Annotated in this window: 48 protein-coding genes and 1 riboswitch; of the genes, 2 read left to right on the forward strand and 46 right to left on the reverse strand. The window is 51.8% G+C overall.

Annotated features, from left to right (window positions below; genetic code table 11):
* The 11 genes from B5D20_RS07285 to B5D20_RS07335 form a co-directional block, all read right to left on the reverse strand.
* On the reverse strand, positions 1 to 1,039 hold a 1,039-nt coding region (locus tag B5D20_RS07285; RefSeq protein WP_078665576.1), incomplete at its 3' end, for an ABC transporter ATP-binding protein.
* Positions 1,032 to 1,820: an ABC transporter permease gene (locus B5D20_RS07290; RefSeq protein WP_159071921.1), complete on the reverse strand. Its 789-nt coding sequence runs from the start codon at positions 1,818 to 1,820 to the stop codon at positions 1,032 to 1,034. The genes B5D20_RS07285 and B5D20_RS07290, both read right to left, overlap by 8 nt.
* Positions 1,817 to 2,611 (reverse strand): molybdate ABC transporter substrate-binding protein, encoded by a 795-nt coding sequence (gene modA / locus B5D20_RS07295; protein WP_078665578.1) that lies wholly within the window; start codon positions 2,609 to 2,611, stop codon positions 1,817 to 1,819. Before modA ends, B5D20_RS07290 begins: the two co-directional genes overlap by 4 nt.
* A gap of 62 nt (positions 2,612 to 2,673) precedes the next feature.
* A riboswitch (molybdenum cofactor riboswitch) is annotated at positions 2,674 to 2,807 on the reverse strand.
* Positions 2,808 to 2,851: 44 nt separating this feature from the next.
* Positions 2,852 to 3,823: a 4Fe-4S binding protein gene (locus B5D20_RS07300; protein ID WP_078665579.1), complete on the reverse strand. Its 972-nt coding sequence runs from the start codon at positions 3,821 to 3,823 to the stop codon at positions 2,852 to 2,854.
* 13 nt (positions 3,824 to 3,836) lie between these two features.
* Positions 3,837 to 4,475 carry a response regulator gene (locus tag B5D20_RS07305; RefSeq protein WP_078665580.1) on the reverse strand — a complete coding sequence of 213 codons (639 nt, stop codon included), beginning with the start codon at positions 4,473 to 4,475 and terminating at the stop codon, positions 3,837 to 3,839.
* Positions 4,468 to 5,904 carry a HAMP domain-containing sensor histidine kinase gene (locus B5D20_RS07310; RefSeq protein ID WP_078665581.1) on the reverse strand — a complete coding sequence of 479 codons (1,437 nt, stop codon included), beginning with the start codon at positions 5,902 to 5,904 and terminating at the stop codon, positions 4,468 to 4,470. Before B5D20_RS07310 ends, B5D20_RS07305 begins: the two co-directional genes overlap by 8 nt.
* A complete protein-coding gene (locus B5D20_RS07315) occupies positions 5,894 to 6,826 on the reverse strand; it encodes a substrate-binding domain-containing protein (RefSeq protein WP_078665582.1) in 933 nt (310 codons plus the stop codon). Before B5D20_RS07315 ends, B5D20_RS07310 begins: the two co-directional genes overlap by 11 nt.
* A 75-nt stretch (positions 6,827 to 6,901) precedes the next feature.
* Complete coding sequence (locus B5D20_RS07320) at positions 6,902 to 8,122, reverse strand: NapC/NirT family cytochrome c (RefSeq protein WP_078665583.1); 1,221 nt, start codon at positions 8,120 to 8,122, stop codon at positions 6,902 to 6,904.
* 29 nt (positions 8,123 to 8,151) lie between these two features.
* A complete protein-coding gene (locus tag B5D20_RS07325) occupies positions 8,152 to 8,568 on the reverse strand; it encodes a hypothetical protein (RefSeq protein ID WP_078665584.1) in 417 nt (138 codons plus the stop codon).
* A 16-nt stretch (positions 8,569 to 8,584) separates the two neighbouring features.
* Positions 8,585 to 11,785, reverse strand: coding sequence for a molybdopterin-dependent oxidoreductase (locus B5D20_RS07330; RefSeq protein WP_078665585.1), 3,201 nt, complete (start codon positions 11,783 to 11,785; stop codon positions 8,585 to 8,587).
* Between the two features lie 15 nt (positions 11,786 to 11,800).
* The gene (locus B5D20_RS07335; protein WP_078665586.1) at positions 11,801 to 12,520 is read right to left on the reverse strand and encodes a 4Fe-4S dicluster domain-containing protein; all 720 of its coding nucleotides are present in this window, start codon (positions 12,518 to 12,520) and stop codon (positions 11,801 to 11,803) included.
* A gap of 206 nt (positions 12,521 to 12,726) precedes the next feature.
* On the opposite strand from B5D20_RS07335, the gene B5D20_RS07340 reads away from it, so the two are divergent.
* Positions 12,727 to 12,936, forward strand: a complete 210-nt coding sequence (locus B5D20_RS07340; RefSeq protein ID WP_078665587.1) for a helix-turn-helix transcriptional regulator — start codon at positions 12,727 to 12,729, stop codon at positions 12,934 to 12,936.
* A gap of 24 nt (positions 12,937 to 12,960) precedes the next feature.
* Here B5D20_RS07340 and B5D20_RS07345 read toward each other — a convergent pair whose 3' ends face one another.
* From B5D20_RS07345 to B5D20_RS07445, 21 genes are all read right to left on the reverse strand, one after another.
* On the reverse strand, positions 12,961 to 13,173 hold the full coding sequence (locus tag B5D20_RS07345; RefSeq protein WP_078665588.1) for a hypothetical protein: 213 nt from the start codon (positions 13,171 to 13,173) through the stop codon (positions 12,961 to 12,963).
* Positions 13,174 to 13,269: 96 nt separating this feature from the next.
* A complete protein-coding gene (locus B5D20_RS07350; protein WP_078665589.1) occupies positions 13,270 to 14,454 on the reverse strand; it encodes an MFS transporter in 1,185 nt (394 codons plus the stop codon).
* Between the two features lie 77 nt (positions 14,455 to 14,531).
* Positions 14,532 to 14,822, reverse strand: a complete 291-nt coding sequence (locus B5D20_RS07355) for a CC/Se motif family (seleno)protein (protein ID WP_078665590.1) — start codon at positions 14,820 to 14,822, stop codon at positions 14,532 to 14,534.
* 11 nt (positions 14,823 to 14,833) lie between these two features.
* Positions 14,834 to 15,499: a phosphate signaling complex protein PhoU gene (phoU, locus tag B5D20_RS07360; RefSeq protein WP_078665591.1), complete on the reverse strand. Its 666-nt coding sequence runs from the start codon at positions 15,497 to 15,499 to the stop codon at positions 14,834 to 14,836.
* Positions 15,500 to 15,529: 30 nt separating this feature from the next.
* Positions 15,530 to 16,288, reverse strand: a complete 759-nt coding sequence (pstB, locus tag B5D20_RS07365) for a phosphate ABC transporter ATP-binding protein PstB (RefSeq protein ID WP_278308370.1) — start codon at positions 16,286 to 16,288, stop codon at positions 15,530 to 15,532.
* A gap of 17 nt (positions 16,289 to 16,305) precedes the next feature.
* Positions 16,306 to 17,145, reverse strand: coding sequence for a phosphate ABC transporter permease PstA (gene pstA / locus B5D20_RS07370; RefSeq protein WP_078665593.1), 840 nt, complete (start codon positions 17,143 to 17,145; stop codon positions 16,306 to 16,308).
* Positions 17,146 to 18,006 (reverse strand): phosphate ABC transporter permease subunit PstC, encoded by an 861-nt coding sequence (gene pstC / locus B5D20_RS07375; RefSeq protein WP_078665594.1) that lies wholly within the window; start codon positions 18,004 to 18,006, stop codon positions 17,146 to 17,148.
* Positions 18,007 to 18,076: 70 nt separating this feature from the next.
* Positions 18,077 to 18,958, reverse strand: coding sequence for a phosphate ABC transporter substrate-binding protein (locus B5D20_RS07380; protein ID WP_078665595.1), 882 nt, complete (start codon positions 18,956 to 18,958; stop codon positions 18,077 to 18,079).
* A 92-nt stretch (positions 18,959 to 19,050) separates the two neighbouring features.
* On the reverse strand, positions 19,051 to 20,703 hold the full coding sequence (locus tag B5D20_RS07385) for a peptidoglycan D,D-transpeptidase FtsI family protein (RefSeq protein ID WP_078665596.1): 1,653 nt from the start codon (positions 20,701 to 20,703) through the stop codon (positions 19,051 to 19,053).
* Between the two features lie 30 nt (positions 20,704 to 20,733).
* Positions 20,734 to 20,994, reverse strand: a complete 261-nt coding sequence (locus B5D20_RS07390; protein WP_078665597.1) for a DUF4911 domain-containing protein — start codon at positions 20,992 to 20,994, stop codon at positions 20,734 to 20,736.
* Between the two features lie 19 nt (positions 20,995 to 21,013).
* Positions 21,014 to 22,231, reverse strand: a complete 1,218-nt coding sequence (locus B5D20_RS07395; protein ID WP_078665598.1) for a peptidase U32 family protein — start codon at positions 22,229 to 22,231, stop codon at positions 21,014 to 21,016.
* A 2-nt stretch (positions 22,232 to 22,233) separates the two neighbouring features.
* Complete coding sequence (mltG, locus tag B5D20_RS07400) at positions 22,234 to 23,301, reverse strand: endolytic transglycosylase MltG (RefSeq protein WP_159071923.1); 1,068 nt, start codon at positions 23,299 to 23,301, stop codon at positions 22,234 to 22,236.
* Between the two features lie 103 nt (positions 23,302 to 23,404).
* Complete coding sequence (locus tag B5D20_RS07405) at positions 23,405 to 24,145, reverse strand: hypothetical protein (protein ID WP_078665600.1); 741 nt, start codon at positions 24,143 to 24,145, stop codon at positions 23,405 to 23,407.
* Positions 24,146 to 24,213: 68 nt separating this feature from the next.
* Positions 24,214 to 25,584, reverse strand: a complete 1,371-nt coding sequence (locus B5D20_RS07410; RefSeq protein WP_079932880.1) for a VanW family protein — start codon at positions 25,582 to 25,584, stop codon at positions 24,214 to 24,216.
* A gap of 72 nt (positions 25,585 to 25,656) precedes the next feature.
* Positions 25,657 to 25,920, reverse strand: a complete 264-nt coding sequence (locus B5D20_RS07415; protein WP_078665602.1) for a DUF1292 domain-containing protein — start codon at positions 25,918 to 25,920, stop codon at positions 25,657 to 25,659.
* A gap of 56 nt (positions 25,921 to 25,976) precedes the next feature.
* On the reverse strand, positions 25,977 to 26,390 hold the full coding sequence (gene ruvX, locus B5D20_RS07420) for a Holliday junction resolvase RuvX (protein WP_078665603.1): 414 nt from the start codon (positions 26,388 to 26,390) through the stop codon (positions 25,977 to 25,979).
* A 14-nt stretch (positions 26,391 to 26,404) separates the two neighbouring features.
* Positions 26,405 to 27,352, reverse strand: a complete 948-nt coding sequence (locus B5D20_RS07425; protein ID WP_078665604.1) for an aldo/keto reductase — start codon at positions 27,350 to 27,352, stop codon at positions 26,405 to 26,407.
* 12 nt (positions 27,353 to 27,364) lie between these two features.
* Positions 27,365 to 27,619, reverse strand: coding sequence for an IreB family regulatory phosphoprotein (locus B5D20_RS07430; RefSeq protein WP_078665605.1), 255 nt, complete (start codon positions 27,617 to 27,619; stop codon positions 27,365 to 27,367).
* The gene (locus B5D20_RS07435; protein WP_078665606.1) at positions 27,612 to 28,148 is read right to left on the reverse strand and encodes a ferritin-like domain-containing protein; all 537 of its coding nucleotides are present in this window, start codon (positions 28,146 to 28,148) and stop codon (positions 27,612 to 27,614) included. The genes B5D20_RS07430 and B5D20_RS07435 overlap by 8 nt, the downstream gene beginning before the upstream one ends.
* Entirely contained in the window at positions 28,145 to 28,396 is a 252-nt protein-coding gene (locus tag B5D20_RS07440) for a ferredoxin family protein (protein ID WP_078665607.1), read from the reverse strand. The genes B5D20_RS07435 and B5D20_RS07440 overlap by 4 nt, the downstream gene beginning before the upstream one ends.
* The gene (locus B5D20_RS07445) at positions 28,396 to 29,688 is read right to left on the reverse strand and encodes an FAD-dependent oxidoreductase (protein ID WP_078665608.1); all 1,293 of its coding nucleotides are present in this window, start codon (positions 29,686 to 29,688) and stop codon (positions 28,396 to 28,398) included. Before B5D20_RS07445 ends, B5D20_RS07440 begins: the two co-directional genes overlap by 1 nt.
* A gap of 43 nt (positions 29,689 to 29,731) precedes the next feature.
* On the opposite strand from B5D20_RS07445, the gene B5D20_RS07450 reads away from it, so the two are divergent.
* Positions 29,732 to 29,959 (forward strand): CLC_0170 family protein, encoded by a 228-nt coding sequence (locus B5D20_RS07450; protein WP_078665609.1) that lies wholly within the window; start codon positions 29,732 to 29,734, stop codon positions 29,957 to 29,959.
* On the opposite strand, the gene B5D20_RS07455 is transcribed toward B5D20_RS07450, so the two are convergent.
* From B5D20_RS07455 to B5D20_RS07510, 14 genes are all read right to left on the reverse strand, one after another.
* The gene (locus tag B5D20_RS07455; protein ID WP_078665610.1) at positions 29,960 to 31,096 is read right to left on the reverse strand and encodes a Ger(x)C family spore germination protein; all 1,137 of its coding nucleotides are present in this window, start codon (positions 31,094 to 31,096) and stop codon (positions 29,960 to 29,962) included. It abuts the gene before it with no gap.
* Complete coding sequence (locus B5D20_RS07460; RefSeq protein ID WP_078665611.1) at positions 31,093 to 32,193, reverse strand: GerAB/ArcD/ProY family transporter; 1,101 nt, start codon at positions 32,191 to 32,193, stop codon at positions 31,093 to 31,095. The genes B5D20_RS07455 and B5D20_RS07460 overlap by 4 nt, the downstream gene beginning before the upstream one ends.
* Positions 32,190 to 33,683, reverse strand: coding sequence for a spore germination protein (locus B5D20_RS07465; RefSeq protein WP_078665612.1), 1,494 nt, complete (start codon positions 33,681 to 33,683; stop codon positions 32,190 to 32,192). The genes B5D20_RS07460 and B5D20_RS07465 overlap by 4 nt, the downstream gene beginning before the upstream one ends.
* Positions 33,684 to 33,861: 178 nt before the next feature.
* Positions 33,862 to 34,047: a hypothetical protein gene (locus tag B5D20_RS07470; RefSeq protein ID WP_078665613.1), complete on the reverse strand. Its 186-nt coding sequence runs from the start codon at positions 34,045 to 34,047 to the stop codon at positions 33,862 to 33,864.
* A gap of 74 nt (positions 34,048 to 34,121) precedes the next feature.
* Positions 34,122 to 36,785 (reverse strand): alanine--tRNA ligase, encoded by a 2,664-nt coding sequence (alaS, locus tag B5D20_RS07475; RefSeq protein ID WP_078665614.1) that lies wholly within the window; start codon positions 36,783 to 36,785, stop codon positions 34,122 to 34,124.
* A 45-nt stretch (positions 36,786 to 36,830) separates the two neighbouring features.
* Positions 36,831 to 36,977, reverse strand: a complete 147-nt coding sequence (locus B5D20_RS13860) for a hypothetical protein (RefSeq protein ID WP_159071924.1) — start codon at positions 36,975 to 36,977, stop codon at positions 36,831 to 36,833.
* Between the two features lie 139 nt (positions 36,978 to 37,116).
* On the reverse strand, positions 37,117 to 37,269 hold the full coding sequence (locus B5D20_RS13865; protein ID WP_159071925.1) for a hypothetical protein: 153 nt from the start codon (positions 37,267 to 37,269) through the stop codon (positions 37,117 to 37,119).
* A gap of 66 nt (positions 37,270 to 37,335) precedes the next feature.
* Positions 37,336 to 39,060 (reverse strand): phosphoenolpyruvate--protein phosphotransferase, encoded by a 1,725-nt coding sequence (ptsP, locus tag B5D20_RS07480; protein WP_078665615.1) that lies wholly within the window; start codon positions 39,058 to 39,060, stop codon positions 37,336 to 37,338.
* Entirely contained in the window at positions 39,060 to 39,329 is a 270-nt protein-coding gene (locus B5D20_RS07485) for an HPr family phosphocarrier protein (RefSeq protein WP_078665616.1), read from the reverse strand. Before B5D20_RS07485 ends, ptsP begins: the two co-directional genes overlap by 1 nt.
* Positions 39,330 to 39,345: 16 nt before the next feature.
* The gene (locus B5D20_RS07490) at positions 39,346 to 39,798 is read right to left on the reverse strand and encodes a PTS sugar transporter subunit IIA (protein WP_078665617.1); all 453 of its coding nucleotides are present in this window, start codon (positions 39,796 to 39,798) and stop codon (positions 39,346 to 39,348) included.
* A 76-nt stretch (positions 39,799 to 39,874) separates the two neighbouring features.
* Positions 39,875 to 41,239, reverse strand: a complete 1,365-nt coding sequence (locus tag B5D20_RS07495) for a PTS fructose transporter subunit IIC (protein ID WP_078665618.1) — start codon at positions 41,237 to 41,239, stop codon at positions 39,875 to 39,877.
* A gap of 29 nt (positions 41,240 to 41,268) precedes the next feature.
* Positions 41,269 to 42,213 (reverse strand): 1-phosphofructokinase, encoded by a 945-nt coding sequence (gene pfkB / locus B5D20_RS07500; RefSeq protein ID WP_078665619.1) that lies wholly within the window; start codon positions 42,211 to 42,213, stop codon positions 41,269 to 41,271.
* A gap of 11 nt (positions 42,214 to 42,224) precedes the next feature.
* Positions 42,225 to 42,992, reverse strand: coding sequence for a DeoR/GlpR family DNA-binding transcription regulator (locus tag B5D20_RS07505; protein ID WP_174182996.1), 768 nt, complete (start codon positions 42,990 to 42,992; stop codon positions 42,225 to 42,227).
* Between the two features lie 126 nt (positions 42,993 to 43,118).
* Positions 43,119 to 43,604 (reverse strand): (2Fe-2S)-binding protein, encoded by a 486-nt coding sequence (locus B5D20_RS07510; RefSeq protein WP_078665621.1) that lies wholly within the window; start codon positions 43,602 to 43,604, stop codon positions 43,119 to 43,121.
* Between the last annotated feature and the right edge of the window lie 284 nt (positions 43,605 to 43,888).

A 43,888-nucleotide genomic window follows, 5' to 3' on the forward strand; every position in this document is an offset into this window, starting at 1 on the left:
TTTTTTTCAAACTCAGCCGCTGCTGCCGCCGGGTAGCCAGTTCCAGGCGGTTATAAACATGGCGGGGTAAATCAATAAGCATCCTCTCTGTGGCCTGATTTGGACAACCAATTTCCACCCAGAGCAAATAGGTGGTACCCCGGGCCATCTCCTCCACAATGGTCCCTTCCACTATATTTTCCCCCAGATTGGCGGATAGCTGGCGTTCCGGCCGTACCAGCATCACATTTTCCGGCCTGATGCCGAATTTCACCATTTGACCTGCCGTCACCGGCCAATTTCCTGTCACCCGCAGTTGCCAGCCCTGCCAGTTAAGAACGGTCTCCGTTTCACTGTGGGCTTCAACCAGTGCCGGGAAGAGGTTGCTCATACCAACGAAGCGGGCAATCTCCTCTGTAACGGGATGCTGAAAGACTTCCTCCTTGCTGCCGACCTGAACCAGTTTGCCCTGGTTGATAATACCAATCCGCTCAGCCAGCACATAAGCCTCGGTGAAATCATGACAAACATGAATGACGGTCAGGTGCTGTTCCCGTTGCAACCTTTTCAGTAATAGCCAGAACTCGGCCCGGGTCTGGGGATCCAGTGCCGCCAGCGGTTCATCCAGCAGTAAAATCCGGCTACCCGCCGCCAGGGCACGGGCCAGGGCTACCCGCTGTCTTTCCCCTCCACTCAAGCGCAGGGGATAGCGGTCCAGCAAGCAGGTTATTCCCAGCCTTTCTGCCCAGTAATAGGCCTCCTCCCGGGATGCGGCAAAAGCGATATTTTCCCGACAGGTTAAATGGGGAAAAAGGGCATAATCCTGGGGTACATAGGCAATCTGTCGCTTCTCCGGTGGCAGGCCGCTGACATCCCGCTCCTGCAAAAAAACGCGCCCTGTTTCCGGCAACTGCAACCCGGCAATGGTTTCCAGCAAGACGGTTTTACCCTGTCCCGAGGGACCCAGCAAAACAAAATACTCGCCCCTGTGAACATGAAGTCCAGGCACTTCCAGGCGGAATTTGCCCCGGGTTACCCGGATATTTTCCAGTCTAATCACTGTTTTCCCTCCCTATCCCGGCTGCCAGTCGCAACAACCAGAGGGCCAGAAGCGCCAGGAAGATTAGAATCAGGGCCAGTGCCACTGTTTGATCTATATCCACTGAAGATAGACTGAGATAAATAGCGGTAGGCAAAACTTCCGTCTTAAACCGGGTAGCACCGGCAAAGGTAACAGTAGCCCCGAATTCCCCCAGGGCTCTGGCCCAGGTGATCACAGTGGTGGCCAGGATGCCCGGCCGGGCCAGGGGCAGGGTTACCCGCCGGAAAACCTGCCCGCTATTACAGCCCAGGGTACGGGCCACCTGTTCCAGACGAGGATCGATAGTCTCAAAGGTGGTTTTCAATAAGCGCAAGGCGTAGGTTGCTACCACCGTAAACTGGGCCAGAATGACACCTCCAGCAGTAAAAACCGGGGAAAGGCCCATGCCCTCCAGCCATCGCCCCAGGGGGCTACGGAAGAAGAGAAGCAGGGCAACACCTCCCACAATGGGAGGTAGTACCAGGGGCAGATCCAGAAATGTTTCCAGCAAGCTACGGCCGGGAAATTGCCGGCGAGCCAGAAAATAAGCTGCAGGCAAAGCCAGAACCAGGCTTATGATGGTGGTAGTTGTAGCTGTCAGCAAACTGAGGCGAACGGCGAACAGCACTTCAGGGGAAAGAAAAGCCTGAACCAGGGCTGCCGGCCGGATATTGAAGGCAATCGCCCCCAGCAAGGCAGCCACAAAAAAGAGGTAGAACAGCAGATTAATTCTGGCTACTCGCTCAAAGCTGTCTCTCAAAATTTCACTTCCTTCTCATCTACCGCATAACCATGTTTTCGGAAGATTTCCTTTCCCCGTTCTGAGGTGAGGAAATCAATAAATTTCTGTGCTGTTTCCGGCTGCTGGCTGAAGCGGCTGATGGCCACCGGAATATTGCCGATCTTGACCAGCTGTTCTTTTGGCAGGGGAATTACTTCCAGTTTCTCGGGATTCCAGTTATCAAATACCGTCCAGCCGATAACTGCATCTACCTGGTTTAAAGCAGCAACCGTTGCGGTATCCTCACAGCTTTTAGGAGTAACGACGATGTTTTTTTCGATCGCAGCCGTCAGCCCGTTTTTGGCAAAAATATCCTTAGCATAAAGGCCTAAACAGACGGTTTTCGGTTCGGCAATGCCCACTTTCACACCCGGCCGGGCCAGGTCCGCCAGGGTCTTGATGCCTTTGGGGTTGCCTTTGGGCACTACAATAGCTGGAACCAGGTAGGCGACAATTTTTCTGCTTTCCGGTTTGACTGCCTGTTTGGTTTCTGCTATATCCATAAAATCATGGGAGCCCGGGATGTAAAGGTCACCCTTTTGGGCCAGCAACATCTGGGATAACATGGTACCAGAACCACCATAACTGGCCTGCACCGGGATACCGGTCCGGGCAGTAAAGGCCTGGACCACTTCTTCCAGGGGCGGTTTTACCGCTGAGCCGGCAAAAATGGTCAGGGGCTCTTTTGCCTTTTGAGCTGTGGTACAGCCAGTTAGGATGCCGGCCAGTAACATGAACACCAGGAGCAAAACGGTTTTTCTTGATTGCATACTCTAACCTCCTTGTCCTTTTGCGCTAAATAAAAAGACACTTTTCCCCCTGTTGAAAAGAAAAGTGTCCAAACGAAACTCCTTTCCAAACAGGGGAGGCAGTCAGGTTTCCCCGGCTACCCCGGACCGGCAAGCGGTCGTCCCGGCGCCATAGCTTTCAGCCTTAGGCTTTCCGGGCTCGGAGTTATTTATTTATTTTCTTTGCCTGTGTATTTTCGACAGAAAAACACATTTTCCTGCTTAAGCTGTGAAAGTGAAATTTATTTCTTGCAGCAGGTTCTGTTTTTTGATACAGGCAGGGCATTTTCCTTCCCTGGTCGAGGATATCACCTGGCCGCAAACCTGACAGTATATTACTGGTATTTCCTTTAATATTATCGGTTTTATTCTCTCCTTCCATGATCCGGGCTGCCAGCTTAACGCCCGCACAGGACAGAGACCGCTACATACATGACAATCCCGGCATTTACTCCCCTGCCACAATAGCCGTCTGGTTTTACCATCCACTTCACTAAAAAAGGCTTGCTGTGGACAGACCCGGATACAAACACCACACTGATCACATTTACCGGGATCAACTGCCAGTATCTCCGCACTGCGTTGCCAGGCCGCTTCCGGTAATCGGGGTAACAGGTTGGACCAGCTGGGACGGGGCTTGTTTTCCCCGGAGTCCTTCAGTACCTGTTCCACCTTTTCCAGCAGTTTCAGGCTAAGCCAGGAAAAAAGCGCCCGTCGACCCAGTTTTTTCTCTTTCGGTGAAATTTTAAACTGACACCGTTCCTGCCAGCCCGTAGCCCTTAACCAGTCTTTAACCTGCTGCCGGGTTTTCTCCGCATAGATACGCCAGTTGGAGCAGGCACAGCTTTCACAATCGCCGCAATGTATCTCCAGTCTTTCTTCTCCGTGTTTTTCCAGCCAGTCTAAAATTTCCTCGACAGTAAGCACTGCTAGACAGGGTATATTAATAGCCCCCTCGACAGGTCCCGTTTCCTGGCAGGCCAACACCGGGGCCTGCAGCCAGGTTGAACCGCTGGCTGCAGCGGTGGGACACTGGGCCCGGCAGAAACCGCAATTTTGACAACCCTGCTTTTCGACCACCGGCAAGCCATTTACTAACTGAATCGCCTGACCAGGGCAGTTTTCCAGACACACCCGGCAAGCCTGATTGCGATATCGGCGCAAACATTTTCCTGAATCAATTTGTGCCGGCATACTCTCACTCCTATCAAGGGCTAATCCCCAGTTCCCGGGCTGCGCGAACCAGTTCAGACCGCCCTTTTGCCCGCAGTTTTTCTTTCAGTTTAGCTTTATATACTTCCACTGTTTTTACACTGATGAAAAGCTGGTCGGCAATTTCTTTGTTGGTATAGCCCCGGGCGATCAAAGCCAGGACTTCTCTTTCCCGTTCGGTTAAAAGAGGATCTTTCCGTTCTTTCTCCGGTTTGCGACCCGCTAGTTCTTTCAGCAAAAACCCAGCAATAGCCGGATCAACAAAAATTTTGCCTTCATAAACACTGCGAATAGCTGAAAGCAGCTCAATATCAGCTGCCTTTTTCAGCAGATAGCCATGAGCTCCGGCCTGTAACACCCTCTTTACATACCCTTCATCTTCATGCATAGTCAGGACAAGCACCCGGCACGCAGGATTCAACTTCGACAACTGCTCTACCAGCGCAATCCCGCCCATACCTGGCATGCTCAAATCAACCAGGGCTAGATCAAAATCCAGGGTTAAGGCCAAATCCAGAGCTTCTTCTGCCGTAGCTGCTTCACCAACTACTAGCATATCCTTTTGAGCTCCAATTAACATTTTTAAACCCGAGCGCAATACAGCATGATCATCTACCAGTAAAATTTTAATCATTTACCTCGCTCCCCTCCAACAGCGGCAAGCGGAGATATATACTACACCCCTGTCCCGGCTCAGTCTCAATTTGAAATTCTCCCCCCAGCAGTGTAGCTCTTTCCTGCATACCAAACAGCCCTAGTTTTTTCTTGAAGATATTGTTTTCCAGAGCTTCATCCAGACAAAAACCCTGGCCATCATCTTCGATTATTACTTTCAATTGTTTTTCTTCCCGCCTAACAACGATACTGACATTTTCAGCCTGTGCATGTTTGGCGATATTGGTCAGAGCTTCCTGGATAATTCTGTAAACAGCTGTTTCTATATGAATCGGTAGCCTTTTATCCAGCCCATCGATGAGCAGGTCAACATCAATCCGGTGTCTCTCCCCCCATTGTTTAAGATAAAATTTAAGCCCTTCCTCCAGTCCCAGATCATCCAGAACGCTGGGTCTCAATTCTAACGCCAGAGAGCGCAACTCGTCCAGGACATTATCAGTCATTCCCAGAATTTCCGCCAAATACTGAAGATGTTCCGGTTCTTTTTCCTGCTGATAAAAAGTGCGTAATGCTACTTTCAAGGATGTCAGGCTCTGACTGGCCTGATCATGTAACTCCCGGGCGATCCGTTTCCGCTCTTCTTCCTGAGCTGCAATTAGTTTGGCCAGTAATTGCTGACGGATAATTTCTTTTTGGCGCAATTCCTCGCTATATTGTTGTAGTTGTAGCTGGTTTTGCCGAATTTTGGCCACCATCTCATTGAAAGCCGCAGTAAGACTGGCCAGGTCATCACCGCTGTTTTCTACCGGTACCTGAATGGCCAAATTACCTGCTGCCACTTCCTGGGTAGCGTGTACCAGGCGCTTTAAGGGTTTGGTAACCACCCCGGTTAGCCAGATCGCCATTAATATCCCAAAAAAGCTCACTCCACCGGTAGTCAACAAAAGCCGGCTGCTGACATGTTTTAGGCCTTCCTGCAGATAATATTCTGTCATACCAACCCTTACCCAGCCTGCGCTTCCTTCCAGAATAGGGATGGCAATGTCTTTAATCAATCCGTCCGGACTGGAAAAAACCACGATATTTTTTTCCTGCCCTGGTCGAATAGAGTTTATATTCCTTAAACCTGCCGGCAGGCGACGGCCAAAGGTGCTGTGTACCAGATTACCTTTCTGATCAAAGACCAGAATGTACTTAATGTCCTGGTTATTCTGGCGTGTATCTTTTAACAGCTCATCCAGAGCATAGAGATTACGGGTAAAAAGCAAATCAGCACTGCGGGCGGCCAGGTCCCTGCCGATGGAAATCCCCCGCTGGGTTAATTGCTGCCCCATTATTTTATGCAGGGTCATCTGCACATCAAAAAAGGCAAAAACAGCAGTAAGAAAAATCAGGGCAATGATCATGATAATTATTTTACCGGACAGACTGATTTTTTTAATATCCATTGTTTTTCACCTGCTGGGCTAATTTTCGAATAACCTCATAATCCTGATCATTGCCAGGCTCAAACCTTTCAATCTGTAATCTGCGTAAAATTGCCTGTCCGTCCTGGCGTTGATGCAAATTCAACATGATTTCAGCAATTCTTTCTTTCAATTTCGCATCAAGCCCTGGCCGGGCCACCAGTGGTGGCATCCCGGCCGCTGGAGAAACATTGATAATGCTGGTATTGGCCCTGATACTCCTGTCCTTGGCTGCCATATATTCATAGATTAGCCCATCTACTGCTGCGCCGTCTACCAAGCCCTGAGCCACTGCTTTGATGGCATTATCATGGCTGCCCATAAAATAGGTTTCAGCAAAAAATCGTGCGGGATCAGTATGTTGTTGTCGTAAAAGTGCCAATGGATAAAAATACCCTGTAAAGGACATAGGATCGGTAAAAGCAAAACGCTTATCTTTTAGGTCTGAAAAACTGTTTATATTCCCATCTTTTCTTACTATAATATACCCCTGGTAAGTATTTTTGCCATTTATTCTGGGAACCGCCAGTAACTCCAATCCGAATTCTTTCTTTCCCATTACATAGGCATAAGAGCAGATAAATGCAATATCAACCTGTTTATCTCTTAGTAAATCATTAACTTCCTTATAGGAAGCCTTCTGGATAAACACTACCGGCATCCCCAGTTCCCGGCCTAGTTCTTCAATCATTTCCTGATAAAGAAAATAGGTTTCCCGGGGCGAAGTCATAGAAGAGACCGCCACTCGCAATGCGGTTGTCTCCCTTTTTTCCTGAGGAACAGGCTCCAGTACATCCCAGCGAACTCGGGGCAAGTCTGTTCCACAGCCGCTCAGGAAAAGTATCAAAACAATTATACTTAGAAAATATTTTTTCATAATATCACCCAGTATTAAGTATAACATTTTTAGAACCGGAATGGAGATACCAAATGATAGCAGAGCAGGAGGAGTCCAACCGCCTCCTCCTGCAATAGTACATTAGTCATGACATTTAGCACAATAAGACTGGAGATTATGGCAGGTGCGGCAATCATTCAGTCGACTGAATGCAACCCCACCATGGGTCCCTATCCAGCTCTGGTCATGAGGATTGGTTTTCTGATGACAGCTGTTACAGAAACGGTTATTGATGGGTTGAGCTGAGCCCTGGTGACAAAGGGTACAGTTAGCACCTGTAGCCCGACTGGCCTGGGCATGCTGGACTGGTAGCCAGTTACCTGGATGGGGATTGGTTTTCTGGTGACAGCTACTGCAAAAGTCCGGTTTGGCCCAGCTGGCACCCGGGTTAACCGGGTTTTGCGAAGAATGGCAGAGAGCACACGTCTGGGTCGTTTTCAACCCCTGGCCATGAGTTTGCTGCCAGTTCTGAGGATGAGGCATGGTCAAACCATGACAGCTCTGACAGGAAACAGCTTTTTTGGTTCCGGCTGTGACGGTGGCCTCATGGCATTTGAGACAATCGGCAGCATTGCCGGTCTGTTTAACCTGAGTAGTATGCTGGGCCAGCCAGCCCTGAGGGTGGGGCATTGTTACCCGGTGACACTGAGCGCAGAGTTGATTTTCTACACCTTTCTGGTGACAGTCCAGACAGGCCTTCTGATTGGCCAGGTAGGCTCTGCCGTGTTCAACTGCCCAGGTCTGCTGAGTGTGAGTCTCCGGTTTCAGTTGTTTCCTATCCTGGTGGCACTGACTGCAGTTATCCACCGGCGCTTTGCCCTGACCTTTGGACTTATGACACTCCAGACAATCTTTCATTTTCAGCGGCTTGGGCTGTCCATGTACCAGTTTGGCATGACAGGTGGCGCAATCAAGCTTTGCCTTTTGCATATGGGTCTGATGGTCGAAACTGATACCAGGCAGTTTTTTCAACTGCTGTGGCCATTTATCGTGACAGACCTGGCAGCGGGCTGAAGGTACATCTTCCCGGGGATTGGCGTCTAATTGCATCACTGTTACCGTCAGTTCCCTGAGACCATTGATCTTGGCCTTAGCTAGCCCAATTGCGCCCGGGTCGGTATGACAGTCATAACAATGCACCTGCTGGTGCGTGGATAGCTTCCATGAATCATAGTATTTATCCATGATATGACAATTGTTGCAGAAATCAGTCTGCCCGGTATAATAAACCGCACCGCCTGTAAAGATCACTATACCTACCAGCGAAAAGAGAACAATCAATAGCAACCGCTTATTTTGCATTTAGCATCCCCTCCCTTGAGCCCGGGGCGCTATTGAGCGCCCCGTTTAGCCCAGGAGTGACACTGGGCACAGCTGAGTTTGTCGGTGTATTTCTGTACATTCTGATGCTTGGTGGCCCAGGACTGGGGTTTTACCTTTTTCGCATGACAGGAGGCACAGAAGTTGGTGTTGCCATGGCATTTCAGACAGCTATTCGCCCCCTGTTTGACCACAGTGCTGCCGTGTTTGGCCAGGAAACTGGCACTATGGGGACCTTTGCCTTGAGCTTTGCTGGTACTGGTAGTGCTCTTGCTGGTTGTAGCGGTTTTGGCCGGGCTGGGAGTGTGACAGGCCAGACAGTTACCACCCCGGCTGGGCCGCGCATCTGCCACATTGTCCTGCTGATAAATAGTTACGAAAGCCGCCAGGAGCAGTCCAAAGAGTACGATGGAAATCCACTTTTTCATGTCACAACCCCCCTTCTTAAACCTTGACCAGTTTGACTCTGGTGTCGTAGAATACCGCAGAGCCTCCGGCGAGGTCGCTGATACAGGTATTGTTAATTACCGGGTCCAACCTCATGGCGGCATTGCCATGGACACCCTGACGGCGGCGGCTGTCGCCCTTGATTACTTTACCATCAACGGTGACATCCTGTGAGCCGTAGGACCAGTGGCCCCAGCCCAGACTGAAGGCGATAACTCCATCGCGGATGCCTTCCGTTACTTTGACTTTACCGATCATCTCTTTCTTCTGGCCGTTTTTCAGGTCCCAGACCCCGCTGGTATTGGAAGCGGATACGATCTTGACCCGATCCCCCGTTTTCAGGCCATAGCGGTAGGCATCCCTGGGATTAACCCAGATATAGTTTTCGCTTTCTACCGCCAGGTTCCAGTAGTTGCTGGCTGTCCGGCTCTTGGTATGGAGAATATCCTTGTAGGTGATCAGGGTAAGGTTATATCCTTCACTGAGATCATTGATCGGCCGTCCCAGCGCATCGGCATATGGCCGGATATACTGGGGTAGCCCTGGGAAGGCTTTCCCTGTCATCGAGTTCTTGGTCTTGTATGTTTTTTCCTGATAAAGGTTGATCTGCTTGCCATATTTATTTTTTACTTTCTCGCCATCATAGGCCTTCTCGAAGTCCTGATACAAACCGCCCCGGTTCAGCAGATAAATAATGCGCTTGAACCAGCTTTCTCCCACCAGGGCCTGCCAGCGCTGCGGGTCAAAAACTTCTTTGGGCAGATGCTTGCGGGCAGCATAGAAGACAGCGATTTCTTCAGCACTGGCTTCAGGTACAGTTTCCTTGCCGGTAGCATCATCGCCGAAAGCTAAATTGGCTAGCATAGGAATATACATATCATCCTGGTGTTTTAGGTGGCGCCCCGGCCCAAAGGCATCGGTGCCAAAACCGGGCAGCTTCATCTCTTCAGCGATGGCCAGCAGTACCGTTTCCAGTGAAATGGGCATGGTCTGACCAAACACAGTCACTTTTTCCGTCAGGGGGGCAATTGCCGGCTGTCTTACAGGCTGTACTTTCTGGGCCACATTGGGATGGGAACCGTGGAATTCCCAGCGCTCCAGATAAGTCAGATCCGGGAAGATATAGTCGGCATACATAGAGCTTTCCCCGACAACAATATCGAAGGCCACATATAAAGGCAGCTTGTTAACATCCGACAGTACTTCGATGTTCTTATGCCCACCTGGCAGTGAGTAAACCGGTGAACCCATATACTGGAACAACACCTTCACCGGATAGGGGTAGGCGTCACCGATTGATGGAATGATTTCCTGATAGACATCCGAGGCCAGGGTATACCAGTGCCGCTTGGCCGGATAGCCATTGAATATGGTGGTATTTTCATATTTCACATTGTGCCTGATGCTGCTAATACCAAAGTTGGCGATTTTGCCAGGGTTCTTGGTCATGTCAAAGGGTTTGCCAGTCTTGGTCCCATCATAGTTATAGGTGGAAGCCTTAATCATGCCGCCCTTCCAGTCAAAGTTACCGATCAGCAGGTTGAGGGACATCCACACTCCAACATTATAGAAACCATTGGTGTGCTGGGAAACACCCCGGTGAACATCGGCAGCTGCTTTTTTACCGTGAGAGGTGAATTCCCGGGCCAGGGCGATCAGGTCTTCCGGCTCCAGTCCGCAAATATCGGCCCACTCATCAATGGTCTTGCTGAGAGCGTGATCCTTCAGAAGTCGGAAGGAGCTCTTGACGGTAATGCCATTGATTGTGGTCTCCACATCCAGCTCGCCCTCGACCGCCTCGGCAGTGCTGTTGGGATCAACGGCTACCGGCTGCCCATCCTTCCAGACTACCAGAGGATCCAGTTCATAGTCATAGGTGGTGCCGCTGATGGTCTCGCTCTTGCTGATCTTGGGCAGACCGATCTCGGAGCCCCGCAGGAATTCCGTCGGCTTGCCATCCACTATTTTCACCAGCCAGCTGGCATTGGACCAGGTCGGTTCCCCATCTGCCGTGGCTGCCGCTTTGTTGGCATTGGCCAGGTATCTGGCATCATACTTGTTGTTGCTGATAATCCAGTTGATCATAGCCAGGGCAACAGCTGCTTCGGTACCCGGTTTGTTGGGCAGCCATTTCCAGGCTTTGCTGGCAGCTTTATTGTAACGCGGGTCCACAACCGCAATTTTCAAACGCCCGCACTCCAGGCCTTCGGTGATTTTCGGTATCCGCTGGGCTGGACCGTAGTTGGCCTCAAAGGGTGATGCCCCAACAAACAGGATGAACTCCGAATTGGGGGTATCAGCCTGCCAGTAAAACTTGTCACCACCGGTCCAGTCCACTTTGCCTTTTTTACTGTCAAAGGCATACTGTTCGCTCATCGCCTTGCCGGTAAAGTAGAGGGAACCCTGACAGACGGTGGTATGGCCATGGGTGTTGATGGAGCCCAGACCGTCATTGGTGAAACGCTTGATAAATTCACTGCGGCCCCCTTTGAGCCGGCCCCAGGCGAAGACAAACTGGTTGTTTTTTGGACCCAGATCAGGGTGAGCAGGATCGATCAGTTTATCCAGATGGTCGGCCCATTTGCTCTGGAACTCCGCCAGGGTCATTTTCTTGTTCCAGAGGTTCTCCACATCGGCAGCCATCGCTTTCGCCACCTGCGGGTCGCGCAGGGCCCAAACATCCATCAAGCCTGGTACTACCCGGTTTTCTTCCCCAGGTACACTGGCGAACAATTTACCGCCATAGACGATTTCTTTAATTGCCTGGGAAAAAGGAATGGAAACCCACTTGTTGCTGCCCCGCTTGCCGGCACGCTTGAGCACCCGGCGAATACGATAGGGATCATAGACTGTTTGAATACCCGACTGACCCTTGGGACAGATAGCTCCATCGATTTTTGCTGCCTCTTTAATATCGGTAGCATATTTGATGCTGGGGTACATGGTCCAGGGGCTGTAGGGGTTACCATCGATTTTAACTGCCTGACCGTTGAGTAGCTTGACTTTAATACCACAGCCGGTATTGCATTGCAAGCAGACGGAGTAAATAATATTTTCCGGATTATCCAGCGGATATTTGTCCTGTGGTTTTCCCGTAGCTGCTACGGCCTCCGTCAACGGCTCCGCTTGTCCGGCCAGGACCGCTACCCCACCAAGCAGAGCAGAAGTTTTCAGGAAATCTCTTCTGTTTATATCCATGTTCGCTTCCCTCCTTTACAGCAAATAATAGACGCGGGGATTTGTTCCTTTATTCTCTAACAGGCGCATATATTTGCGCTGCTTCAGCAGTTTGCTAACAAGAGCATTGGGGTCAGCCAGATCGCCAAAGTAGGTGGCCCGGCCAACACAGGTGACAGTACAGGCCGGCAATAAGCCCTGGCTTACGCGATGGATGCAGAAGGTGCATTTTCTGGCTCTGCCTTTAGGGGCGGCAAAGGCGCTGTCCCTTTTCCACTGCTGGTTGTACTCGAAATTGGGCCGTTTTTCATAGCCCTGGACGGCAGGTGTGCCTTCGGTATAGAAACTGCCATCATCGAGAGCACGGGCAGAATAGGGGCAGGCAGTTACACAGCGGCCACAGCCGATGCATTTTTCATAGTTTACCGCCACCACTTTATCCGCCTGCTTAAAAGTCGCCCCCACAGGGCAGGCCGGCACACAGGGTGGTTTATCGCAATGCATACAAGGCCTAGGAATAAATTGTTTCTTAACATTGGGAAATACCCCGCTTTCCTGTTCAAGCACGGGCCGATAGATGACATGGGGCGGAAGCACGTTTTCCGCAATACAGGCGATGGTACAAGCGTGGCAGCCAGCGCATTTTTTTAAATCAATTACCATTGCCCACTGCCGCTGACTCAGGGGCCTGGCCAGCGCTCGCTTCACATCTTCCTGCATTATCAGCAGTTTGTCACCGCTTACGCTTGAGCTCATACTTTTTCCCTCCTCATTGAAAGTGTTTGAGAAAACGATTGCAAACTCGGCAAGCTTACCCTGATTCCATTATAAAAAATAATTGATAATAAAATAATCGGTATGATACCCTAAAAAAACTGAACAGACCTTAGGGATTTCCCCTATTTTGTATGTATAATTTCATCCTATTTTCAAATATTAATTAAGAGAGGAGGTAGATAGTGATGAGAGGAGCCCCCTGGGATACCCAACCTGCCCTCAAGGAGATGTGTGCTGAAACAGGAGTTAATTTGGACCGCCTGCTGGCCGGCATCAAACGCGGACGCAGTGATGAGGAAATCGCAAGTGAAATGGGTGTGCCCCCGACCACTATTACCCGCTTGCGACGTCACTTTGAAAAATACGGTATTGCATCAGTAGAAGGGCAAGACTAAAGCGGCAGCTCAAGCTGCCGCTTTCTATATGTGCCAGGGCGCATCTACCTGTAATTGTTGCAGGTTGGTCTTGAATTCTTTCGGAGAAGCACTGGGTACAATCAGCCGATGACCACAGCGCTGACAGACAAACTTCTTGCGTCCGGAAAATTGTTCACGCAAGATTAGAACATTCTCAGTATCTCTATGCACTGTTCCACAAAATTTACAGGTCAGTCCAAACTTGAAGGCCAGCATATACTCACCTCACTTGAGTCTTATCTCACTTTTATTATCTCCCGAGATAGCTCAAGTGAAAATCAGCAAAATCCCTAGTTTTAATGGGGATTATCCCTAAAAATCTTCCCCCTTTCCCACCACCACAGCTTCCTGGCCCTTTACCAGCAGTAGTGCAAGCAAAACTAATGCTACTAAGGCAGTCCCGTAAATGGCATAGAAATTCATAAAATCAACTGACTTGAGTAACTTTCCTCCTGCAGCTGTCCCAATGCCACCTCCTCCCATAAAACAAAATGCTACCAGTGACATGGCCGCCCCTCTAGCCTGTACGGCAAACTCCGTTGCCATCGTCAATAAGGTTGAATGTGCCAGCATAAAACCGAGGCCCAGCATAGTGATTCCGGCAATCAACAGGGGTAGCTGCCTGGCTCCAAGGATAAAAGCTAGATCAGCCAGAGCAGCTAAACTCAAACCGGTCAAAAGTATTTTCTTCCTGCCATATTTACCCGCCAACTTACCGCTTAAACGGCCGCCAATAACAGCTGCTATCCCAAAGAAGGTCATCAATAAGCCGATAGCCAGGTAGTTATAGTGATAATTATCTTCAATAAAGGCTCCCAGATAGGAGAATGATCCCAGTAAAAACATACCTTCCAGTAAAACTATAACATATACTGCCAGGCTCTTTCCAGTACTAAGCAGCTTCAGGTAGGGAGTTAGAAACTGGCTTTCCGGATTTTTGGATGAGGGAATTTTTTTACCTGTTGTCAGAAAAAGAAAAGTAACAAAAGCTGCCACCACTGTATATACCCAGAAAACCCCTCGCCAGTTTAGCCAGTAAGCTATTGTCCCACCTAAGGCCATACTAATTCCCTGGCCTAAAAAAGAAATGCCCATAAAGCTTCCAATTGCTGCCTGGCGCTCCGAGAGGGGAAAAAGATCTCCGATTAAGGCTAACGAAATTGGCATAACTGAGGCAGCAAAAATACCGGTCAGGGCACGGTAAAATGCTAAATCAGCCAGCCCTCTTCCCATTGCTGTTAATGCGGTGGCGAAAGTGAAGAAAAACATGGCAAAGGTCAGAATTTGTTTTTTCCCGTAGCGGTCTGCAAGGGGCCCGAAAATCAATTGAAACAATCCGAAAGGGATCATGTATGAGGTGATCAATAATCCAGCAGCAGTAGCGGATACTCCTATGTCTCTGGCGATAGCCGGCAGAATGGGAGAAACCACCCAGTTATCAGCCATGACTGTAAAACCGGCTAATCCTAGAATAATAATAATTTTTCTCAGATCCATCCTCAATCACTCCTCGTATCGTGATATTACAATATTATTATATTGCTATTTCATTAAAAAGTCTATAAAAAATACTCCTACCTGGTAGTAGTAGGAGTAACAGTCCAGTTCTTCAACTTCCATAGACCCTGGATATCAATTTTCAGTCCATTGATGGCACCGATTATTTTTTTGTCAAGATAAATTTTGACATCTTCAACCTGGAAAAGCTCATATTGCTCCAGCTGTTCCAAAGGCCGACGGGCATCGGCCATCAAAGCTGGCACTTTGCCCACACAGCAACCGGAGTATTCCCCTTGAAATATTGTCAGCACTTTCCCCCTCTGTCTCAGTTCATGCAGCGCCTCCTGACTCAGCAATATCTCCACCTTGATCCTCCTTACCGGTTCAAATCCTCTCTCTCACCGGTTTCCAGGTAGATAACTCCTTCACCGATGTTGGTGGCATGGTCGCCTATTCGCTCCAGGTAGCGGGCCACAAAGAGCAGATGAGTGGCCTGAGTGATGGTAGATGGATCTTTTTGCATTATCTCCACCAGCTCATCAAAGACCAGCCGGTAAAGGCGATCGATTTCATCATCCTTTTTGCAGGTTTCCTTGGCCAGCTCCACATCCCCACGTACATAGGCGTCCAGCACGCCCCGCACTTCCTCCTGGGCCAGTTTGGCCATCTTGGGGATGTCGATTAGAGGCTTGATCAAGGGCTGATTGGCCATACGCAGGGTCACCTTGGCAATATCGGTAGCGTGGTCAGCAATGCGCTCTAAGTCTACGATTATTTTGAGCCCGGCCCCGATTTTACGCAGGTCTCCGGCGATGGGCTGCTGGGTAGCAATCAATTTCATGCAGCGGTCATCGATTTCCTTTTCCAGCTGGTCAATAGCTTCATCTCCATCGATGACTTCCTGAGCCATTTTCACATCCTGGCGAGCCAGACTTTCCACCGCTTTGACGATTGCCGTCTCCACCATAGAACCCATTCTCAAAATATCTTTTTGCAGTTCTTCCAGGGCCTGATCAAAATTGTGACGAACGGAACCGCTCATTTTACTACACCCCTTCCAGAATGCTTGACCTTAACCGAAGCGACCGGTGATGTAATCCTCAGTCCTTTTATCCTTCGGTTTGGTGAAAATCTCATCAGTAGGCCCGAACTCAATCAAATCCCCGCTGAGGAAAAAGGCGGTAGTATCTGAAATCCGAGCAGCCTGTTGCATATTATGGGTAACAATAATAATAGTATATCGCTCTTTCAGCTCCTGAATCAACTCCTCGATGCGCATGGTGGAAATAGGGTCCAGGGCCGAAGTGGGTTCATCCATCAACAGCACTTCCGGTTCAATGGCCAGGGCCCGAGCGATGCAAAGGCGCTGCTGCTGCCCGCCAGAAAGGCCCAGGGCCGGTTTGTGCAAACGGTCCTTAACTTCTTCCCAGAGAGCTGCACCTTTCAGACTCTTTTCCACAATCTCATCCAGCTTGCGTTTATCCTTCAGGCCATGGATACGGGGGGCATAGGCCACATTATCATAGATGGACTTGGGAAAAGGGTTGGGCTGTTGAAAGACCATACCCACTCTTTTCCGCAATTGAACCACATCGGTTTCCGGAGCATAAATATTTTGCCCATCTAACAGGATTTCCCCCTCAATCCGTACATTCTCTATTATATCATTCATTCTGTTCAAAGTGCGCAAAAAAGTTGATTTGCCACAGCCAGATGGTCCTATTAAGGCTGTCACCCGGTTTTTTCCGATGTCTATGTTGATATCATGCAAGGCATGATAACTGCCATAATACAGATTAAGCTGGCGAACAGTAAACTTATTTTCCTGCACGGCTGTTACCCCCATTCTTAGCGCTGTCTGGCAAAATAACTGCGTAACAAGGTGGCGGTCAGATTCAGCCCCAGCACCAGCATCAACAGGACTACCGCTGTACCGTAGGGAATTTTATCCTCCACTCCCGGCACCTGGGTTGCTATCACATACAGGTGGTAGGGCAAGGCCATAACCTGGTCAAAAATACTGGTCGGCAGTTTGGGCAAGAAGAAAGCTGCTACTGTTAGCAGAATAGGAGCTGTTTCCCCGGCTGCCCGCGCAATCCCCAGGATGGAGCCGGTGATAATCCCCGGCATAGCCTGGGGCAAGACGATTCTGATAATGGTCTGCAGTTTGGTCGCCCCCAGAGCCAGACTGGCCTGCCGGTAGGACTGGGGCACAGTGCGCAGGGCCTCTTCAGCAGTAGTGATAATTACCGGCAAAGTCATCAGTGCCAGTGTCAAAGAACCTGCCAGAATGGATGCCCCAAACCCAAAATAGATAACAAACAGACCCAGTCCAAATAGCCCGAACACCACTGAAGGTATACCGGCCAGATTCATGATGGCCAGGCGAATCAGGCGGGTAAGCCAGTTATCCCTGGCGTATTCTGAGAGATAGATAGCGGTCATTACACCGGTAGGGAGAGCAAAAACTATCGTCCAGAACACGAGATGAAGTGTACCTACTATGGCAGGAAAAATTCCGCCTTTGGTCATACCCCGCCGGGGTTTATCAGTAAGAAAATCCCAGCTGATAGCGGGCAATCCTTTGCTGAGAATATCATATAAAAGCCAGGCCAGGACCGCAATAATCAGGATGGTGACCAGCCGCAAAACCGAAAAGGCAATTTTTTCTTGCAGTTTTGGACTCATCTACTCCACCTCCTTGACTTTGCGGGCCACATAGTCGGCAATTAAGTTAATCACCAGGGTAATGATCATCAGCACCAGACCGATCAAAAAAAGAGCATGGTAATGTTCACTGCCTCGAGGCACTTCCCCCATCTCGGCGGCTATGGTAGCAGTCATAGTCCGCACCGGCACCAGAAAACCTTTCGGAATCACCGCCGCATTACCAGTAGCCATCATCACCGCCATGGTCTCCCCGATCGCTCTTCCCATACCCAGCATGACAGCAGCGGTAATACCGGAAAATGCCGCCGGAACGATCACATGTTTGATGGTCTGCCAGCGGGTAGCCCCCAGGCTGAGAGATGCTTCCGCATATCGCCGCGGTACAGCATTGATTGCGTCTTCAGAAACAGAGACAATGGTGGGTAAAGCCATAATGGCCAGGATGATCGAACCAGTCAAGGCAGTAAGACCGGTATCCAGATGAAACAGGCTCTTGATTTTCGGAGCTAGTACCATCAGAGCAAAAAAGCCATAAACAACAGAAGGAATCCCTGCCAGTACCTCGATGGCAGGCTTCAGTATTCCCCGGATAGTAGGATGGGCGATTTGGCCCAGATAAATGGCTGTTGCCAATCCCAGCGGGACAGCAATAACCAGCGCCCCCAGAGTAACCAGGAAAGAACCTGCCAGCAGGGGCAGCAGGCTGAATTTAGGTGGAGTATCAGTAGGAGCCCAGATCTTGCTGGTAAAAAAGTCACTAAGGGGAACTTTGGTTAAAACCGGCAAGGATTCTTTGAAAAGGAAAAGAAAAATTAGTCCGATCACCAGAATCGAAAGGAGAGCTACGGCTTTCAATAAAAATTCAACCGCTCTTTCCATGTTTTACCTCCTCGTACAAACAGGCCAAGAGGAGCCGGGAATCCCGACTCCTCTAGCCGGAAGGTTAACTTTATTTTAAGGGAATGAATCCCATTTCTTCAACCGTTTTCTGGCCATCAGAGCTGAGAGCATAGTCAATAAAGGCTTTACCTACTCCTTTAGGTTCTCCAGCGGAGTAGAGATAGAGTTTGCGGGAAATGGGATATTCTCCGCTCTTTACGGTTTCCAGGTTAGGAGCCAGCCCGGCATCACTGGCATCTTTTGCAACTTTCACAGCTTTGACAGTCTCATTGACATAGCCAAGACCCATATAAGCGATTGCACCTTTATTGCCCTGAATTTCCTTCACTTCCGCAGAGGTAGAGGGCAGGAGCAGAGCATCAGGACGGAAGTTTTCATTATTCAGAACGTGTTCCTTAAAGAAAGCATAGGTACCGGAGTTGCTTTCCCGGGACAGGACCACAATCTTCAGGTCAGGCCCACCCACTTCCTTCCAGTTGTTGATTTTGCCAGTATAAATGTCCTTGATCTGGGCCAGGGTCAGTTTATCTACAGGGTTATCCTTGTTAACTACTACAGCGATGCCATCCAGAGCTACAACGGTTTCCTTTACATCAATCCCTTTGGCTTTGGCGTCACTCACTTCTTTTTCTTTTATTTCACGGGATGCCATGGCGATGTCGGTAGTACCATTGATGAGAGCAGCAATGCCGGTACCGGAACCGCCGCCGGTAACAGCCACACTGGCATCCGAGTTTTTATCCATGAAATCTTCTGCCCAGGCTTGTACCAGGTTAACCATAGTGTCAGAGCCCTTAATCTGCACAGAACCGGCGATAGCTCCCTGCTGGCCTTCAGGGGTTTTGGCCTCCTCCTTTTTGGCGCAGCCCGTTAGCAGCAGGCTGAACATCAGGGTACCGACCAGAATTTTAGTTCCCACAGCTTTCAGCATAATTTTCTCTTCCTCCTCATGTTTTTTCTTATCCCATCTTTATTGTAGCAAGCCATTGTTAACTGAAGAATGGCATGTATGTAAAGTTATTGTTAATACAGGTTAGCCAATCCCTGTAAAATTTCCCGCGCCACCGGTGCTGCCGTTTTTCCCCCTGATTCTCCGCCCTCGACCAGCACTGTTAATACCACCCGTGGCTGCCGGGTGGGATAAAAGGCGGTAAACCAGCAGTTGAGCTGGCCATTACTGCGCTGGGCTGTACCTGTTTTTCCCGCCACCCCAGGTGCCAGTTCCGCCAGCTGGCCGCTGCCCTGGCTGACTACTAATCTCATCATGCCCTGCAGCTGGCGAGCAGTTGCCTCCGAAAGCAGGCGCTGGGGCTGCGCCGGCGCAAAGCGACTTTCTACCCGACCAAAATCGTCCCGGATTTCCTGGACCAGGCGGGGTTGAATGTCTATCCCTCCGCGGGCAATCAGGGCAGTCAGACGGGCAACTTGCAAAGGTGTCAACTGCATCTGCCCCTGACCGATACTGAGATTGGTGAGGTTATCCTGCCAGACCCGGTTCCAGTCCGGCTGCTGATAGGCATGGGGATAACCGGTGACCACCGCTGTTAACAGCTGTAATTTACGCTGATAGCTATAAAGTTTATCCGCACCCAGGTTGCGTCCCAGCCAGACAAAATAGGGGTTACAGGAATAGGCTAGAGCCTCCTGTAAAGTATGCCCTCCTTTAGGATGGGGAACATTGACCTTTACCCCGGGCACTTTGCTGCATTCGATCCAGGTCTGAGGAGTGACCAGTCCCTCTTCCAGAGCAGCAGCGGCCACCAGCAGTTTAAACACCGACCCGGGCTCAGTTGGCCACATGGTACGGTCAACAAATTGTAGCGGTTCCGGTTGGGCAGGCAATTGAGCCGGGTGAAAGGTGGGCCGACTGGCCAGTGCCAGCAAATCCCCGTCCATTTTCATCACCACCACCGCTCCTCTGAGCTGGCGGTGGTCCAGCACTGTTTCCACCAGCCGCTGCACCCTGGCATCAAGAGTCAGAACCAGATGGCGACGGCGTTTGCTGGGCTGATAGCCGCCATTCTGCCCCTGCAGACCTTTGATCATCCTGCCCTGACCATCCTTGACTACTGCTGCCACCCCTTCCGGGCTCACATCCCGCAGTTCCCGGTCATATAAGGCCTCCAGCCCGGCCCGACCCAGCAACTCCCCGCGGCGGTAATCCCCGCGGGGCAGCTGGCTTAAGCGTTTTTGGTCCGGATAGCCCAGATAGCCCAGCACATTGGCAGCCAGGGGGTGGGGTCCATAGCGAAAAGTTACGGGCTTTAACATTACACCTGGCCAGCGGTAGGCATGTACTGATTGCCATGCCTCCTGACTGACGGGATAAGGCAAAATTACTGCCTCACCATTAAACCGGGCCAGAATCTCCTCCAGAGGTTGGCCCAGAAGATTGGCCAGCCGCATAGCAGTATGTACTTTGTTTTTAACCAGGGCTGGAAAAACAATAATCCGCCAGTCGGTATAGGAATCAGTAAGGGGTTTGAGATTGCGGTCATAAATCTGTCCCCTGGGTATATCCTCCAGCCCAACCGCCCAGGTCTGCTGTTTCCAGGCCTGCCGGGCCAGTTCAGGCCCTCTTACCACCGTCAGCCAGCCCAGGCGCAGCACTAGCGGAAGATAAAAAAAGAGGAAAAAGACCAGGCCGAGCTTAACCAGCCGGCGCCTGCGCTCCATGGCTGTCGCCTCCTGTCCTTTTTCCTCTCATTATTCCTCATTTTTCAGTAAGCTATCCAGTATTTCCACCGGAAAAGGGCAATGCCGTAAAAGCTCCAGAGCTTCTGCCCTTGTATCAGGGGTACAGTGAATAACCACCAGCCCCTGTTTGCCATCAGCGGTACTGACAATGCCTATACTGCCATGCCCTTCAAAAATCCGGTCCAGCAAAAGTATATCAGCCGGGTTAAGGCGGGCATAAATCTTGCATTCCGGATGGTGGTCAGCTGCCAGCTGCACCCAGGTCGCCATTTTTTATCCCTCCAGACTGTCACTGTTTGGCACGTCTTAATAAACTACCAGCCGGAATTCCTGCTACGCCCGGGAGCAAAACCAGCTGCCGGGGATGAGGAGCCCGGTCGATTGCTTCGCCGGCTTCGTTGAACATCTTTTCTACACGCAATTGCCGGTTGGGCCCAAAGGAAGTAAGCACTTCCAGTTCCTCCCCTGTGGCAAAAGGGCCGCGCTGTTCCAGCCACAGTCCCTGTGGGGTTTCCTCCCGTACTATGCCAACAAAATCGTATTCCCGAATATAGCCGGCAGAGAGATAATGCTGTCCGGCCTGTTGCGGGGGCCAGCCCAGGAAAAAACCGGTAGTATAAGGCCGATGGCTGACTTTGGCCAGTTCCTCCAGCCACTCCTCCCGGCACTGCCAGCCCTCAGGATCAGCCAGCCAGGCATCGATGGCCTGCCGGTAAACTTTTACCACCGTACCCACATAGTGAACACTTTTCATTCGACCTTCAATTTTGAGACTGTTCACTCCTGCTGCCATTAGCCGGGGCAAATATTCCAGCAAACAGAGGTCAGCAGAGTTAAAAATATAGGTCCCCCGTTCATCTTCCAGAATGGGATAGTATTCTCCCGGCCGGGTTTCCTCCACCAGGGCATAGCTCCAGCGGCAGGCCTGGGCGCAATCTCCCTGGTTGGCATCCCGCCCTGTCATATAGCTGGAAAGCAAACAGCGACCGGAATAGGAAATGCACATGGCTCCATGGACAAACACTTCCAGTTCTGTCTCAGGGCAGTAGCGTCTGATTTCGCCAATCTCCTGCTCAGTCAGTTCCCGGGCCAGTACCAGCCGCTCTGCCCCCTGGTCAGCCCAGAAACGAGCCGCTTCCTTATTGGTAATATTGGCCTGGGTGGAAATATGCAAAGGCAGGCGCGGGGCATAGCGCCGGGCCAGGCTGAATACCCCCGGGTCGGCGATAATCAGCCCATCCACTGCCAGTTCCTGCAATTCCTCCAGGTAGGCCGGCAAATCCTCCAGATCCCGGTTATGGGCAAAAATATTCACTGTTACATATACTTTCCGTCCCCGCTGACGGGCATAATTCAGCCCTTCTTCCAGCTGGAAGCGGGAAAAGTTGCCGGCCCGGGCCCTTAGCCCAAAGCGCTGTCCAGCCAGATAGACGGCATCAGCGCCAAAATCAATGGCAGTTTTCAGTTTTTCCAGATTGCCCGCCGGGGCAAGTAATTCTGGTTTCATTCCTATTTCTCCTCCAGAGGTGTATCCAGATTGGCCAGGTATTTGGCCTTGTTGCGCAAATGCTCAGCCCAGGTACGACTAAAAGCATGTTCCCCATTGCGGGAAACCACAAAATAGAGGTAATCCGCTGCTGCCGGGTTAACTGCCGCCTGCAAGGAAGCATGGCCAGGAGCAGCAATGGGTCCAGGCGGCAAACCTTTGATTTTGTAGGTGTTATAAGGAGAAGCCACTTCCAGATCTTTATAGTAGAGACGGGCCCTGGGTTTACCTAAAGCATACTGCACGGTAGCACAGGACTCCAGTTTCATCCCCTGGCGCAGGCGGTTGAGGAAGACCGCTGCCACTTTGGGCCGTTCCCGATCCACTTTAACTTCCCGTTCGATAATAGAGGCCAGAGTGATGGCCTGAGCGGGAGTCAGCCCCAGGGCCCGGGCTTTAGCCACAAACTCCGGGGTGATTTCCGCTGCCATGCGCTGGGCCATAATGCGGATAATATCCTCGGCCTTCGTATTTAAAGGAAAATCATAGGTGGCTGGGAATAGATAGCCTTCCAGGCGCTGTGGGCCCTGTAAGTTCCCCGGTTGCCAGTAGTCATAGGGCAACTCAGCCTGGCTGGCAGCCTGCAGAAACTCCTCCGCCTGCACCAGACCTTTCTTTTCCAGTAATTCGGCCATCTGCGCCAGGGTATAACCTTCCGGAATAGTCACTTTCACAGTCGCTACCTTACCTGAAGTCAGAGCTGACCAGATTTCCGGTACTGACAGATTTGCCGCCAGCAAGTAGGGTCCCGGTTTGACTTTGCGGTCCAGGCCCTGCCACTGCCCATACCAGCGAAAAGCCAGTGCTGATTTGATCAGCCCCTGCTGTTGCAAGCGTCGGGCCAGTTCCGTCACACTATCCGCCGGCTTGATTTCTACTACCTGACCCTGCCCGGAGGCTGCTGCCGGTGCCAGGGCCTGCTGCCACCAGCTGTTCAGGCCCAGCAAACCACCGCTCCCCAGCAAGCCGATAAACAGGAGCAGAATTAAGAGTTTCCGTCCTTTCTGAATTACAACTACAGGTGCTGTCATTTGCTTTCCCCGCTTTCTCTCCCTGTCTGCCTTCATTATACAGGTTTCGGCAGGCGGGGACAAGCTGTCGACAAAAAGAAACAGCCCTCCCCGGGCTGCCTTGCTATTTTTCCCGCTCCGGCGGTGCTGCCTCTTTGGCCAGGTCCAGCATGAGCTGAGCCTCATGCAGTCGTTTGGCCACTTCTTCCACTACCAGTTCCATGTGGACCCCTTCAGTGGCTACCACAGGGATAATGGGTTTGTGGCGATAGATGCGTTGCAGAAGTTTAATATTGGAGCTGCTGACACTGCGAGGAGTCTCGTCGATCTTGGTAACCACGATAATATCCGCCTCATCCAGCAGCACATTGGATGGCTCCATGATGATCTCCGCCTTGATACTGGCTGGTACTACCGTTACCAGGATATCGGCCAGCCGCCGGCTTTCCGCTGATTTATAGCCATCATTGATACCCACTGCTTCAATCAGGGCCACATTGGGTTCTGCCGCCACTTTCGGCAGGTCCCGCTGGGAAACGTGGCCTAACTCCAGCACCGACCGGACTTTATTGAGTTCATCCAGCGCCTTTCTGGCGTGTTGAATCAAGCGATTTTTCTCTCTGATCTGGTTGACGGTCTGCCGCACCACCCGTTCGATATCCTCAATCACATCCTGTCCCGGTGGCGGTACCGCAATGGTGAGATAGGTGGCATCAATACCTTTGAGCAGATAGGGTTTTTCATCCTGAATCCCCGACCCCACCGCCAGCGGCTGCCAGTTGCGCTGCTTCAATCCCCGGTACAGTTCCCCCAGTATGGTGGACTTCCCGGCATCATTGCGCCCGGCCACCACTATCTTTTTCATGTCCCCGACCTCCTTTGCCATCTTCCTTAAAAGATTATATGCCAGAGGTGGGACTGACTTGCCAAAAATTATAGTTCTGGAGCCGGTACCGCTGCTGGTGCAGCTGGTCCTGTACCGACGGCATAGACCCAGTTTTTCGGTTTATAATAACTTTTAGTCACTACTTCCCGTTTCAGCACCTTACCTTGCCGGTCCTTGATAATACGAACAGTATAATGCCGGTAACCCCGGTGGCCTTCTTCTTTAACCACCTTTTGCCCTTTCGGCAGGTTAGGGTCTTTCACGGTAATGACTTTCGGTTCAATTACCTGAGTAATCTGATCTATCAGTTCCACATTGACATTTTCCGCCGGATCGCCAAAAACCTTGAAAATCAGGCGATTGCCCGCTATCTGGGATTTGAGGTATAACCAGTGATTGCGGTTATTGCGAAACTTGAAATCCAGGCCACCATAGGTAACCGTAGCATCCCGGCCAACAGGTACATATTTGACAGGAATAGAGTGATTGGTGCGCTCGACGATTTCCAGTCCGGCCAGGAGAACGCTATTATAAAGAGTGGTTGAAACCTGACAGACACCACCACCAACCCCTGGAACCAGTTCATTATTTATAATTACTGGCGCGTCCCGGTAACCCGCTTCTTTGGAACGAGGTCCAACGATTTTGTTAAAGGAAAAGACCTGGCCCGGAGCCAGCAGGACACCATTGACAGCATTGGCTGCCACCATTACATTATAAGCTCTGTCCACATTTTTCGGATCAAAGGTGGTAGAAAACTGACTGATAATCGCCTTGATCCGCATATTATCCAGGGTTTCCCGGTTTACCGCCGGTTCTACCGGTACCCGTGCCAGCTGGATGGGTTTGGCCTGACGTTCCAGCAATGCCGGTTCCAGCTGACGCAGGGCTGCCTCCATGTCCAGCTTGCTGCCCTGTTTCCCCGGAATATATACCACCTGGTCAGCAGCATTGACGGTCAGTTCCCAGTCCACGGGCTTGACATATACCGCCTCTGCTACTGTTTCCAGCTGCTTGCGGGCCAGGGTTAAATCCACTTTTTCTTTGAGGGGTACTTCTGCCGGTTGCTCCTGCAAGCGCCGTCGAGCCTGCCATTCCTCCCAGGGCCAACCGCCGCGCCCCTGGGCCCAGGCCCAGTCCAGCATGGCCTGCAAGTCCCAGCCATAGCCCAGTTCCTTTTTACTGAACTGCCAGCTGCGGTCTTCCAGGCGTAAAGTCACCAGCCGTTCCTGTTCCTTGTTCTCTTCGGTAGCCAGCAACCGGGCTGCTTCCTGCCGGCTTTTCCCTCCCAGGTTAATGGTACCAAAATAAACTCCCTCCACAATGGTATCATTCCCCAGCACTTTCTGTACTGCCAGCCAGGTTCCGGCCAGGGTGCTCGTTAGTACCAGCAGGACAATGACTGCCAGCTTTTTCATCCCTTTTCTCCCCCATCTTTCTAAAAAATGAAACAAAGACGCTTTCATATAGAAAGCGTCCAGTGCTCAGCTTTAGTCTTCGAAATCTTCGGCCTCCAGGCTTGCTTCCCAGTATTCCGCTGCCCGGTCGAACTCCTCATCATCTTCGATGTCTACCAGGATATCTTCCCCATCTTCAGTGATTACTTTGAGGATAACAGCTTCTTCTTCATTGTCAACAGCCTGCAGTACAGCATAGCGGTTATCGTCCATTTCAAAGACATCGATAATTTCAAACTGATGCTCATTGCCTTCCTCGTCTTCCAGGATGATCACATCTTCTCTTTCATCTACCATTTTGATTCACCTCTTCTATCAGAATAATTGTATTTTACTCCAGCCGGCAGCTTTTGTCAATTGCGCTGCCTGTCCAGATATCCCTGCAGGATGACAACCGCTGCCAGCTTATCCACCACCTGCTTGCGCCGGGCCCGGCTCACATCGGCAGCCAGCAGGGTCCGTTCCGCCGCTAAAGTGGATAGGCGTTCATCCCAGGTTTCTACCGGTAGCCCCAGCACCTTTTCCAGATTTTCTTTAAACTCCATCACTAATTGTGCCCGCGGACCGTAGGTTCCATTCATATTCCGGGGCAAACCCACCACGATTTTTTCCACTTCCTGCTCCTGGCAGAGCCGGGCCAGTTCCGCCAGATCCTGCTGCAGGCTGGTCCGGCGCAGTACCTTCAACGGCTGGGCCGTCCAGCCCAGCGGGTCACTGAGGGCAATGCCGATAGTCTTGTCCCCTACATCCAATCCCATTATCCGCATATAGCCAGCTCCTCTTAAAAGATTTTCAAACAAAAATCAGGACAAACCGCTGAGCAATAACCGCAGAGCAGACATTTGTTCCGATCAACTTCCACCTTTTCGCCCTGCAGGTACAAAGCCTGTTGCTGACAGCGTTCAACACAGCGTCCACAACCCTGACACCAGTCCTCAATATGCAGGCGGCGGGGCTGGCTGCTGATCCGTGCTGCCGCCTCGTGAGGTGGTGTTTGGCCACTGAAAAAGGCCAGATTATATTCCACTTCTGCCTCACTTTGCATGCCGATGGCTACCGCCGCAATCCCGGGGGTAGACAGAACAAACTGCAGAGCTTCTTCCCGCCGGCTTAACAAATTGCCACCGGCCAGAGGTTTCATGCTGTAAATGCCTTTTCCCGCTGCCGCCGCCCGGGCAATAGCCTCTGCCATGGCCGCAGCATCCCCGTCACCGATGCCAATTCCAGCCAGATTATACAGAGGATGAATAACTGTCAGCTCAGGAAAAGCCAGAGCCGCTTCCACCCCGGCAATGCGGTGAGTGGACAGGCCTACCTCCCTAATCAGCCCTTTTTCCCGGGCCTGCAGCAGATATTCCACTGCCTCCCAGTGACCTCTGACGGTGTGGATGGATTCCTGTTCATGCAGGAGAAAGATATCGATCACATCCCGGTCCAGTTCCCGGCGGGCTTCCTCCAGAGCCGCCGCTGCCCCTTCCCTGGTATAGGCATAGGTTTTGCTGGCAATCACCACTGGCTTATCCCAGCCCCTCAACGCCTGGCGGATATAAGGATAGGTTCGGTATAGCTGGGCGGTATCGATAAAATTAACCCCCAGCTCCAGGGCGTAGCGCAACACCGCCGCACCCCGGTCCAGGGGAAGATTTGCCTGCAAGGGCCCAATGGTAAGAGCCCCGAAACAGAGGCGGGATACTTCAATTCCAGTTTGACCTAACTGCCGGTATTCCACGTCATCCTCCTGTTAGAGCTGATTTAAATAAGTCTTTACAAGTTCTTCCAGCAACTCATCCCGCTCTATCCTTTTGATCAGGGAACGGGCCTGGTTATGGTTGGTAATATAGGCCGGGTCACCGGATAGCAAATAGCCAACCAGTTGATTGATGGGGTTATAGCCCTTTTCTTTCAGAGCCGCATATACCTGTTTCAGGATCTCCCGGGCCTGGTTCTCCTCGCCATCCCGCTGGAACATCATGGTTTCATCATGGATATTATTCATTCTTTTCAGCCTCCCTTGCCGGTTGCCCAGGCTCTCTTACCATAATATTCGCCACAATTGTTTTTTTTCCTCTTTGTGTTGCACAAAATTCCAGCCAGCAGGCATGCAGTTCCTCATCAATGAGATTAAACCAGAGGATGGCTTCTATTTCCCTGTCTCTCACCTGGCGCAACAACTGCCGATAGGAGGAAATGGCCTTTTCTTCCCCCAGTACCGCTCCCCGCAAAACCGTTTCCCAGTTAGCCAGTATCCTGGTCCCGCTGATCAGGGCGGACAGCCCCATTCGGCTGAGCCAGTAACCCCACTGACTTTCCATAAACTCTGGCAACCCCTGGACTTTACCGCCGATGGTTAGCAAGAGACCATTGATATTGCGGACATGCTCTTCTTCAATGGCCGCCAGGCGCAGTAAACCCTGGCGCTGGTGCCTGGTCGGGGCAGCCCTGGCCATCATCTGGTAGAGAGCAACCTGGCCCTGTTCCAGAAAGAGAAATTCATTGAGCTGGTTAATCAGTTCCCTGGTTTTCACCAGTGATACACCACCCCGAAACCGCCCGGAGGCAAGGTCCAGTTGATATTGCCCTGAGGGCAGGCCAGTTCACAGGCTCCACACTCCACACACTGCTCCTGTTCAATCCTGATTCTGTCTCCCTGCCAGTGGAAAACCCCGCTGGGACAGATGAAGGTACAGGGATGTTCCGGACATTTTTTGCGACAAAGGGCAGGATTTTTCAGAGAAATATGTTCTACCGGGGACGGATGAATTTCGGTTTGCATTAAAATACCCCCCAGTTTTTGATCCCGGCATAGAGATCCTTTACCGTTTTGCCCAGTTTCTGATAATTGACAAACATCCTGACAATCCTTTCCTTTTTCTCCTTTTCGGTGATTAAACCCTCGGTAAAAAACTCATAGGCACTCTGATTGGCCAGTCGGCTGATGAGAAAATCGCTGTCGGAATAATGTTCATAATAGCTGAGGGCATCCTTCCCTGCCTTGATGTCCTTCATAAAGAAAGTGTCATTAAGTTTGCGGGCATAGGCTCCCAGCATTTTGGCAGTAAAATCCCCCCGGGCTTTGGCCTGGATAATGGTTTCCGCCGCATACTTGCCGGTAAGCATGGCCAGGTCCGAGCCCCTTCGCCCGGATATCATCACGGCTGCATCCCCCGCTACCAGCAAGCCATCCCGGTATAGTTTTGGTATCCCCTTATATCCGCCTTTGGGAATCAAGTGGGCCTGGTATTCTATGGGTTCAGCCCCTGCCAGCAGCTTTTTCATAATGGGATGCTGCTTGAAGCGGTCCAGCAGCCATCTGGGACTTAGGCCCTTTTTAATCAGGTCATCCAGAAAACCGCCCACTATAATGGCCACCGTGTCCTTCATCGTCCAAATGCCGGCTTTACCAATGGCCCCGCCGGTGGGCCAGCCCAGCAGGCCGATAGTAGCGCCCAGGCCGGCAGGCAGATTAAAGCGGTCCTCGATTTTTTCCGCCGGCAGGGCCAGCACTTCCCGCACATAAAGGGTAACGGCATGGGGAGGAATCTGGGAACGCAGACCCGCTTTTCTGGTCAGCATTGCCATGACTCCCTCAGCCAGTACTGTCACATCCGCCAGAATGCGCTCCCCACCGTCCACTTCCACCCCGATTACCTGCTTGCCTTTTAAGACCAGATCCCGGGCAGTGGTATTGCAATAAAGCCGGGCCCCCGCTCTGACCGCCTGGTCCGCCAGCCAGCGGTCAAACTGGCTGCGGTGTACACAGAACTTATTGTAGGGCGCACGGCCAAACTTCAGACCGGTAAAACCCACATTAATCGCCGAGTCTTCTTCCATCAACCAGAGTTCATCCTTTACCACCGGCCGCTCTAGCGGAGCTTCCTCCCAGAAAGCCGGTACCAGCAACTCGGTGGGCTGACGATAGATGGTCCCGCCAAAAATATTCTTAGCTCCGGGATACTGCCCCCTTTCCAGGAGACAGACAGAAATTCCGTTACGGGCCAGGGTCAAAGCTGTGGCAGCTCCGGCAGGTCCGGCCCCGACCACTACTGCATCATAATGCTCAGGCATATTTTACCTCCCCTGTTGGCAGACTATTGATGAGGTGATGAGTATGGATTTTACTACAACTTCCTGGTTTACCTTTCTGGTTAACCGCTTCAATTTATATTTTTTCCTCCTCTGCCTTTTCTGTGGCCTGGCCCTGCTGCTTCAAGGCCAGTGGTTGCTTCATCAGGGCCAGATCAGGGAAGCCAAACTCTCCGTATACGGGGGCTGGTTCTATCTGGGTCTGGGTCCCGGTCTGTATCTGGGCTTGCGACTGCTGAAAATGATTTTTTGATTATTCCCGTACCCCACTGCGCCGGATATGGGCTTCCACCCGAACTGTTATCGGCATCTCCGCAAACAGGCGCGGCCATTCTTTCTGCCGGGCCTGCCAGTATTGCGGCCAGCGCCGGTACACCTCATTACATAACTTCAGAGCATCGGTTTCATGCCTTTGCATTTTCTTTGCTGTTGCCAGGCAGGTTTGGCGGATATCTTCTGCCAGTACCTCTTCGATGCGGCGCAGCACCTGTACATCTTCCCCATGTTTACGAACATGGGTAATTTCCGCCAGGTCTCCTTCCGTACGAATGCGAAACTCCACTTCTGGCCCTGTTTCCGTCAGCCCCACCCGGCGGAAAACGGTGGCATCTGTGATGCGAAAGGAAACCTGATGCTCAGGATGGCCCGGTTCATTAATGGTAACCGTTCCTCCCTCCACCCGTCCCATCAGCCAGGCATAGCCAGCCACCTCCTGGCCATTGAGCCAGTCCACCAGCTTTCCCTCTTTCAATAAAGCAGCCCCTCGCAGGGAAAACTGTTTGCCGGTGGCTATCACCCGGGGAACTACCACACCTTGCTTTTCCAGTAAAGCATGCAACACCTGGCCCACATTTTGCCGGGGTGCCATGGTCAGGGTATAGCGGCGGTTATCCAGGCTCTCGGCAATGGCCAGAGCAGCCGGTTGCCGGGTCTCCATGCGAATTTCCAGCACTTTTCTGGCATCCCCTTTGGCGATGAGCATATCAGTCCCCAGCCTGACCTCGGGATTGCGGGCAAAAAAGTCCAGCAAAGGTCCCACTCCGCTGCGGGCCACCTTTTCTCCGAAAATGATCACTTTCAGATGTTCCAGTGAGGGTGGACGATTGCTGGTATCCACCAGCAGGCTAAAAACCTGTTGCAGACTCTGGCCTGTACCGCTGATATTCAGACCCGGACTGGGTTTGGTTCCTCCCTCGCCACCACCTCCGGCCATGGCTTCGGTAATAGCCCGCTGCATGGTGACCTGAAAAACCTCTTTGTGCTCAACCGTCGGGGGCCGATCAATGGCCAGGCCCAGCACAAATCCCCGTTCCTCGATCTCCCAGCGGTCCCAGCAACCGCTGAGAAAAAGCAATATCCCCAGCGTTCCCAGAATTGCCAGTTTTCTCATGCTCTTTTCCTCCTCTGCCACCAGGCCAGAGGCAGGAGCAGACCCAGGGGATAGAGAAAAACGAAAATCCCGCCTGCATAACTGAGCCAGTGCAGCAAATAGGCCCGTTGCTCGATATTCTCCGGCACCATGGCCAGAAAATAGAGAACCGGCAATTGCAGCCAGGCCACCGGCTGGAGCTGGCGCAGGCCCAGCAATCGATTCAGGGTCTGTAAAGCCAGAAAATAGGTAATGGCTATACTGTTAAAGGAACTGAGGATCCAGAAAATGATGAAGAATAAATCCAGGCGCTCCAGAAAGGCACTGGCCGGTAAAGTGGCCGCCATAGACAGGGATACAATGGGATAGAGCAGAAAATGTATCTCTTCCCGGCCAAAAACGGCCTGAGCTACAATTACCAGTACGGAAATTACCAGCCAGGGCAGCATAATGCCCCCCAGCAGCCATGCTCCCAGCTTCTCCTGGCTTGACCGTTTCACATTGGGAAAGAAGAAATAAAGGACCCCCACGCCGATAAAACTGGTTATCGCCAGGGGCAAACCGCGTACCACCGGCAGCCAGCCCTGTTCCAGCAGGGGCATCAATTCACCGAAGTCAGCATTGTACAAAGAACCCAGGATGATGGTAAGAAAAAAAACCAGTATCAGAGGTACAAACAGCTGGACAATCCGAGCGATACTCTCTGCCCCGCCAGTGATGAGGGGCAGACAGGTGAGCAACATAGCAATCACCACCACATCCAGAGGGGTACGGCTGAGCAAAAAGACCTTGATGACATCACTGAACATCCGGGTATTGATGGCAGTTATCATCAAAGCAAAAAGGGCAAAGAGCCAGCCCATAATCCAGCCCGGAATTTTTCCCAGAATTTCCTGGCCATACTGGATAATATCCTGGTCCGGAAAATAGCGGGCCAGGCGATAGGCCAGCCAGACCAGTAAGGGCAGGAATGCACCACTGCCCAGGACAGTCAGCCAGCCATCCGCTCCGCTCAACCGGGAAATGTCCCGGGGCAGGCTCAAAAACCTCACCCCGAGGATGGTAGCAATCATCAGCATGGCCAGCCCTTTGCCACAAATTTTTTCCTTCTGGCTCATGGTTTGTCCCCCATTCGCACCTCATCTCTGGCATTAAAAGTCGAAGGCCTGAGTTTCATGGCCTGCCAGGGCAAACGGAAAATTACATCCTTCCAATCCCGTAAATTAAACGGCACTGCCGGCTGAATATACACCACTCCAAAGCTCTTCAAGCGGACAAAATGGATATTGAGTAAAATAAAACCCAGAATAACTCCGTACATACCCAGCAAGGCCGCCGCAACCATGAGGGGAAAGCGCATCAGTCTGAGGCCAGCGGCCACATTGTAATGAGGGATAGCAAAGGAAGCGATGGCGGTAATCGCCACAATGATGATCATGATCGGACTGGCAATGCCCGCCTGTACCGCTGCATTGCCGATGACCAGACCGCCTACAATGGATATAGTCTGGCCAATGGCCCGGGGTAAGCGGGCCCCCGCTTCCCTTAACAGCTCAAAGGAAATCTCCATCAATGCCGCTTCCACAAAAGCTGGAAAGGGCACCCCGCCCCGGCTGGAAGCAATTGCCATGGCCAGTTTGGTAGGCAGCATCCCCGGATGATAGCTGGTTATGGCAATATAAGCCGCTGGCGTCAGGACAGAAAAGAAAGAAGCGATGAAACGCAGAAATCGAGCAAAAGAGGCTACCTGCCAGCGTTCATAATAATCTTCCGGGGACTGGTACAATACCGGCAGGGTAGCAGGTAACAGCAAAGCAAAAGGGCTATTGTCCACCAGAATGGCAATCCTGCCTTCCAGTAATCCTCCTACCACTTTATCCGGCCGTTCCGTGTGTTGTAACTGGGGAAAAGGCGACCAGAGGTTATCTTCAATGAGCTGTTCCACATAACCTGCTTCAATCAGGGCATCCAGATTGATTTTGTCCAGTCGGCGGTTAACCTCCTCTACCAGCTCCGGAGGAGCCAGATCCTTGATATACATCACTGCTACATCAGTCTGACTGCGTACCCCTAGCTGGCGTAAATCCACCACCAGGCGGTCATCCCGTATCCGCCGCCTCACCAGGGCGATATTAACCATCAGGGTTTCCACAAATCCGTCCCGGGGACCCCGAATCAAGGCCTCAGTAGCTGGTTCAGTGATGCTGCGGGCTGACCAGCCCCGGGTGGAAACAATCAGACAGTGGGAACAATTCTGCAGCAGAACCAGGGTATCCCCGGCCAGCAATGCTGTGACGGCCTTGTTCACATCTTCCTCCCGTTTAACTCCGCCAGCACTGAGTAAATGGTCCATGACTTTTTCCAGCCCAAAGGTGCCGCGAAATTCCCGGCCTGCGGGGTAGTCAGTGGACAGAATTACCAGTGGTTTCAGCACCTGTTCCTGCAAAGTGGTTTTGTCCGTCAGGCCATCCACATAAAGCAGGGCTCCCCTGGCCCCACTGGCCCCAATGGTAAAGTTACGCCAGATTATATCCTTCCCTTCCCCCAGCCGTTCTTTTAGAAGTTGCAAGTTTTTCTCCAGATCGGCACCAAACTTTGCAGCTACCATGTATCCCTCCCCCTTTCCTCTGTTTATGTATTTTGCTACTTTGCGCCAGATAGTATGCAGGCAAAGGAAAAGGGACAGTCCCTCAACTGTCCCCACCTGCTCAGATAACTTCTATTGTCCAACTGGCAGAAAAAAGCTCCTGAACCGGCTTGTAGGCCAGTCAGGAGCCTTTTCCCTATCAGTGAGCTGTCCGCCTAACCGTTGAGCTATCGAGAAAAGCCAGCCACTCCTGAAAAACTTCCTGCCGCCGCCGGTCTTTTTCCCGGCCAATGCATTCCATCAGGAAGTCCAGTTCCCTGTTGTCCATTTCTTCTAACTGTTTGCGGATGGCTGCTACCCGCTCGCTTTCGTAAACGATTTTCATCTATGCACCTCTCCTCGACCTGACTTGTTACCGCAATATTATTCGTCGAGAAGAGGCAAAATCCTTCAGGTAATTTAAACCAGCTGCTGGCTCAGCTGTTGTTCCACCAGACTGTATACCAGCTGTAAGGCAGCATCGGTTCTGGCGGGATCCTTGCCCCCGGCCTGGGCCATATCCGGCCGTCCCCCGCCCCCGCCACCGGCGGCTCTGGCCACTTCCCGGATGATATTGCCGGCATGCAGGCCCCGGCCCAGCAGGTCTCTGGTTACCATGGCGACAAAATTGACCCGTTCCTGGTTGGTTGCTGCCAGTACGACCACACCGCTGCCCAGCTTATCCTTGAGTAAATCTCCCAGATTGCGCAGGGACTCGGCATCAGGTACTGCCACCCGGGCTGCCAGTACCTTGACATCCCGGACCTTGCTGACCTGATTCAGCAAGTCAGCCACTTCCCGTACGGCCAGCTGCTGTTTCAGCTGCTCGACCTCCTTCTCCAGTTCCTTGATCTGAGCCTGAACCTGTTCGGCCCGGCGTACCAGTTCAGCAGGCTGGGTTTTCAGCACTGCTGCTAACTGTTCCAGCTCTTCTTCCTGCTGACGGACCAGAGCCAGTACCCCGGTACCGGTTACCGCCTCAATCCGGCGCAAACCGGCACCAATCCCGCTTTCGGAGACGATTTTAAAGAGCCCGATCTGGGCGGTATTGGTCAGGTGAGTGCCCCCGCACAATTCCAGGGAGTAGTCCCCCATTGCTACCATGCGAACCACATCGCCGTATTTTTCCCCGAAGAGCGCAGTAGCCCCCCGCTCTCTGGCCTCAGCCAGGGAACATTCTTCTGTATTTATGGGCAGAGCCGCCAGGATCTGAGCATTTACCTCATCTTCAATGCGCCGCAGTTCCCCGGCAGTCACAGCCTGCAGATGGTTGAAGTCAAAGCGCAAACGGTCAGGAGCTACCAGAGACCCGGCCTGATTGACATGGTCTCCCAGCACCTGCTTCAGAGCCTTATGCAACAGGTGGGTAGCACTGTGGTTGCGGGCAGTAGCCAGCCGGCTCTCCCGGTCCACCCTGGCCTCTACCAGCATACCTTCCCGAATAACCCCCTCTTCCACTTCCCCGATGTGGACAATCAGGCCATTGACAGACTTCCTGGTGTCAGTGACGCGCACCTTCAGGTCAGGAGCTGTGATCCAGCCCCTGTCCCCTACCTGACCGCCGCTTTCAGCATAAAAGGGGGTTTCATTGAGCACGATCTGCACTTCCTGACCGGATGCAACGGTCTCTACCTGCTGTTCCTCGACGATGAGAGCCACCACATTGGCGGTAGCCTCTAAATGCTGATAACCCAGAAAAGGAGTAGCCCCCATTTTATTGCCCAGTTCAGCCCAGAGTTCCTGCACTCTGGTCAAATAAGCCCCCTCTCCCCGGGCAGCGCGGGCCCGTTCCCGCTGTTCTGCCATGGCCCGGGCAAAGCTTTCCTTATCCACCGTCAGTCCATGTTCGGCAGCAGCATCCTCGGTCAAATCCAGGGGGAACCCGTAAGTATCGTAGAGCAGGAAAGCCTGTTGACCGGAAATCTCCTGGCCCCCGGCGGCCTTGATTTCGGCAATCATTTGCTCCACCAGGGCCATGCCTTCATTCAGTGTGACATGGAAACGTTCTTCTTCCAGTTTGATCACCCGGGCGATATAATCGGCCTTTTCCCGCACTTCCGGATAGGCATCCCCCATCTCCCGGGCCACTACTGCCACCAGTTCATACAGGAAAGGACGGTTAATCCCCAGGATCTTGCCGAAACGTACCGCCCGGCGCAAAATGCGGCGCAGCACATAGCCCCGCCCTTCATTGGAAGGCAATACCCCATCCCCCACCAGGAAGGTACAGGAACGGGCATGGTCAGCGATAACCCGGAAGGGGAAACCCCGTTCATCCCGCTGGTAGGGTTGTCCACATATTTCTTCTACTGCCTTGATATAGGGCAGCAACAGGTCGGTTTCGTAGTTGGAGCTGACATTCTGAATAACAGAGGTGATCCGTTCCAGGCCCATCCCGGTGTCAATAGAAGGCCTGGGCAGAGGAGTCATAGTGCCATCAGCATCCCGGTTGTATTGCATAAAGACCAGGTTCCAGATTTCCAGCCAGCGGTCACAATCACATTTTCCGATAAAGCATTCCGGGGCATCACAGCGAAACTCTTCCCCGCGGTCAATCAGGATTTCTGAACAGGGACCGCAGGGCCCGGTGTCCCCCATGGCCCAGAAATTGTCCTTTTCCCCCAGTCGGATGATTTTTTCCGGCGGCAAACCGGCGATTTCCTGCCAGAGCTGGAAGGCTTCCTCATCATCCAGATAGATGGTAGCATAGAGGCGCTCTTTGGGTAAACCCAGCTCCTCGGTGAGAAACTCCCAGGCAAAGCGGATGGCATCCCGCTTGAAGTAGTCCCCGAAGGAGAAGTTGCCCAGCATCTCAAAGAAGGTATGATGGCGGGCTGTGCGCCCTACCGTATCCAGGTCATTGTGCTTGCCCCCGGCCCGCACGCACTTCTGAGCGGTAGTAGCCCGCCGATAGGGTCGCTGCTCCAGCCCTAAGAAGACATCTTTAAACTGGTTCATCCCGGCATTGGTAAAAAGCAAGGTGGGGTCATTGTGCGGCACCAGCGACGAGCTGGCAATGCGGGCATGGCCCTGCCGCTCAAAATAGGACAGAAATTTTTCCCGAATCTGGTTTCCTGTCAGCATCTGTGTCTCTCCCTTCTAAAACTGCGCACTTAAAAGAAAAAACTCTCACCCCCACAGGGACGAGAGTTTCTCTCGCGGTACCACCCTGGTTACCGGCCTGAAACCGGTCACCTCATGGAAAGCGCTGCTTTCCTGGCTGTAACGGGCCCCCCGGGCCCGGTCCTCCCGGGCCGGCTCCGGACTGGCTGTCACCCGCTCACGCCAGAAACCTTGCAGCCTGTGGGTTTCCTCTCTGGTGACGGAGTAATGGGCAACTCGGTCCTTCTTCGCCTTTGCTCTCAGTCATGATGGAATATTGTAGCATAAGATGGGAGAATTGTCAAACTGGTACTCAATATTCGAGCCCTTCATTAGCTAACTCTCTTAGAGCTAGTTCATATTCTTTTATAAAACTAGTTACCAGACTAACATAGTTGTTATCTATATCATTCTGCATTTGTGCATTATCTTCTTCGTGGCTGTTTTCAGTGTTGCGAATTAGCATATTACCACCTCCCAACTACTATGTTAGTACAGTTCTTACAAATGTAAAGAAAAAACCTTCCACCCTTTAGTGATGGAAGGTTTGCAGTAATTCTCTCACTTCAGCTGTGGTATTGAGTTGCAGGGCCCGCTCCGCCAGTTCAGCACATGCCCTGGCATCCAGTCCGGCAATAATCCGCTTAATCTCTTTGATACTGCCAGCTGACATACTCCACTCATCCAGCCCCAGCCCGACCAGCAACGGTGCCGCCAGGGGGTCTCCCGCCATACTGCCGCACATTCCTACCCACTTGCCTTCCCGATGGGCAGCATCAATTACCAGTTTAATCAAGCCCAGCACAGCCGGATGGAAATAGTCATAGAGATAGGCGACTTTTTCATTCATCCGGTCAACGGCAATGGTGTATTGCACCAGATCATTGGTCCCGATGCTGAAGAAATCCACTTCTTTTGCAAACCTGGCAGCCAGCACAGCGGCAGAAGGTACTTCCACCATAATGCCCAGCTCCAGGCCAGCTTTGAATTCTTTCCCTTCCTGTTTCAAATCAGCTTCGGCTTCCTGATAAATCCGTCTGGCCTCCCGCCATTCCTCCAGACTGGAGATCATGGGGAACATAATCTTGATATTGCCATAAACACTGGCCCTTAAAATGGCCCGCAACTGCGTTTTAAGGAGCTGGGGCTGATTCAAGCCAATGCGGATTGCCCGGTAACCAAGGAAGGGGTTCATTTCTTTTTCCAGCTCCAGGTAGGGTAATTCCTTGTCCCCGCCAATATCCAGAGTCCGGATAATTACCGGGCGTTCGCCCATGATTTCAGCTACCCGGCGATAAGCCTGGAACTGCTCTTCTTCATCAGGCATTTGTTCCCGGTGCATAAAGAGAAATTCAGTACGGTAAAGGCCAATTCCTTCTGCTCCCTGTTCCAGAGCCAGTTCTGCCTCTTCCGGAGTGCCGATATTGGCCACAATCTCAAAGCATTTGCCATCTACTGTACAGGCAGGCCTGTGGGCAAAAGCCTGCAGTTCCTGCAAACGTAACTGCTCTGCTGCTGCCTTCTCCTGATATTCTGTCAGTGTAGCCTGTTCAGGATTGATTATACACAAACCTGCCTGTCCATCAATCAAAAGGTTATCGCTGTGATTGATGCTTTCAATTTCGGCTCCAACTCCCAGAATAGCCGGTATCCCCAGGGAACGGGCCAGAATGGCGGTATGGGAAGTCTTGCCCCCCACTCTGGTGACAATCCCCTTGACCAGGTTCCGGTTTAGCTGAACAGTATCAGAAGGAGTCAGGTCGTCAGCGACTATAATCACTTCCCGGTCAAGCTCAGCTAAGCTCAGCTGCTGCCCTCCCTGCAAGAGAGTTAACAGCCTCCGCCCCACATCCCGGATATCCGCCGCCCTTTCCCGCAGGTATTCGTTGGGCATCTGTTCGAAGATGCGGGCAAACTCTTCAGTTACTTCCTGAACAGCTCTTTCGGCCGGATAAGAACGGGTCTCCACCCGTTTTATCATTTCCGGATAAAAACCAGGGTCGAGTAAAAAGCTAATCTGGCCTTTAATAATGGTGGATTTTTCTTCCCCCAGTGTTTCCCGGGTATAGTCCACCAATTTGTGCAAATCAGCTTCACACTGCTCTTTCGCTGCCTGCAGTCGCGCCAATTCCCCGGCAATATCCTGCACCTCAGTCAGCTGAGGCTGTTGCTGACTGAGGTGCGGCCGGTAAAGAAACGCCGGACCCAGGCCGATACCGGCTGAAACCCCCAGCCCATAAATGCGTTTTTCTGCCATTATTCCTCACCAAACTTGCTTTCTATTAATTGAACCAGGGCTTCTACTGCCGCCTGTTCATCATCACCTTCAGCTTCTATGGTAATTTTATCCCCTTTGCTCAGGCCCAGAGCCATCACCCCGAGAATGCTCCTGGCATCAGCCTGATGACCACTGGCGGTTTTAACAGTAATCCGGGAGGTAAAGCGACCGGCTGTTTCAATCAACAACTGGGCCGGTCTGACATGGAGACCGGAGGCGTTTTGAAGTTCCACTTCGCGTGCATACATAGTTATTACCTCCAAACTACAGATTTTGTAGCAGGTTGACCAGTTCTTCAGCAGAAGCTACGGTGTGCAATTTTTGCCGGAAATCTTCATGCATCAGTTTGCGGGAAATGGCGATCAATATTTGCAAATGCTCATTTCCTACCTGTTGTTCCGGTACAGCTATCATAAACACAGAAGTTACGGGTTGTCCATCCATAGCCTGCCAGTCTACCGGCTGAGCCAGGCGGGCAAAAGCCAGTCCGGGAGCTTGAACTGCTGCCGATTTTCCATGGGGGATAGCCACTCCGAATCCAATCCCGGTAGTACCGGTTTCTTCCCGTCTTTTTACAGCATGCAGATACTGGTCAAGGTCTGAAACAAATCCGGCTGCAGCAAGAGCCGCTGCCATTTTTTCCATGCATTCTTCCTTGCTGTTAACTGTCAGGTCCAACAAAGTCGTGTTTTCATTCAGCATATTGCTCAGATTCATGGTTATTTCCTCCTCAAATGGTTGGGATAAGGAACAGGAAAACCTGCCCCTTATCCCATTATGCCCTGTTAACAACTTATTTTTGCTTTTTCAACAGGTTGACCAGTAAAGCGGTAACAACAGTACCTATGACAATGGCCAGCGCATACATCGGCAAATTGCCTACCGCATTGGGAATGGGGAGTACGAAAATACCGCCGTGGGGTGCCCGCAAGGTACAGCCAAAGGCCATGGAAAGAGCACCGGTTACAGCTGAACCAATCATGATAGAAGGAATTACCTTGAGGGGATCAGCGGCAGCAAAGGGAATGGCTCCCTCGGTGATGAATGAAATCCCCAGGACTGCGGCTGCTTTACCAGCTTCTCTTTCTTCCTCGGTGTATTTGTGAGGAGCCAGCAATGTAGCCAGCCAGAGACCCAGGGGCGGAGTCATCCCGGCCGCCATGACTGCTGCCATGGGCCCATAAACATCACTGCCCAGCAAACCGACAGCAAAAGTATAAGCGGCTTTGTTGACCGGACCACCCATATCAAAAGCCATCATCGCGCCCAGAATCAGGCCCAGCAGCACGGCATTGCCGGCACTCAAGCTCTTCAACCAGGCAGTCATCGCATCCATGATAGTTTTAATCGGAGTACCAATTACATAAATCATCAGCAGGCCTACAATCAAGGTAGCAAAAAGAGGTATGATGAGTACAGGTTTAAGGCCTTCCAGATTTTTGGGCAACTTAATGTTATCCTTTAGCCATTTCGCTACATAACCGGCCAGGAAACCGGCAGCGATACCCCCCAGGAAACCGGCACCGATCTTAGAAGCCAGCATACCGCCTACCAGACCAGGAGCCAGACCGGGCTTTTCAGCAATGGAAAAAGCGATAAAGCCGGACAGTACAGGCACCATCAGAGCAAAGGCAGAACCGCCGCCGATATCCATCAGGGCTGCCGCCAGAGTCCCTTTTTGTTCGAAAGCCTTGATGCCAAAAACGAAGGAGAGGGCAATCAACAAACCACCGGCTACGACAAGAGGAATCATATAGGAAACCCCATTCATCAGGTGCTTATAGGCGCCAGTCCGCTGTTTGCTTCTTTCTTCCTTGATTTGCTCTACCTGAGCTACATAAGCGCTGGCAGCCGCCTTTTTGTTAAGGGCCTCGTCCAGCAGTCTTCCCGGGTTCTTGATAGCTTCACCAACTGAGGCTTTGACAACCGGCTTGCCGGCAAAACGGCCTTCATCGACATCGGTATCAGCAGCAACAATAATGGCATGAGCGTCGGCAATTTCCTGAGGAGTAAGCGCATTTTCCACTCCCACTGCTCCTCTGGTCTCTACTTTCAGGTCGATGTTTTTTTCCTTAGCTGCTTTAATCAATGCTTCTGCTGCCATGTAGGTGTGGGCAATCCCGGTCGGACAAGCAGTAACGGCTAAAATCTTTTTCATAAAATTTCCTCCCCCTCTTGCTATATAGCTCATCTCCAATTGATAACCTTGACTCGGGCCAGATTGGCCTCCACTTCTTCCCGGGTACAGACCTGGGTTCCCGCTTTGGAAGCTGCAATGGTGCCTGCTGCTGTGGCCCAGGCTGCAGTTTCAGCCAGAGGCTTTTGTTGCAACAAAGCATAGACCAGAGCTGCCACCATGGTATCCCCGGCTCCCACTGTACTCTGCGGCACTATGGGAAAGGGCTCGGTTACGATCACTTCCTCCCGGTTTAACACTACCGCCCCCTTACTGCCCCTGGAGATTACCGCCAGCTCCACTCCTTGTTCCAGTAGTTGACTGCCTGCAGCGATGATAGCTTCCGTATCTTGCAATGAACGGCCCAGCAGATTTTCCAGTTCTGCCAGGTTGGGCTTGACCGCAAAGGGCTGAGCGGCAAGACCAGCGCGCAGGGCCTCTCCATCGGCATCCAGGACTACTTTCACCCCCTTTGCTTTTGCTCTGCTGATCAGTTCCCGATAAGTATCAGCAGCAGCTCCCTGGGGTAAACTACCGCCCAGAATCAGGTAAGCCGTCTGTTCCAGAACTGAATCAAGCAGCTGGTAAAACGTTTGCATACGAGCAGAATCCACTACAAATCCAGGTTCATTGATTTCCGTAGTTTGTCTGGTGGCAAGATCAACCACTTTCAGGTTGGTGCGGGTTTCCCCCGGTACGCTGACAAAAGCAGTCGTTATCCCCTCATCCTCCAGAGCCTTTAACAGCAGTTTACCCTGCATTCCAGCAATGAACCCGGTAGCCAGTACGCTTACCCCGAAATTTTTCAGTACCCTGGCCACATTTACCCCTTTGCCCCCGGGGTCCAGCCGTACCTCCTGAACCCGGTTTAAGCTTCCTGCGGTAAAGCCTTCGACAGTTACCGTCTTATCCAGAGCCGGGTTTAAAGTTACCGTGACTACTGCAGCTGAATTCATTTTGTTTCCTCCTATGGCTGTGCAAGATGAACCTGAACTCCTTTTTTCTTCAAAGCCATCACCACCTCAACGGGAGCAGCAGCATCCATGATGCAGTGATCAATATCGGCCAGACCGGCAAATCTGGCAAAAGAAATGCGACCGATTTTACTGTGGTCAGCCAGCAGAATTACCTGGGTAGCCGCTGCAATCATTTTGCTTTTTACTGCCGCTTCCAGCAGATTGGGAGTGGTTAAACCTTTTTCTAAATCCAGCCCATTGGTAGCGATAAAAACCTTGTCCACCCGTACCTGCTCCAGGGCCCGTTCGGTTATGGGCCCGACCAGGGCCAGCGTCTCCCGGCGCAGACTGCCTCCGGTCACCAGTACCTCGATACCGGGATTACCCTGTAATTCCTGGGCAAAGAGCAGGGAATTGGTGACCACTGTCAGGTGATTGAAGGTTTTAAGCTGCTGTACCAGATGAAAGGTGGTTGTGCCGGAATCCAGTAAAATGGTATCGCCATTTTCAATCAGCTTAACTGCTTCACGGGCAATGGCTTCTTTTTCACTTTTAAACCTGTCTTCTTTTTCCCAGTAAGTGGGTTCAAAATTAACTGCCTGCAACGAAATGGCTCCACCATGGGTCCGGTTTAACAGTTTGGCTTCTTCCAGTTCTTTCAAATCCCGGCGGATAGTGGACTCCGAAACCTGCAAAAAGTTACTGAGCTCCTGTACTGATGCACGACCATGCTTGTTGACATAGTCCAGAATCAGTTGTTTGCGTTCCTCCCCAAACACCTGCCAGCCCCCCAGTGATTGCCTGATTTTGCTCATTTGTTGATTGTTTTTGATTGTTTCTGCTTATTTTTGATTGTAATTGATTGTTCTGGTCTTGTCAAGAGCAGAAAAAAACTTCGGCCCGTTTTAGCCGAAGTTAATATTTCCCTCCAGTTCCTGAAGATATGCCTGAATCGCCGAACTACAACAGCGTCCCGCCGGGTTTTCGTATTCACAGCGCCTGCCACCCATGGCACCGGTGGCCTTGACTATTTCGGCAAAAGTTCTGGCCCCCTTTTCCCAGGCTTCCCGGATCTGCCCTCTGGTTACCCCCTTGCAATAACAGAGGGGAACATCCAGCCCCGGGTCCTTCCACCAGACCTTGACTGTCAGGGCATCCCGGCCAAAAATCTGACCCAGCTCCCGGTGAAAATAAACCACCTGGCATTCCGGATTCTGACAGAGATGATAGTCTTCCTCCACAATCTGTTCGATTAGTCCGGTTTTGAGCAGATTGCGTAAAGTACGGGGGCTTACGGGCTGCCCCTCATTTCCACAGATAGGGCAGCGGGGAATTTGATTCTTTTCTCCGCAACCTTCCTGGCTACAACAGGCTTGTCCACATCCGGCCATGGCCTGACCTGGTTCAAAAAACTTGACTATTTTTATTTTCAGTCAAGTCGGCCCCCAGACCAGGATTTCGCCTCCTTTCCGAATACTTGATTTGCCCCCGCGGGGCAGGGCAACAGGGGACCTCGGCCCGGGAGTTCCACCCGGACGGGAGTACTGCACCGGTTTTTGCTGACCTCCCCGGTGGGAGTATAACTCCGCCTCCCGCGTCCTGTTAGGACGCCTACCGGTTTCTCCGACACCGGCTAAACGGGGTCACCGTACGGACAGGGCCAATAACTTCAGGT

It is taken from the genome of Carboxydocella sporoproducens DSM 16521 (assembly GCF_900167165.1).
In the GTDB taxonomy this organism is placed as follows: Bacteria; Bacillota.

Bases quoted from the DNA above. Each gene is read 5' to 3' on its own strand.
- modA (WP_078665578.1), bottom strand. From the start codon at position 2,611: ATGCAATCAAGAAAAACCGTTTTGCTCCTGGTGTTCATGTTACTGGCC.
- B5D20_RS07300 (WP_078665579.1), bottom strand. From the start codon at position 3,823: ATGCCGGCACAAATTGATTCAGGAAAATGTTTGCGCCGATATCGCAAT.
- B5D20_RS07305 (WP_078665580.1), bottom strand. From the start codon at position 4,475: ATGATTAAAATTTTACTGGTAGATGATCATGCTGTATTGCGCTCGGGT.
- B5D20_RS07310 (WP_078665581.1), bottom strand. From the start codon at position 5,904: ATGGATATTAAAAAAATCAGTCTGTCCGGTAAAATAATTATCATGATC.
- B5D20_RS07315 (WP_078665582.1), bottom strand. From the start codon at position 6,826: ATGTTATACTTAATACTGGGTGATATTATGAAAAAATATTTTCTAAGT.
- B5D20_RS07320 (WP_078665583.1), bottom strand. From the start codon at position 8,122: ATGCAAAATAAGCGGTTGCTATTGATTGTTCTCTTTTCGCTGGTAGGT.
- B5D20_RS07325 (WP_078665584.1), bottom strand. From the start codon at position 8,568: ATGAAAAAGTGGATTTCCATCGTACTCTTTGGACTGCTCCTGGCGGCT.
- B5D20_RS07330 (WP_078665585.1), bottom strand. From the start codon at position 11,785: ATGGATATAAACAGAAGAGATTTCCTGAAAACTTCTGCTCTGCTTGGT.
- B5D20_RS07335 (WP_078665586.1), bottom strand. From the start codon at position 12,520: ATGAGCTCAAGCGTAAGCGGTGACAAACTGCTGATAATGCAGGAAGAT.
- B5D20_RS07340 (WP_078665587.1), top strand. From the start codon at position 12,727: ATGAGAGGAGCCCCCTGGGATACCCAACCTGCCCTCAAGGAGATGTGT.
- B5D20_RS07345 (WP_078665588.1), bottom strand. From the start codon at position 13,173: ATGCTGGCCTTCAAGTTTGGACTGACCTGTAAATTTTGTGGAACAGTG.
- B5D20_RS07350 (WP_078665589.1), bottom strand. From the start codon at position 14,454: ATGGATCTGAGAAAAATTATTATTATTCTAGGATTAGCCGGTTTTACA.
- phoU (WP_078665591.1), bottom strand. From the start codon at position 15,499: ATGAGCGGTTCCGTTCGTCACAATTTTGATCAGGCCCTGGAAGAACTG.
- pstA (WP_078665593.1), bottom strand. From the start codon at position 17,145: ATGAGTCCAAAACTGCAAGAAAAAATTGCCTTTTCGGTTTTGCGGCTG.
- pstC (WP_078665594.1), bottom strand. From the start codon at position 18,006: ATGGAAAGAGCGGTTGAATTTTTATTGAAAGCCGTAGCTCTCCTTTCG.
- B5D20_RS07380 (WP_078665595.1), bottom strand. From the start codon at position 18,958: ATGCTGAAAGCTGTGGGAACTAAAATTCTGGTCGGTACCCTGATGTTC.
- B5D20_RS07385 (WP_078665596.1), bottom strand. From the start codon at position 20,703: ATGGAGCGCAGGCGCCGGCTGGTTAAGCTCGGCCTGGTCTTTTTCCTC.
- B5D20_RS07390 (WP_078665597.1), bottom strand. From the start codon at position 20,994: ATGGCGACCTGGGTGCAGCTGGCAGCTGACCACCATCCGGAATGCAAG.
- B5D20_RS07395 (WP_078665598.1), bottom strand. From the start codon at position 22,231: ATGAAACCAGAATTACTTGCCCCGGCGGGCAATCTGGAAAAACTGAAA.
- mltG (WP_159071923.1), bottom strand. From the start codon at position 23,301: ATGACAGCACCTGTAGTTGTAATTCAGAAAGGACGGAAACTCTTAATT.
- B5D20_RS07405 (WP_078665600.1), bottom strand. From the start codon at position 24,145: ATGAAAAAGATAGTGGTGGCCGGGCGCAATGATGCCGGGAAGTCCACC.
- B5D20_RS07410 (WP_079932880.1), bottom strand. From the start codon at position 25,584: ATGAAAAAGCTGGCAGTCATTGTCCTGCTGGTACTAACGAGCACCCTG.
- B5D20_RS07415 (WP_078665602.1), bottom strand. From the start codon at position 25,920: ATGGTAGATGAAAGAGAAGATGTGATCATCCTGGAAGACGAGGAAGGC.
- ruvX (WP_078665603.1), bottom strand. From the start codon at position 26,390: ATGCGGATAATGGGATTGGATGTAGGGGACAAGACTATCGGCATTGCC.
- B5D20_RS07430 (WP_078665605.1), bottom strand. From the start codon at position 27,619: ATGAATAATATCCATGATGAAACCATGATGTTCCAGCGGGATGGCGAG.
- B5D20_RS07440 (WP_078665607.1), bottom strand. From the start codon at position 28,396: ATGCAAACCGAAATTCATCCGTCCCCGGTAGAACATATTTCTCTGAAA.
- B5D20_RS07445 (WP_078665608.1), bottom strand. From the start codon at position 29,688: ATGCCTGAGCATTATGATGCAGTAGTGGTCGGGGCCGGACCTGCCGGA.
- B5D20_RS07450 (WP_078665609.1), top strand. From the start codon at position 29,732: ATGGATTTTACTACAACTTCCTGGTTTACCTTTCTGGTTAACCGCTTC.
- B5D20_RS07455 (WP_078665610.1), bottom strand. From the start codon at position 31,096: ATGAGAAAACTGGCAATTCTGGGAACGCTGGGGATATTGCTTTTTCTC.
- B5D20_RS07460 (WP_078665611.1), bottom strand. From the start codon at position 32,193: ATGAGCCAGAAGGAAAAAATTTGTGGCAAAGGGCTGGCCATGCTGATG.
- B5D20_RS07465 (WP_078665612.1), bottom strand. From the start codon at position 33,683: ATGGTAGCTGCAAAGTTTGGTGCCGATCTGGAGAAAAACTTGCAACTT.
- B5D20_RS07470 (WP_078665613.1), bottom strand. From the start codon at position 34,047: ATGAAAATCGTTTACGAAAGCGAGCGGGTAGCAGCCATCCGCAAACAG.
- alaS (WP_078665614.1), bottom strand. From the start codon at position 36,785: ATGCTGACAGGAAACCAGATTCGGGAAAAATTTCTGTCCTATTTTGAG.
- B5D20_RS13865 (WP_159071925.1), bottom strand. From the start codon at position 37,269: ATGCTAATTCGCAACACTGAAAACAGCCACGAAGAAGATAATGCACAA.
- ptsP (WP_078665615.1), bottom strand. From the start codon at position 39,060: ATGGCAGAAAAACGCATTTATGGGCTGGGGGTTTCAGCCGGTATCGGC.
- B5D20_RS07485 (WP_078665616.1), bottom strand. From the start codon at position 39,329: ATGTATGCACGCGAAGTGGAACTTCAAAACGCCTCCGGTCTCCATGTC.
- B5D20_RS07490 (WP_078665617.1), bottom strand. From the start codon at position 39,798: ATGAATCTGAGCAATATGCTGAATGAAAACACGACTTTGTTGGACCTG.
- B5D20_RS07495 (WP_078665618.1), bottom strand. From the start codon at position 41,239: ATGAAAAAGATTTTAGCCGTTACTGCTTGTCCGACCGGGATTGCCCAC.
- pfkB (WP_078665619.1), bottom strand. From the start codon at position 42,213: ATGAATTCAGCTGCAGTAGTCACGGTAACTTTAAACCCGGCTCTGGAT.
- B5D20_RS07510 (WP_078665621.1), bottom strand. From the start codon at position 43,604: ATGGCCGGATGTGGACAAGCCTGTTGTAGCCAGGAAGGTTGCGGAGAA.